The organism is Lysobacter antibioticus (assembly GCF_000731095.1).
Classification (GTDB): Bacteria; Pseudomonadota; Gammaproteobacteria; order Xanthomonadales; family Xanthomonadaceae; genus Lysobacter; species Lysobacter antibioticus_B.
The window spans coordinates 56,512-114,182 of the sequence record NZ_JMTZ01000014.1; the positions used below are offsets into that span (position 1 = coordinate 56,512).

A 57,671-nucleotide genomic window follows, 5' to 3' on the forward strand; every position below is an offset into this window, starting at 1 on the left:
GGGCATGGCGGCTACAGCGTCCTGCGTCGCGAACACGGGCGCTGGCGCCTGCTTTGCTCCGACAGCCGACCTTCCGATGTCTATGGCGCGATATTCCAGTCCAACGAGGTGCTGCTTCTGTGCGGAACTTCGGACTCGGTTTGCCGCCTGGACTTGAGTGCAGACAAGCCGCTGCGCACCGACATCCCGTTGGAGAGTCGCCAACACGTCTACGACCTGGCCTGGGTCGAACACACGAAGCACCTGGTAGGCGTTTGCGACGGAGGCGTGGTGATCCGGATCGATACGCAGACCGGCAAGGTCGAGCAGCGGTCCATGTTCGAGTGGCCCAGCGTCGATGTGCTCGGCGCCTATGGCCGATTGCGCCACCACAAACTCTCGGCCGACGATGCGAATCTCTTCTTGTCCGACCCGGAGCGGTTCGAGGCCCAGCGCGGCGAGAGCATCTGGCACGAGACCGGACATGGGGGCCGACGGCCGACCTACCATCTGCTGTGTTGCTCCATGACCAAGGACCCGAGATTGCTCGCGATAGGCGCCGACCAGGGGTTGGTGTTCCTGGTCGACGTCCGCACCTTCGAGCACGTGGCGACGCTCGATGCTGGCAGCGGTATCGGGGTCGGGCTGCGCTGGATGACCTGCTCGCAGTTCGACGGCGCCATCCATGCGCTGGGGAATGATGGTGTCATCCGTTGTTTCGAGCCGATCCAGCCGTTCGTATGAAGCCCGGGCAGCGACCACCGTCTCGTTAGGCGGCTGAATCCGGGCTCAAGCCGCCTCCGGCAGGGTCGGGTTCGCAGGCTTCGGCTGCTTCCGACGTCAGGCCCGCCGTACTAGACTCCATCCCATGCGAAATCCATTGCAAGATCAATTGCTCAAGGCCGGCCTGGTCAAGAAGGCCCAGGTGTCCCAGGTCGCGCGCGAGCAGGCCAAACAGCGCCAGGGCAAGGCGCCGCCCGCGCCGACCGCGGAGCAGATCGAGAGCGAGCGGCTGCGTGCCGAACGCGCCGAGCGCGACCGCGCGTTGTCGGCCGAGCGCAACGCCCAGGCGAAGGCGCACGAGCTGCGCGCGCAGGTCCGCCAGATCGTCGAGACCCACAAGGTCAAGCGCGAGGGCGAGATCGCGTACGGCTTCACCGACGAAGGCAAGATCAAGAACGTGCTGATCAACACCGCGCTGCGCACGCAGCTGGCGAGCGGCGCGCTGGTGATCGCGCGCCACGACCAGGGCTATGAGCTGCTGCCGCGCGCCGCCGCGGAAAAGGTGTATGCCCGCGACCCGTCGATGATCGTGCTGGATCATGCCGCGCCCAAGGCCGAAACGCCGCCGAGCGAGGACGACGAGTACTACGCCCGGTTCCAGGTGCCGGACGATCTGATCTGGTAAGGCCTTCGCGGTGACCTGTGCGTGCTCCTCGCACAGGCGTGCCCTGACGACTTGAAACCCTCGCCATGCATCCGCCCCGGCCGGTTAGCGCACGCACCTACCGCTTCGCCTTGCGTTCGATCGAAGACCGTTTCGGTGCCGGCAACTTCGACGATGCCGGCGATGCGATCGTCGCTGCGTTGCGCGATGCCTACGATCAACCCGAGCGCTGCGCCGTCGATTTCAGTTTCGACACGGCGCATGCCAACCCTTGGTTCCATGCGTTGGTAGTGGCGATAGATCCATTACCGGAATCGGCGCACGCAGGGTTCCTGGCGCGGCTCACCGAAGTCGGCCTTCAGCCGGAAGGTCTCTAGATCTTCATGTGTCATCAAGCCCATTGCGCTTCTGTGCGCGTTTGCAGCTGCCTGTTGCATCGGAAACTGTAGCGCCGACGACGTCAGCGCTACTTTCAGTTGCCGTTGTTGCGTGCACGCGCTTGACGTAGGCTTCGAGGCATAAGAACCGATCGAGTCGAGACCGGCGAGTCATCGCCATCGCCATCGTCGCGTAGTCCGAACTTTTTTTGCCATGGAGGCATCGATGCGAACCATAGTCCCTCTAATCTTTTCCGCGCTGCTGGCGACGACAGTGTCCGGTTGCTACGACACCGGGTTCCCGACGACCAAAGAGCTCGAAGCGATGTACCGTCGCAACCCCGCGCCGAAGCAGACCTACCGGGTCACACTTAGCGTCGCGGAGGCGCCGGGGCCGTTCGCCAAAGCAGAAGGCTCGATCCGCTACGAGGCGCCGAACTGCGGCTATATCGCCGAAGGGATCTCCGGTGTGTCGAAGGTTCCTTACTATTACTTGCCGATCAAGTTCAGCAAAATCGGTGAGAACACCTTTGCCGCCACGATCCATGCGGATGCGATGCTGGATGAGGATTATCTCGGCAGGGGCGTATGTCGCTGGCAACTGATGAGTGTGACTTCCTCGATCCGGGCCACCGGCGCCAAGACGGACATCGAATACGTCGTGGGTTTGAGCGGCGATGAGTTGCGGGGGCTAAAGGCTGACACTAGCTACTTTGTAAAGGACGAGTATCCGGGCAACGATCCGTCCGAGCGCAGCGATTTGGGCAATGCCGATCCCAATTGGTACAGGCCGGAACTACAGGGGCAACTGTTCAGCGCCACCCTGACGCCAGCGGCGGTGACACCCTGAGCGCAGGGTCAGAGCTTGCGACATGGCCTTGGGCGGTCGCACTCTCACGACTGGCAAGGCCATCGCAACTTTCGGTTGCCGTTGCGGCAATCTCCCACCTGACGTAGGCTCGGACCCATAAAGGCCCGGCCTTGACCCGGGTCGGGACCGTCGCGGTACTGCCGCCCCCGGCCCGTCCCTTAATCATCTCTTGCCATGGAGGCATCGATGCGCGGTGAGCTTCGCACCTTTTGTCTTCTGCTGGCGTTGAGTACTTCCGCCTGTAGCGCTCCCGAGACTGCAATGACTTCCGACAAATCCTCGCCCGATTCCGCTCCCTCGACGGCTGAGATGGAGGCCAAGTACAAACGCAATCCGGCTCCGAAGCAGCCGTACCAGATTGTGCTGAAGGTAGCGGATGCGCCGGGGCCGTTCGCCAAGGTGGAGGGATTCGCAAGCTATGAGGCTACGGAGTGCAGCTACATTCCTGATCCGATCGCCGGCGTGCCGCTGAAGCCTGGGAGCGATATAGCGATGGAGTTCTCCAAGGTCGACGAATCCACGTATACCGCGACGATTTATGCCGACGCGATGCTCGATGAAGACTATCTTGGTAGGGGCATCTGCCATTGGCGCCTGATGAGCGTGAACACTTGGGTTAAAGCCACTGGCGCAAAAACCGATATCAGCTATGTTGCGACCTTGTGGAGCGATGATCTGATCGCCCAGAAGGTACGTACGAATTACTACGTGAAGCAGGCTTATCCAGGCAATGATCCGGATGAGTTCTCCGATCACGGCGAAGTGGACCGGAGCAAGTACAAACCTGAATTCCAGGATCAATTGTTCACTATCAGCTTGACGCCGAAGGCTAGGACGCCATGACTCTCAATAGCCAGCAGTATGCTGATCTTGCCAGCGATGCTTACGAGGATCGCTCGAATAAGAAGGGCGTTGTAATCGACGGTGTGCACTACAAGGTGCTCAAGACTGTCGACAAGCCTTCGGGTTATCAAGGAACGGTTTATCAGCGTTCCGACACGGGCGAGATCATTGTCGCTCACCGCGGCACCGAATTTGATCGAGAAATGGTCAAGGATGGTTTGGCCGATGCCGGCATGGCCACGAACCGCACCAATGCTCAGGCTGAGGATGCCATCGCTCTGACTCGTTATGCATTGAAGCATGCGGAGGTGCTAGGCATCGGCAAGTCCTCCCCCCCGGAAGTCACCGTCACCGGCCATTCCCTCGGCGGCACTCTGGCCCAGATCACTGCTCACCATTTCGACCTGCGCGGCGAGACCTTCAATGCCTATGGCGCGGTCAGCCTGGGCTATCGCATCCCCGAAGGCGGCAACCGCGTCACCAACCATGTGATGGCCGGCGACCCGGTCAGTGCGGCCAGCGACCACTACGGCAAGGTCAAGGTCTACGCGACGTCGCAGGAAGTCGCGACGATGAAGGACCGCGGCTACGAGAACAACCGCAGTGTCTTCGACGCGCGCAATATGGCCGGCGCGGTCAAGGACATGGTCGGTACTTCGCACAGCATGCACAACTTCCTCAATGAGGACGCGAACGAAAAACCGGATCGTTCAGTGCTGAGTGATCCGCAGACTCAACGGCTGGCGCAGCAATACGACCCGATGATCGACAAGTACCGCGGCGACGTCGAAAGCACCCGAAAGGGCGTCACCCATATTTCGCGCAATCCGCTCGAACGGGTCGGCGATGCGATCGACGATATTCGCGGCCCGATCAAGGCCGGCGAGCCCGGTCGCAAGGAAGAGCGCCACGCGCCGGCCGTGCCGGAACGGCATTCGGCGCCGCTGCACCTCAATCCCTATGCACCCGGCAAGAGCATTCCCGACTACATCCATCCGGGCAGGGAGCAGCCGTCCGGCCCCGGCATTCCGTTCCGCAACGCCACCACCTCTATCAGTGGCGACCCCTCGACCTTCCTCGACCGCATGCTGGCGGCGTCGCAGAACGGCGACCGCGATACCTTCCGGCAAATGACCCAGGACGCCGCGTCGGCGCCGCCGGGGCGCGCGCTGCGCGAGGAAGCGGTGGCGACGGTGGACCGGCAGGAACAGGCGCTCGCCCAACAGGCGTCGGTGCAGCAGCAGGCGCAGGCGGCCGAGCAGGCTTCGCCGGCGCGCAGCGGCCCGCGCATGGCCTGATCGAGCCATCGAGTGGTGTGAGGCAGCGGTACCTTAGACAGACAGGCACGGTTTGAGATCGCACCGAGGAGCGGTTGGATGCAACAGGACGAGTTGATGGGCCTGGTCAGCAAGACCGCGGCCTTGATGGAGCAGTTCGAACGTCGCTGCGAAGAGATCGAGCAACACCAACGGGCGGTCTATCAGCAGTTGCAGCAGCTCGCGCAGCAAGTGCCCGGGGTAGTGCGGCAGTCGGCCGACGAGAGCCTGCGCAATCTACCCGGCGCGGTGATGGGCAAGCTGGAGAGCGGCCTGTCGCAGCCGGTCGGCGCCTACGAGCGCCGGCTGCAGGACGCCGGTGGGCTGCTGCAGGAAGGTTCGCAATCGCTGGCGGCCCAGCTCAAGCGCATGGAGTGGCTGCACAAGCAGCTGATCTGGAAAGTGGTCGGTGCGGCACTCGGCAGCGTACTGTTGCTGCTTGCGGGCGGCGGTTGGCTGCTGTGGCAGTACCGTGCCGACATCAACGAGAACCGGGTCGCCGCCGACCTGCTGCGCGCCTACAACCAGGCCGACGTAACCCTGTGCGACGGCAAGCTCTGCGCCAACGTCGATCCGAAGGGCAAGACCTACGGCGACAAAAAACAGTACCGGCCGGTGCAAGCCCGCCCCTGATCGGCGTCTGACCGGTCTCGGTCTGCGCAGGTCGCCTTGGCGCCTGCGCTGGCTGCGAGATTCGCGGCCCGCTTCGCTTCCCGAAGACTTCGACTCCACCCGAGTTCGCCCGGCCGTGCGCGGCCGGCGGCCGGCCTTCGGCTTGCCGCGAACTGCGGTGACCACCGTGTGGCTGTTCCGCTCGGCCCGTATCCCCGGCGATCGAAAGCTTCGGCCCGGATCGAATTGAGGACCGATTCTGTCCTCTATGGCGGTTATCTTGGTCCTGCCGCGCAAGACCGGTACCCATCACTCCGAGGCCCTTATGCTCACTCTGATCCACGCACCGCATTCCCGCTCGACGCGCATCATCTCGCTGCTCAAGGAACTCGACGCCCTGGCCGACGTCGAGGTCCGCACGGTCGACATCCAGCGTATGGGCCAGGCGTTCGACGGCGATGCGCGCAACCCGCATCCGGAAGGCAAGGTGCCGCTGTTGATCCACGACGGCGTGGAGATCTGGGAAAGCCCGGCGATCATCCTTTACCTCACCGACCTGTACGCGCACCGCAAGTTCGGCGCGGCCATCGGCGACAAGGACCGCGGCCGTTATCTGTCGTGGCTGAGCTGGTACGGCGGCGTGGTCGAGCCGGTGCTGCTGCTGGGGGCGGCCGAGATCAGCCATCCCTATGTCCATGCCACCTTCCGCGGCCCGCAGCAGCTGCATGAGCGGCTGGCCAAGGCCTTGGCCGACCAGCCGTATCTGATGGGCGACCACTACACCGCCGCCGACCTGCTGCTGCACTCGCCGTTCGCCTGGTTCCCCGACAGCGCGCCGCAAGACCCGGCGGTGCAGGCCTGGATCAAGCGCTGCGGCGAGCGTCCGTCGCTGCAATTCGCCACCGAATACGACGCCGCGCTGGCGGCCTGAGCCGCGGCACGGATCCGGCGCGACGTATCCGCCGCGCATCCGCCGCGGCGGTGCGCAGGGCCGGACGCGCGCTGCTGAACGCGCGTCCGGCGCTGCCGACCGTCGCCGGGCGATACGCACCGTTCGCGCAATGGCGTTAATCGAATGCGCAAACGACGCTTGACCTCAATCGCACTTGAGGCCTTACCGTGGGCCGCACTTCAACGCGATCGAGGGCCACGCGATGTCGCCACGCCTGCAAGACATCACCACTTATCTGCAACGCCTGGGCTACCGCAGCGCGCCGCCGCCGACCCTGGACAGCCTGCGCGAGTTGCAGCGGCGGCATACCGCCGAATTTCCGTTCGAGACCCTGGCGACCTTGCTGCGCATGCCGGTGCCGATCGACCTGACCTCGCTGGAGCGCAAGCTGCTGCACGAAGGCCGCGGCGGCTATTGCTTCGAACTCAACCGGATGTTCCTGGCCCTGCTGCAGCAACTGGGTTTCGACGCGCGTGGCCTGACCGGCCGGGTGCTGATGGGCGGCCCCGAGGACGCCCTGCCGGCGCGCACGCATCTGCTGGTGCTGGTGACGATCGACGGCGTGCGCTACATCGCCGACGTCGGCTTCGGCGGCATGGTGCCGACCGCGCCGCTGCGCCTGGACACGGACGAAGCGCAGGCGACGCCGCACGAGTTCTATCGTGTGCAACCGCGCGACGGGCAGTACGTGTTGCGCGCCCAGGTCGGCGAGGAATGGCGGGCCATGTACGTGTTCGATCTGCAGCAGCAGGTCGACATCGATTTCGTAGTCGGCAATTGGTACGTCTCGGCGCATCCCGAATCGCCCTTCCTCGGCCAGTTGTTCGTCGCCCGCACCGGCGAGGGGTTACGCAAGACCTTCAACAACGGCAGCTTCGCCGTGCACCGGCTCGGGCAAGACAGCGTGCGCCGCGAACTGCCCGATGCCGACAGCGTGATCGAGGTGCTGCGCGAGGAGTTCGATATCCGCGTGCCGGCGCATCCGCAGTTGCATGAGGCGATCGAGCGCCTGCTGGCCAAGCCGGCGGCGGCGTGAATCGGGGCGGAGCGATGTCCGCCCCGATTCGACGGCCACCCGGCCGTGCAAGACCGCGACGCAGCGCGCCGGACGAGCCGGCGCGCTGCGCGACACGATCGGTCAGGGCGTCATGTCGCTGTAGGCCGCGACAGTCGGGAACATCGCCGCCACCGCCGCCTTCATGTTGGTGTTGGACGCGCCGAGGACGTAACCATTGTAGTGACCGTTGGGGCTGGACCAGCGATTGATGCGTGAGCACAGGGCGGTCGTGCAGACGCTGCTGCCGAGCGGGCCGACCGCCATGAGCGTGCGGAACGGCGCGCTGGAGTTGATGAAACCCTGGGCGTGATTGAGCGGCGGCAGGGCATTGGGAGGGGCCTCGCCTTCGTGGTGGCCGCCGAAGACATGGCCGAGTTCATGGGTGAAGGTGCGGTCGCCGATAGCGCAGCGGACGTTGACGATGACCACCGAGTCGCGCCAGTTGGCGCTGTTCTGGTCGGGCGGAATGCTGGCCACGCCGCAGGTGGCCGGCATGCGCGCGCCATCGACGAGCAGCACGATCACATCGGCGTTATAGGTCTGCCGCAGCGAGTCGAGATCGGCGAACGGCGCCACGCTGGCGTGCATTTGGCCGAGGGTGTCGGACCAGATGTCGAAGGTCGGGTTGGCGGGAACCGGCTCGTGGAAGGACTCGGCCCGCACGCGGCCGACGATGTTGAGCGAGCCGCCGGCTTGCGCGGCCGCGAACGAGGCATTGGCGTCGTCGACCAGGCTCTGCATCGCCGCGACCAGTTCCGGCGAAGGCGGCCCGCCGAGCTTGCCGTGGTGCAGCCAGTTGACGCGGTCGGTGTAGACGAACAGCAGGTCGACTCTGCTGTTGGCGAGCGCTTGGCCGTCGGCCGTCGCATCGGTCCGTTTCGCCGCAGCCGCGGGGCGCGCGCGGCTCAGGCTCAGCGCGTCCTCGTGCCGCAGCTTGCCGGCGAACGAACCCGGGTCGATCTGGGTCACCAAGGCTTTGCCTTGCAGCGGGCCTTCGAGCACGAACTGGTCGGTGCCCAGGTCGATGCGGCCGTGGACATGGCCGTCATAGACGCTCAACACCACTTGTGCATCGTCCCGGCCGACCACCCGGCCGGTCCAAGTCGCGGTGCCGTCGGCGCGTTCGACGTACGACAGCGGTTCGGCTTCGAAACTGACATCGGGAAACAGGGAAAAGCCCAGGCGCGCATCGGGCGATGCGGGCCGGCCCGCGGAGACGCCCGCGGCCGCGGACAAGCGCTGCGAGAGCCGCTGGTCGACGCGGGCAATGCGACGGGCGTGCGGACTCGATGCGGTTTGCGGTGCGCTGGCCTTGGCCAATTGGGTTTCATAGCGGACGGCCTGGCCGGCACCGGCGGCCAGGGCCGGCAGAGCGCAGCTCAGGATCAGGGACGTCAGGCACAGCGATAGCGACGTTCGGTTCATACCGCTCCTTGGTAGTTTCGGGTTGCCCGCGTGCGGAAGCCGCCCACGCCCTGACGCGACCGCGCAGAGCGCGGGCGATTTCGATGCCGGGGCAGCCGGCATTTTAGCGGGGAGGCGTCGCACAGCCCGATACTGCAATCCGCGATCATCGCGTTGATACACAGGGTGGGACCTGAGCGACGCGAGTCGCGACCGCGAATCCGCCTGTTCGCTTCGTCTGTCGCGTCGTCGTTAGGTCCGGGTGACGAACGCATGAGCGCTTCCTGAAATCGCACCCGTGCGAGAAAAGATTCAGCTAAAGCCTTCCTTGCATCGGCGATGACCGCATGAACACGCGAATGTTCATGCCGCGTTTGCGCGGCCTGTCGAAAATCGAGACTCCCCCACGCACAGGAGTACGCCATGAAGCCGCTCATGCTCGCGCTCGCCTTGGCCGCCTGCATTCCCGCCGCCGTTGCGCAGTCTCCGCAAGGCAGCGAAGCCCTGACCGAACACCAGATCCGCACGCGTCTGGCCGAACAGGGCTATACCAAGGTCAACGACCTCAAGTTCGGCGATGGCGTATGGCATGCCGATGCGCGCAGCGGCGACGGCAACCGCGTACAAGTACGTCTCGACCCGCGCACCGGCACGATCTATCCCAACGAGCAGGTCGCGCGCATGAGCGAACGCGACGTGCGCGCGGCGCTGGCTGCGGCCGGCTACACCAACGTTCACGACGTCGACTACGAGGACGGTATCTGGAACGCCGAAGCCGACAGCCCGAGCGGTAAGGACGTGGAGGTCAAGATCGATCCGAACACCGGCAAGGTCGTCGGCACCGAAAAGGATTGATGCTGCTTGATGCGATGATGCGGCCGCTCCTGGTTGGGGCGGCCGCGTCAACGGACGGAAGCTTTAGCTCTTGATGTTGCTTCACCGATTTGCGGCCAGACACGCTGCCACGGCAAGCTGCGCGGTCGCGGCTCGCGCCGCTCCTACCCTGCGGCAGTCCCCCAGCTTCGATCAGTGACGACGGCTATGCGGTCTCTGCGCGTCCCGTGGTCGCGGCTCACGCCGCTCCTACAGGAGGAAGGCTAGGGGCGAGCCCGAGGGCCTAGGGTAGGGGGTGACGAAGGGCGCGAAAAAATAATTTCGCGACCGTGTCGATTGCGCCGATCTTGGTTCGTCGTTGTCATAAGCAGGCAGGAAACGGATCCTATCCCCCCGCCCGCCGAACCTCCCTCCAACCGACCAAGGATTCGCCATGTCCGAGCAGCCCATGATCTTCGTCAACCTCGCCGTCAAGAACCTCGACCGCGCGGTCGCCTTCTATACCCAGTTGGGTTACACCTTCAATGCCAAGTTCACCGATGAAAACGCCACCTGCATGATCGTCGGCGAGAATATCTTCGTGATGCTGCTGGTCGAGCCGTTCTTCCAGTCCTTCACCAAGAAGTCGATCTGCGACACCTCCAAGAGCGTCGAGGCCTTGCTCGGCCTGTCGGCCGCGAGTCGCGAGAAGGTCGACGAACTGGTCGAAAAGGCTATCGCCGCCGGCGCGGTCATCCCGAAGGACCCGGTGGACTACGGTTTCATGTACCAGCGCAGCTACGAAGACCTCGACGGCCACACCTGGGAAGTGTTCTACATGGACCCGAATGCGGAACCGCACGCCGCCCAGCAGTAAGTCCCTGCGCCGGGCATCGCCATAATCGGGCGATGCCCATCTGCGGGGCGCCATCGAGGCTGTTGGCAGTGGCCGGCATCGACAGTGGCTAAAAAAAATCGCCCCGGATGTCATGCATCCGGGGCGATCGTCGTTTCAGGGGATGCCGCGCTCAAGGCGCGAGCGCTCAGACGCCCGGCGCCTTCAATTCCTGTGACAGCCAGTCGTCGATCAGACGCTTCTCGTAGCGCAAGGGGTCGCTGTCGCTGACGCTGCGCGCGCCCATCATGAAGCCCATGTCGCGCAGGGTGCGCTGGCCTTCCTCGACGACCTGGCCGTTGGCGTCCAGGCGCTTGAAATTCAGGACGATGCGCGGCGGATAGATCTCGCGGATGAAGCGGGTGTCGTCGAACTGCGGGCCGTGCCAGGGCTCGAAGTCGCCGGCGCGCTTGATGTCGGCGATGTCGACTTCCAGCCGCTGCCCTTCCGGCAGCCGCTTCTGCGCGCGGGTGCGCAAGTGCTGCGCCAGTTGCTCGACCCAATTGCCGCGCACGGCCTCGAAGCGGTTGCGGCTGTAGCGGATTTCGGTGAACTGTGCCGGGTCTTCCCAGCGCACGGCGACCGGGCCCTGTTCGGGCAGGGCGCGTGGCGCGTCGGGATCGGTGACGCTGCGGGACTTCGCGCCGGCGTCCCCGGCCATCAGCGCGGCGGCCGAGAGCAGGACGGCGAAGGCGATGCGGAGGTTCATGACGGGCTCCGATGCGGTGGGGATACGGTCCGATTCTCCGCCTGCCACCGCATCGCCGCCAGCGACAAGGCGTTAAACCCGCGTATGCGGGAGATTCCGTTGCCGCCAATTCACGATCTTCGCCGCGTTCGCGGGTGCTTCATTCGCAGGCGACGCCGTCGCCGTCGCGATCCAGATGCCGGCCGTAGCCGGGATCGCCACGTCGTACCGGTGCGGCGCCGGCAGCGCGCGCGGCGCTGCAGTTGGCGTAAGTGCCGCCGTCGTCGGCTGCCGAGCCCGTGTTGTCGGCGGCCCACGACGAGGCGCGGTTGGGCGCGCGCGGCGATGCCGGTCGCAAGCCGCCACCGCCCGCGGCGGGGCCGCGATGGCAGTGGTAGCCGCCGTGCTTGCGATCGTTATGGCAGCCCTCGGCATTGAGGCCGCCGCCGTGAGCCCAGGCGGGCGAAGCGACGCTCAGTGCCAGTGCGGCGCCGAGCGCGATGGAATGAGCGCGCATGATGAGTCCCCCGTCTCGAACCCAACGGGTCCGGGACGGGAAAGCGGTCATCGCCTCAACGTATGGATTGCCTGAATCGGTTTGGAATCGATCCGAGCGCCGCTCCTACCCCTTGGGTGCCGCCGCTCCAGGGTGGGAGCGGCGCGAGCCGCGACCGGGTGGCCCTCAGTTCGCAGAGCGACTGGCATGGGGCGGTATCGCCGTCATTGATGTCGGTTCGTGTTCGCACAGACAATCAAACGCAGGTGATACCAAAGTCAGATCAGCTGTCCCTCAGGACGCGAACTCGCGCCGCACGTCGTCGAAATCCATGACCGGGCGCACTTCGAGCCGGCCGGTGCGGCTCCACGGGAACGATTCGGCGATGCGCACGGCCTCGTCCATGTCGGCCGCTTCGATCAGGTTGAAGCCGCCCAGGTACTCCTTGGCTTCGGCGAAGGGGCCGTCCATGAAGGTGGTGCGGCCGTTGCGCGTGCGCAGCGTGGTCGCCTGCGCCGGCGGCGCGAGCATCTGCGAATCCAGCAGCACGCCGGCGTCGCGCATCGCATCGGCGTGGGCGAGGCAGCCGCGCATCATCGTGCCGAACTCGCCCTCGGGCAGGGCTTCGATCAGGCTGTCGTCGTTGTAGATCATGACCAGATATTTCATGGCGTCCTCTGGGGCAGGCAGGAAGGCGTTCGTCGGTGGGTCCGTAGCGGCGAGGGCTGGGGAGCGCGCCGCGAGGACTGCGGCGCCGAGCATAACGCCGTGGCCGCGCGATGCATCAGTGACGAAACTCATGCATCGCATCCGCTCGTGGCGTTCGCCGGATGAATGCGCAGGGCACCACTGCATCGGTGCGGCAATCTGCCGGGCGGCCATCGCAGGGCCTGCGATCCCGGCTGCAGCGACGACGCCTATCTCTGCGGTGATCGACGTGCGGCGAGGGCTGCGGCGACAATGCGGACGATCCGCAATGCCTGGCCACGCCCGATGTCCGAAGTCTTCTCCTGCCGCCCCATCGCCTACCTGCGCTCGCCGTATGCGCAGCGCATCGATGCGCCGCACCAATCGACGGTAGTGCAGGGCACGCAGAGCGGCGAGGTGGTCGAGGCGCGGCTGGAATTCGTCGACGACCTGGCGCCGGAGGCCTATGCCGACCTGGCCGGGTTCGAACGCATCTGGCTGATCTTCGCGTTTCATCGCAGCCAGGGCTGGAAGGCGCAGGTGAAGCCGCCGCGCGGTGGGCCCAAGCGCGGCGTGCTGGCGACGCGCTCGCCGCACCGGCCCAATCCGCTGGGGCTGTCGGCGGTGGAACTGGTCGCGGTCGAACCCGGCGCGTTGATCCTGCGCGGCGTCGACCTGCTCGACGGCACCCCGGTGCTCGACATCAAACCCTACGTGCCCTATGCCGATGCCTTCGCCGGATCGCGCGCCGGCTGGATCGACGAGATCGACGCCGCGCAGGGCCGGCAATCGGCGCCGGGGCCCAAGCGCCCGCGCAAGCCCCCGGGCGGCCAGGCTGGCTGAGGCCCGGCGGCTCGCCCGGTCACGGCCCCGAATCGATCGAAACGAAGGGCTTGACCGCGTCGGTTTGTCGCTATACTTTCCTTTTAGGTTAATTAGCTGATTGGTTTAGATGTAGGCCCTGCAAGGCCCGGCGCCAACCGAGGCGCGCGGCTTCCCCTTTCGCCCGAGGAATTCCTATGACGTTCGATGGCTCCAGCACCGCCGAAACCGCTTCCGCCGACCGCACCACCCACAGCGTCGACGACCACCGCATCACCTTGCAGCGCGTCCTCAACGCTCCGCGCGAACTGGTGTTCGCGGCCTGGACCGACCCCGTGCAGGTGGCGAAGTGGTGGGGGCCGCACGGCTTCAACAGCGAAGTGCGGCAGATGGACGTCGCGGTCGGCCGCATGTTCCGCATCTGCATGGTCGCGTCCGACGGCGCCGAGTACCCGATCAAGGGCACCTATCAGGAGATCGTCGCGCCCGAGCGCCTGGTCTACATCGACGATTGGGACGACGACAGCAAGCCTTCGCAGCAGTCGCGCGTCACCGTGACCTTCGCCGAACACGGTGCCGGCAAGACCTTGCTGACCCTTGAGATGCGCTTCGGTTCGATCGCCGAGCGCGTCGAGGCGGAAGAACAGCAGGTCATCCCGGGTTGGGGCGAATGCTTCGAACGCCTGGACGCGCTGGTGTCCGCGCACTGACGCTCGAAGCGTGCACGCAGTCGCGCGCCGGCCTGCACCGCCGGCGCGCGGCGGTCGTACACTGGGCGACCGCACGCGCCCGGCGCGACTCTCGCGCCGTCGTCCGCGTCATCGCCTCCGCGGAGTGTCCATGCCGTCCGTTTCCGAAGCTTCCCCGCTGTCCGCGCATGCGCGCAGCGACGCGCCCGCGATCGTTTCGATCAAGGGCCTGACCAAGACCTATGCCGGCGGTTTCCAGGCGCTCAAGGGCGTCGACCTCGACATCCGACGCGGTGAGATCTTCGCCTTGCTCGGGCCCAACGGCGCTGGCAAGACCACCCTGATCAGCATCGTCTGCGGCATCGTCAATCCCAGCGGCGGCCAGGTACTCGCCGACGGCCACGACATCGTCCGCAACTACCGCGCCGCGCGCTCGGCGATCGGCCTGGTGCCGCAGGAACTGCACACCGATGCCTTCGAGACGGTGTGGGACACGGTCAAGTTCAGCCGCGGCCTGTATGGGCGGGCGCCGAATGCGGCGTATCTGGAGAAAGTCCTGCGCGACCTGTCGCTGTGGGAAAAACGCGGCGAGAAGATCATGGCCCTGTCCGGCGGCATGAAGCGGCGCGTGCTGATCGCCAAGGCGCTGTCGCACGAGCCGAGCATCCTGTTCCTGGACGAGCCGACTGCGGGCGTCGACGTCGAGCTGCGTCGCGAGATGTGGGCGATGGTGTCGCAGCTGCGCGACAGCGGCGTCACCATCATCCTGACCACGCACTACATCGACGAGGCCGAGGAAATGGCCGACCGGGTCGGGGTGATCAACCACGGCGAGATCGTGTTGGTCGAGGAAAAGCGCGCGCTGATGCGCAAGCTCGGCAAGAAACAGCTGACCCTGCAGTTGCAGACCGCCTTGTCGACCCTGCCCGAGGCCCTGGCCAGCGATGCGCTGAGCCTGTCGGACGACGGCCACGAGCTGGTCTATACCTTCGATGCTCAATCCGAGGAGACCGGCATCGCCGCCCTGCTGCGGCGCCTGGGCGAGCACGGCATCGACTTCAAGGACCTGCACACCAGCCAGAGCTCGCTGGAAGAGATTTTCGTCAACCTGGTCAAATCGCCGCGCCAGGCCGGCGCGGAGGTGCGCGCATGAACCGGCACGCGATCAAGGCGATTTATTTCTTCGAGATGCACCGCACCTTCCGCACCCTGATGCAGTCCATCGCCACGCCGGTGCTGTCGACCTCGCTGTACTTCATCGTGTTCGGCTCGGCGATCGGCTCGCGCATGGTCGAGATCGGCGGGGTCAGCTACGGCGCCTTCATCGTGCCGGGCCTGATCATGATGGCCTTGCTGACCGAGAGCATTTCCAACGCCTCCTTCGGCATCTACCTGCCGAAATGGTCGGGCACGATCTACGAGCTGCTGTCGGCGCCGGTGTCGTTCCTGGAGGTGATCGCCGGCTACGTCGGCGCGGCGGCGACCAAGTCGGTGATGCTGGGCATCCTGATGCTGATCACCGCGCGCTTCTTCGTCGATTTCGAGATCGTGCACCCGGTCTGGATGGCGGTGTTCCTGGTCCTGACCGCTGTCACCTTCAGTCTGTTCGGCTTCATTATCGGGGTGTGGGCCGACGGCTTCGAGAAGCTGCAGATGATCCCGATGATGATCGTGATGCCGCTGACTTTCCTCGGCGGCAGTTTCTACTCGATCGATATGTTGCCGCCGTTCTGGCGCAGCGTCTCGCTGTTCAACCCGGTGGTCTACCTGGTCAACGGCTTCCGCTGGAGCTTCTACGGCAAGTCCGATGTCGACATCGTCCTCAGCGTCGGCATGACCACGGGTTTCATGCTGCTGTGCCTGGTCGCGGTGTGGTGGATCTTCCGGACCGGGTACAAGTTGAAGAGTTGAGGTGTGCGCGGGATGAGGCGGGCTTGCCCTTCTCCCGCGAGCCATTCCTTCTCGCGCAAGCGGGAGGTTTCCTCACTTTCCTTCTCCCGCAAGCGGGGATTTGCCTTTCCCTTCTCCCGCAAGCGGGCATTTGCCTTTCCCTTCTCCCGCAAGCGGGAGAAGGTGGCCCGAAGGGACGGATGAAGGCTGGCGTGTTGCCATAATTGCCTCGCGTGCCCTCACCCCAACCCCTCTCAGCCTTGCACTCCCTGCGGTCGCCGCAAGCGAGAGAGGGGCTTCAATCGAAAGGGAGAAGGGGAATCGAGGCGGCTTGGGGTTTCGGCCGGGAGTCGCTTCAGCCCGCCTGCCGCACCGCCTCACCCCAGGGTATGCTTCGCCGATTCCGGTCCGGCCGCGTTGAGCGCAGCGCGGGCGTCGTGCCGGACCGATTCCGGGAGCCTCGCCGATGCAGACGAACCAGCAGGAACTTCATCGCGGTCTGAGCGAACGCCATATCCGCCTGATGGCGCTCGGCGCCGCGATCGGCGTCGGCCTGTTCCTCGGCTCGGCCAATGCCATCAAGTTGGCCGGCCCCGGCATCCTGCTGGCCTATCTGCTCGGCGGCGCGGCGATCTTCATCATCATGCGCGCGCTCGGCGAGATGGCCGTGCACAACCCGGTCGCCGGCTCCTTCAGCCGCTACGCCCGCGACTACCTCGGGCCGCTCGCCGGTTATCTGACCGGCTGGAACTACTGGTTCCTGTGGTTGGTGACCTGCGTGGCCGAGATCACCGCGGTCGGCATCTACATGCAGGTCTGGTTCCCGGATACGCCGCAGTGGATCTGGGCGCTGGCCGCGCTGATCGCGATGGGCTCGGTCAACCTGATCACGGTCAAGGCCTACGGCGAGTTCGAATTCTGGTTCGCGATGATCAAGGTCGTGACCATCGTGGTGATGATCCTCGCCGGCCTGGCGATGATCGTGTTCGGCTTCGGCAACAACGGTGTGGCCATCGGCATCAGCAACCTGTGGGCGCACGGCGGCTTCTTCCCGAACGGTGCGCAGGGCGTGCTGATGTCGCTGCAGATGGTGATGTTCGCCTACCTCGGCGTGGAAATGATCGGCCTGACCGCCGGCGAGGCCGCCAACCCCGGCAAGTCGATTCCCGATGCGATCAACTCGGTGTTCTGGCGCATCGTGATTTTCTACGTCGGCGCGCTGTTCGTGATCCTGTCGCTGTACCCCTGGAACGAGCTCGGCACCACCGGCAGCCCGTTCGTGATGACCTTCGAGCGCCTGGGCATCCGCGAGGCCGCCGGCATCATCAACTTCGTGGTCCTGACCGCGGCGCTGTCCTCGTGCAACGGCGGCATCTTCAGCACCGGCCGCATGCTCTACAACCTGGCCCAGCAGAAGCAGGCGCCGGCGTTCTTCGCCAACACTTCGCGCGGCGGCGTGCCGCGCGCGGCGATCCTGGTGTCGGTGGTGGCGCTGCTGTTCGGCGTGCTGCTGAACTACCTGGCGCCGAAGGAAGTGTTCGTCTGGGTGACCTCGATTTCGACCTTCGGCGCGATCTGGACCTGGGCGGTGATCCTGGTTTCGCACATGCGCTTCCGTAAGGCGCTCAGCGCCGAGGAACGCGCGCGCCTGGCCTTCAAGATGCCGATGTATCCGGTGGCTTCGTGGGTCGCGCTGGCCTTCCTGGTGCTGGTGGTCGGCCTGATGGCCTACTTCCCCGACACCCGCGTCGCGCTGTACGTCGGCCCCGCGTTCCTGATCCTGCTGGTAGTGCTGTACTACGCAGTCGGCTTCCACAAGCGCGACACCGCGGTGGCGCAGCGCGCCTGATCGCTGCCGCTCGAAGCCCCTCTCACGCGTGCGGGAGAGGGGGTGGATGAGGGGCGCGTAACGCTGGTGCGGCCGTAGCTAGTTATTCAGGGCAAAGCTAAAAAGCGCCCTCACCCTAGCCCTCTCCCGCAAGCGGGAGAGGGAGAGGGAGAGGGAGAGGGAATGCCCGCAGTTCATTCCCCGACGACCGCCGCACCGCGCGCCGGCGCCGAGGCCTGCAGCCCGCGCGCCGTTTCCGCCAGCCGCAGGAATTCGCCGCGATAACCGTTGCGGTCGTCGCCGCGCGCATCCGCCGCGAGTTTGATCACCCCGTCCCAGCCGAAGTTCGCGTCGACGTGGGTGCCGCCGCGCAGCAGGTCGCCGAAACCGGCCACCGAGGCGGCGAAGCGCAGGCGTTCGCTCGCTTGCGCGGCGATGTCCTGGCGCCGCAACGGGGTCTCGATCAGGCGGCTGTCGTTTTCGCCGGGACGCTTGTAGCGCAGGCGCAGCAGAGCGAGTTCGTCCTTGCGCACGCCGTCGCCGGCCTTGGCCTCGCCGGCCGGCTTGGCCGCCGCGTAACGCAGCGGATCGACCGACTCGCCGCCGGACCCGACCAGGGCCACTTCGTACAAAGCCGTGACGTCGTGGCCGGCGCCGATCTCGCCGGCGTCGACGCGGTCGTTGTTGAAGTCTTCGCGCCGCAGCAGGCGGTTTTCGTAGCCGATCAAACGGTACTCGGCGACCACCGCCGGGTTGAACTCGACCTGGATCTTGACGTCGCCGGCGATGGTCAGCAGGGTCGAGCCGAGTTCTTCGCCGAGCACTTTCTGTGCTTCCAGGGCGCTGTCGATATAGGCGTGGTTACCGTTGCCGACGTCGGCCAACTGCTCGGCCATGGAGTCGTTGTAGTTGCCGCTGCCGAAACCGAGCGTGCTCAGGGCGATGCCCGACTTGCGCTGGTCGGCGACCAGGGTCTCCAGCGCCTTCTGGTCGACCGTGCCGACGTTGAAGTCGCCGTCGGTGGCGAGCAGGACGCGATTGATGCCGTCGGGGATGAAGGCCTGGCGCGCGGTGGCGTAGGCCAACTGGATGCCGTCGCCGCCGTTGGTCGAGCCGCCGGCCTGCAGGCGTTCGAGTGCGTCGAGGATTTCGCCGCCGCGGTCGCCTGGCGTCGGCGGCAGCACCAGGCCGGCCGAGCCGGCATAGACCACGATCGAGATCCGGTCCTGCGGGCGCAGTTGTTTGACCAACTGGGCGAAGGCTTTCTTCAGCAGCGGCAGCTTGTCGGGCTCGTCCATCGAGCCGGAGGTGTCGATCAACAGCACCAGGTTGGCCGGCGGCAGTTCGCTGCGGTCGACATCGTAGCCCTGGATGCCGATCTGCATCAGCACGTGCTTGGCGTTCCACGGTGCCGGCGCGAGCTCGGTGCTGACCTTGAACGGCGTGTCCTTCGAGTCCGGCGCCGGGTAGCCGTAGTCGAAATAGTTGATGAGCTCCTCGACCCGCACCGCGTCCTTCGGCGGCAGTTCGCCGGCGGCGAGCATGCGGCGGACGTTGGCGTAGCTGCCGGTGTCGACGTCGATGGAAAAGGTCGAGACCGGTTGCTCGGCGGCGCGGTGGATCGGGTTGGGTTCGATCTCGGCGTATTTCTCGGTGTTGGCGGGGGCCGACTGGTCGGGCTCGGCCATCATGACTTTCGCGGGCATCGGCATCGACATCGCTTCGGCCGAAGCCGGCGCGTCGGCGCGTTCGACTTTCTTGCCGCAGGCGCCCAGCAGCAGGGCGAAGGCGATGCCGCAGGCGAGGGCGGCAGCCGGGAAGCGGGTGGGGGTGGGGCGGTTGCGCAGCAACATGGTGATCCTCCGTTGATCGGGTTGTGCGTCTTGGGAACGTCGGCCGGCGAGCGATGGGGTCGAGGCGACGGCGATGGCCACACTAGGCAAGTGCGTCTTCGCTTTTCGTTATGACCGCCGTCGTTTTCCGTTGGCCCGGCTTGGTCCACAATCTGCGTTCATTACGAATGCCGGCGCCGGGGAGGCGCCAGGCCCCGATGACCCCCGACCGGCTCGCCACCGCCGACCTGCTGCGGCTTGCGCTCGACGCCATTCACCAGGCGCGCGACGTCGAGGCCGTGCGCCTGCTGCAGCGCGTGCTCGAACGCGAACCGGACAATCTGCACGTGCAGTACCTGCTGGCGATCCAACACGCCCAGCTCGGCTTGTTCGATCGCGCCGAGGAACGCTTGCGCGCGGTGCTGGCGGTGTTGCCGGAATTCGTCGTCGCCCGTTTCCAGTTGGCGCAGTTGCTGTTGATGCGCGGCACCGCCAAGGACGCGTGCGAATGGCTGGCGCCGGTGCTGGCCCAGGCCGATCCGCTCGGCGCTTATGCGCGCGGCCTGTCGGCCGCGGCCGAAGGCGACCGCGACCGCGCCTGCGCCGTGCTCGAAGCGGCGCTGCGCTTGCCGCAACCGGTGCCGGCCCTGGCCGGCGACATGCGCCGGCTGTGCGAGCAATGGCGCGAGACCGCCACCGCCTGAGCAGGCCCGGGCGCTGCGCTCAGGGGCGCAGATTGACCGCGAGCAGGCCGAGCACGGCCACCGCGACCAGGACGAAGTGGATCAGTTGCAGGTTGTCCTGGCGGATGTAATAGGCGAACCAGCTGCCGCCGACCGCCATCAGGAAGCTGGTCGCCATCAGCGCGGTCAGCGCCAGGTTGGCCAGGATGATCGCGTCGGCGGAGGTGGCGAGGCCGGCCAGCGCGGCGACCGTCGCCCACAACAGCACCACCGTGACCATCTCGGCGCCGAGCACGATCGAGAATGCGGCGCGGTGCCAGGAAGTTTGCTCGATCCTGCGCGACAGCAGGGGCGATTGGATCGCCGGGGCTTGTTCGAACGGCGCCATGCGCATGATCGAACCGAGCGCGAACACGCCGTTGCGGAAGGCGATGAGGTTGTTGAACGCGACGACGGTGAGCCACAACGCCAGACCGGCGATGAAGACGAGCTTGAACAACAACAGGCTGGCAGCGAGGGACATGCGGATCTCCGGAAGGTCGTAGCGGTGCGCCCCGCCGCGGGCGCGGCATTCGGGGGCTGTTGCTGTATCGACGATCCAGGAGGCGGGTTTAAGACATCGCCCGCGAAAAAAATGTCAGCAAACAACATCGCGACGCGCCGTGCCCCGGTGGGCAACGGCGCGGCGCGGGCAGGCGGACTCAGTCGGCCTGCGGTGCTTCGGTCAGGTAATAGGGCTCGACCTGGCCCTTGACCTTCATCGTCATCGGGTTGCCGCGGCGGTCGAGCGACTTGCCGACCGGCAGGCGCACCCAGCCTTCGCTGACGCAGTATTCCTCGACGTTGTTCTTCTCCACGCCGTTGAAGCGCAGGCCGATCCCGCGTTCGAGCACGGCCGGGTCGTAATAGGGGCTGCGCGTGTCGTTGGAGAGGCGGTCGGGCGGGGTGTCGGTCATGCTGGCGCTCTTTCGGTAGTGAACTGACGTGGTACGAGGCCGACCCGGCGCGGGGCGACCGGGGCGTTGGAGATTCGGCGCTCAGGATACGCGCACCGTCGTGCCCGGCCCAGTCCGCGCGGCGGCGGGTTTTGGCGCGGTGCCTGCGCGGCCGCGTCGATGCCGGCGGTGAGCCCGGGGCGCCGTGAAAGTCCGGCGTCCGGACAAACGCGGGAAACCGCGGGCGAATTCGCCCCACTGCCGGCCGCGACGGCTGCGGTGAAATTACAGGGTAAGCGCCGCGACCGCCCAGGCTTGGCCATCGCCGCGCGCTGGTGCAGGATCGGGCGTCGCGCCGCCGGCGCCGGAGAGCCCGATGATCCTGCGATCCCCCCTGCTTGCCTGGAGCCTGTCGATGACGCTTGTTACCGCACCCGCCACCGCTGCCGAACAGCGCGCGCAACCCGAGTTGTTGGTGGGCTGCTACACCGGTGCGGTCTGCAAGGGCATCGGCCGCTATCGTTTCGACCCCGCCCAGGGGCGCATCGAGCCGCAGCCGCTGGAAGTGATCGAGACCGACAACCCCTCGTGGTTCGCCTTTTCCGCCGATGGCCGCCGCTTGTTCGCGGTCAACGAGAACGGCCCCGAGTCGGACGACCCGGTCGGCCGCGCCAGCAGCTTCGCCCTCGCGCGCGGAGGCGAACGCTCGCGGCCGCTGTCGCAGGCCAACTGTCTCGGCGACGAGCCCGCGCATGCGGCGCTGAGCCTGGACGGGCGCTATTTGTTCGTCGCCAACTATTCGGTCAACGCCGATCCCGGCGGCACGCTCGCGGTGATGCCGGTCGACGGCGACGGCCGCTTGCAGTCGGCGGTGCAGGTGCTGACCCATCGCGCCAGCCAGGCCGATCGCGAACGCCAGCTGTCGACCCATGTGCATGCCGCGGTGCCGTCGCCGGACGGCAGGCATGTGTTCGCCGCCGACCTCGGCGCCGACAAGGTCTATGCCTATCGCTACGACCCGGCGCGCAGCGGCGAACGTCCGCTGCGCGCGGCGGCGACGCCGTTCCTGGAACTGCCGCCCGGCAGCGGCCCGCGTCATCTGCTGTTCGATGCCTCCGGACGGCATGCGTATCTGACGCTGGAGATGAGCGGCGAGGTGGTGGTGCTCGACTACGCCGATGGCCGCCTGCAACCGGTGCAGACGCTGGCGATGGACCCGGGCCGGAGCACCGGCAATGCCGGCGCGGCGCTGCATCTGTCCGCCGACGGCCGCTTTTTGTATGCGAGCAACCGCGGCGAGGACAACCACATCGCCGTGTACGCGGTCGATGCGGACAGCGGGCGTTTGTCGGCGCTGCAGCGCCGCAGCAGCGAAGGCCGCGGGCCGCGCGAATTCGCGCTCTCGCCCGATGGCCGCCATCTGATCGTCGCCAACCAACACAGCGGCAACCTGGTGGTGATCGAGCGCGATCCCGCCGACGGCAGGCTCGGCAAGACCGTGCAAACGCTGGAAGCCGTGGCGCCGTCGGACATCAAGTTCGCGCCGGCTAACTGAGTTCGCTGGCCGTTCGCGGCGACACGCCGCCGCACCCGCACTTGGTTTCGCCCTCGCAAGGCCCGGCATGTCCGGGCCTCGTACGTTTCCGGGCCGCGGCGGGGCGGTCGGGCTGAGCAGGCGCGGAGCCGGGAGACCCCACTGGGGTCAGCCCGAGGATGAAGGCCGCCGGCCGCCGGAGGAAGATGACGCGGTGCAGCGCAGCGTGCTTCCTGCAGCGGGAGAGGCCGGATCGGCGCTCGTGAGACCGGGCGCCAACCGGCGCAGTTCAGGGGTGATGGAAGTCGCGAATCGCGATTTTGCTACGCAAAACCGCCTCGAACAGCACTTGCCAGTCTGGCAAATGCAGTACAAGGACCCCGCGGGGAATTTTTAATTCTCATGGGGAAACAAAAATGAACAAATATTCCGAACGCCGGTTCGCCGCCTGCCTGCCGTCGTCGCTGTCGCTCGCCGTGGTCGGCCTGTTGGCCCTCGCCGCGCCCTGGCTCGCCATCGCCGGACCGGCGCCCGAGGACCGGGGCCTGGCCCAGCGTCTGCAGGTCGAGGAATCGCTGGCGCGGGTCGACCGCGCCGTCTACGCCGACTACTTCCGCCAGGCCTATGCGCGCTATCCGGCGATCCCGGCCGGCACGCTCGAATCGGTCGCCTACGTCATGAGCCGTTGGCAGCACCTGCAGCCGAGCACAGCCCAATACGGCGAGCAGCACCAACACATGCCGCGCTCCTACGGCGTCATGGGCCTGTACCGCGGCGAAGGCTTCGCCGACCAGGTCGGCGAGGGCGCCCGGCTGCTCGGCGTGCCGGCGGCGCGGGTGCAGCGCGATCCCTTGAGCAACATCCTCGCTGCCGCCGCCTTGCTCGATCGCGAGCTGCGCGCCGATGGCGTCGGTGCGAAGGCTACGCCCGAGGCCACGCGCCCGGCGCTGGAGCGTTATGCCGGCTTCGCCCGCGGCGGCAACGCGCTCGCGCGCAGCGCCATCCAGGACCACGCGCGTTCGAGCTTTGCCTTCGACGTGCTGCTGGCCCAGGACAAAGGCGTCAACGACCGCGGCATCGTCGTGCCGGAGCGTCCGGTGGCCTGGGAGCGCGCCTTCGACGCGCGCAAGCTGGTGCAACTGCGCGCACCGTTCGTGCGCCTGGACCTGGCCCGCGATCGGGTCGAGACGCAGGGCCTGAAAAGCGGCGACTACGCCATCGACCCGCTCAGCGAAACCCTGACCGCGCCGGGCCTCGACAGCGCCGACACCAAGAGCACCGACTACGGTCCGGCCTTGTGGGTGGCGTCGCCCTATCACTCCCCCCGCACCTCGTACGACTCGGTCACCATCCACACGATGCAGGGCTATTACGCCGGCAGCATTTCCTGGTTCCAGAACAACCCCAAGAGTGTCAGCGCGCACTATCTGATCCGCAGCTCGGACGGCCAGATCACCCAGATGGTGCGCGAGGACCGCGCCTCGCATCACGTCGGCATCCACAACAAGACCACGCTCGGTATCGAGCACGAAGGCTTCATCAACAACGCCAGCTGGTACACCAGCGCGATGTACAACGCCTCGGCGGCGCTCACCCGGCACTTCTGCGCCCGCTACAGCGCGATCAGCTGCGCCAGCGCGTTCCGCGGCCCGGGCGGCAGCGGCGTCAACGTGTTGCCGACCAGCGTCAAGGTCAAGGGCCACCAGCATTACAGCGGCCAGGACCACACCGACCCCGGCATCAACTGGGACTGGGCGCGCTACTACAACCTGCTCAACCCGGGCAGCGGCACCGGCACGGTGATCGACAGCTTCGAGAGCACGGTGGGCCACTTCGACACCGGCCCGGCCTATTCGGGCAGCACCACCGGTATCGCCGCGACTTCGCTCGGCGAGCGCAACTGCGCCACCCGCAAGAACGGCGAATGCTCCCTGCGCGTGCTGCTCAAGGACGACACCGCCAGCGCCAGCGATTGGGCGGTGCGCTTGTTGTCGGCCAGCGGCACGCCGGCCAGCAACGCCACGCTGACGCGCGCCAACGGCAAGGTCGGGTTCTGGGTCTACACCGGCGCGACCGGCATGAGCGCCGCGCTCGGCGTCGACGACAGCGACGGCACCGAGCGTTCGATCAGCCGTGCGATCCCGGCCGGCACCTGGACCTACCTGGAGTGGCGCCTGGACGACGCCGCCCAGTGGGACGCCTGGGTCGGCAACGCCAACGGCGCGATCACCGCCAGCACGGTCAAGCTCGACGCGATCTGGCTGTACCGCGACCAGACCAGCTACGACGTCAACCTCTATCTCGACGACGTCCAGGTCAAGTACTGATCCGACCAAGCACTGATCCGAGAGTTTCACCACCGATCCCTCCGCGCGCAGGCCGGCCCCCCGCAACCGGCCTGCGCGCTTCGGCGCAGGCCGGCCCCCCGCAACCGGCCTGCGCGCTTCGGATCATCGCGGCCGCACGCGCACCACTTCGCACCGCCGATCGGCGTGAAGCGCGCCTGCGGACGGTTTCGTCACTCACAGGGGATCGTCCATGTCCGAGCACCCGCAAGCGCCCGAAGCGCCGCGCCCATCGAGATCGCCGCGTCGCCTGCCAACCTGGTTGGCGGTCCTGGCCCTGCTGCTGGCCGGCGCCGTATTCGCGCAATGGCTGCGCACGCCGGGCGCGGCGCATCGCGCCAGCCGCGCCGGCTCGACCACGCCGGCATCGAACAGCGCATCCGCCAGCCGCGCGCTCGATATCCGCGTACGCGACAGCGTCAGCGGCCGCGCGCTGGATTCGCACCTGGTCGTAATCGCACGCGGCGCCGAAGCGCGCGTGCACGACCTCGGCATCACCACCCGCGGCGGCCGCGTCGCGGCCTTGGCCGAAGGCCGCTACGAGCTGATCGTCAGCGCGCCCGGCTACGACAGCCTCAGCACCCGGGTCGAGATCGACGCCGCGCCGGTACTGCCGGTGACCGTGTGGCTGTCGCCGTCGATGCCGTCCGAAGCCCTGGATCTGTTGGCGCTGAAGGCCGCGGCTTGCGCGCAGTGCGCGGTGTTCAGCGGCCATGTCTACGATCGCAGCGGCCGTCCGGTCGCCGGCGCGCAGGTGCGCAGCAGCCAAGGCGCAGGCACGACCGCCGACGGCGAGGGTTATTTCGAGTTGTCCGCGCAACTGCCGCGGGCCCTGGCGCGCGACAACGAGGCCTTGCCGGCGACGGTGGAAATCACCGTCAGCGCCAAGGGGTATCGCAGCCAGCGCCTGACCGGCCTGCCGCTGCTCAACGACAGCCGCCACCTGATCGTCGATCTCGAAGCCGGCGCCGGTTCGACCGTGGTGATCGATCGCAGCCACGTGCAAGTGCGCGCGCGTCAGCGCGAAGACCAGCAGCGGCCGCGCTCGGCCGCCGATGCGCTGCAGGCCGAATCCGACGCCGCCGCCGAGGCGGACGCTGCGCTGGATCCCGCGCGCCCGGCCTCGGTCACGATCGCGCAGCGCCTGATCGCGCAGGCGGTCAGCGTGCCGGTGCCGTCGAGCATCCGCGTCGGCACCAATTGTTCGGGGCGTTCCTGCAGCGGCGTGTCGGTCTACGGTTTCGAAGACTACGTCGGCCGCGGCCTCGACGAGGAGTGGATCCCGTCCTGGGACGCCGACTCGCTCGCCGCCGGCGCCGTCGCCTACCGCAGCTATGCGGCGTATTACGTCGCCCACCCGGTCAACAGCCGCTACGACATCTGCAACAGCACCTCCTGCCAGGCCTTCAACGCCGACAGCGTGTCGGCGACGGTCGCGGCCGCGGCGGCCACGCGCGGCGTGCTGTTGACCCGCGACGGCAAGACCGCGGCCTTCAGCGAGTACTCCTCGGAGAACAACGCCTGGGACAGCCCCAGCGACGGCCTGTCCTGCGTCAACAACGACCTCAGCTGCGGCAACGGCCGCAACGGTTCGCCGCGCAATAACTGGCCGTGTCTGTCCGACGAGGTCGGGCGCAATCGCGGTTGTTTCGGTCATGGCCGCGGCATGAGCCAATGGGGCACGCAGCGCTGGGCCGCCAACCACGGCCGCGCCTGGCGCTGGATCGCCAACCACTACTTCAACAACAACAACAGCCCCGGCGGCATGCGCAACGCCTTCCTCGCCAACGAGGGCGGCGGCGGTCCGGGCGGCGGCGCGATCGTGCTCGACGGCTTCGAGAGCGGCGTCGGCCGTTTCGCCAGCGCGCCGACCGCGTCCGGCAGCACGATCGGCGTGTCGACCGCATCCTTGGCCCAGCAGGACTGCGCCACGCGCAAGAACGGCAGTTGCTCGTTGCGGGTCTTGCTCAAGGACGACCCCGCCGTCGCCAGCGCCTGGGCGGTGCGCCTGTTGTCGGGCGGCGGCACGCCGGCCAACAACGTCGAGCTGGTCCGCAACGGCGGCAAGGTCGGCTTCTGGGTCTATACCGGCGCCAGCGGCCTCAGCGCGAGCCTGAGCATCGACGACAGCGACGGCACCGAGCGCGCGATCAGCCGTGCGATTCCGAGCGGGCAATGGACCTGGCTGGAATGGTCGCTCGGCGATGCCGCGCAGTGGAACGCCTGGGCCGGCGCCAGCAACGGCACGATCGACGCCGCCAGCGTGCGCCTGGATGCGGTGTGGTTCCTGCGCGAGCAGACCAGTTACGACGTCAACCTCTATCTGGACGACGTCCAGATCCTGCACTGACCCCCTTCAACCGCGTCGCGCCGCCGGCAACGGCGCGGCCATCACCGATGGAGTATCCCCGCCATGAACGCAGTCAACGCAAGACGTATCCGACTTCGCGGCCTGTCCGCGCTGTTCGCCTTCGCCGCCTTGTTCGCCACCGCCGCCGAGGCCGCGCCGAACTTCCAGATGCCGTTTCCCTGCGGCCAGACCTGGGCCGGCCAGACCCGCTCCAACCACCGCCCGCAGAACTCGGTCGACTTCAATCGCGCCAACGATGAGGGCGACACCGTGGTCGCCTCGGTCGGCGGCACCGTCAGCGTGGTGCGCAACCTCGGCGACACCAGCTACGGCAAGTACGTGGTGATCGATCACGGCGGCGGCTGGAGCACCCTGTATGCGCATCTGAATTCGTACTCGGTCTCGGTCGGCCAGAGCGTCGCCGCCGGCAAGGCGATCGGCACCGTCGGCAACACCGGCGGCTCGTTCGGCGCCCACCTGCACTTCGAAGAGCGCTTGAACGGCAGTGCCCAACGCATCCGTTTCAACGGCGCGTTGATCAAGTACTTCGACGAAAGCGGCAACAGCACCAACTACACCAGCCGCAACAGCTGCAGTGGCGGCGGCACCGGTTCGGGCACGGTCAATACCAACGGCACCCCGCTGAACGTGCGTTCCGGTCCCGGCACTTCGTACTCGATCGTCGGCAGCCTGGCCGACGGCACCGCGGTGACGATCCAGTGCCAGACCACCGGTACCTCGGTCACCGGCACCTATGGCACCAGCAACATCTGGAACCGGATCGGCAGCGGTCGCTTCATTCCCGATGCCTACACCTACACCGGCTCGGACGGTCGCGTCGCACCGCCTTGTTGATGCGCCGAGGGCGGTCGTAGTCCGATTGCCCTCAGTAACCCCTCTCCCGTCCACGGGAGAGGGGCTTTGTTGCGCTTGTGCCGGCGGATTCGTTTCGCAGGCGCGGAATGCAGCGCGGAACAAGCGCCGCGTTATCCTGCGACGAGGTTCCGCCGGTTTGAAACGCGTATGAAATCCAGCCAGGTGCTGTTGGTCGCCCTTATCTCCGCCGTCCTGGGCGCCGCGCTCGGCGCCTATGTGGCGCGTCGCGAGGTAACGGCCGCACCGCCGGCGGCGGCGCCGCCCTCGATACCGGCGCCGCAGCAGCCGGCCGGGGTCGATGCGGCGACGAGTCCGGAATACCTGGTGCTCGGCAACGAGCGGATCAGCTTCGAGTCGTTGCGGCAACGCGCCAGCCGCGATCCGGCTTTCCTGCAAAGTCTGCTGCAGCGCTACCGCAACGAACGCGACCTCGCCGCGCGCGGCGAACTGCTGTCCTTGCTCAATGCGGTGTCGGGCGAGGAGGTGCTGCGTTTCGCCTTGTCGCTCAGCGCCAGCACCCGGCCCGAGGACGAGCGCGACGGACTGGAGCTGTTGCGCGCGTACTCGATGGACCGCCCTGAAGTGCGGCAGACGTTGTTGGCCAAGCTCGAGCGCGGCGGCGACCCGCAGCGCATGGGCGAATTGGTGGCGATGCTGACCCCGGCGACGATGCCGAGCGAGGACGCCGCGCCGGTGGTCGCCGAACTGGCGGCGCTGGCGCGTCACCCCGATCCGAACCTGCGCGCACAGGCGGTGCTGCAACTTGCGCAATGGGACGACGGCGAACAGGTCGAGGACCTGTTGCACCGCGCGATCCTCGACAACTCGGCGGAGGTACGCGCGAAAGCGATCGCCGGTGTGCTCGGTTCGGGCATCCGCAGCGAGCGCCTCAAGGAAGCCTTGCTCGCCATCGCCGCCGATCCCGAGTCGAGCGCGGCCGATCGCGGCGCGGCGACGTTCGCGCTGCAGGAGTTTCGCCTCAACCGCGCCGAGTACGGGATCTGGCGTCGCGCCCAGACGCAGTCCGACGAGGACGGCGGCGAGGGCCGATGAAGCCTCGAACCGGGTGGTCGCCGGCCCGGGTCCCAGGGCGGATCGGCGCTGATCGGGGTTCCGCGGGCCGCCCGGGGCCTGGATCGCCCCCGGTTTGGTATCGGTTCGGGACGATCGAATATGAACGTCGTTCAGGTTCGATGCAGCGAATGGATTCGGTTTATCCGGCGCCCAGTCGTCCAATCGCCAGAAGTAAAATCGTAAAATTCAATGAAATCAATTGGATGAGGCTGGGGCGATAGCCTGCGGGGTGCCTTTGGCACCGCCCGGCTGCAAGCGGCATGTTCCAAACCGTGCACTGGATCGCCTAATCGAATGAACGCGGGTGCGTTTCTCCAATTGATTTTCCCATCGCGGGCCACTACGGTGTACGAGCTGAGTTCGTCAAGGGTCACCGTAGGTCGTGACCCGATGCCGTAGATCGCTGATCCACTCCATCGTTCCACCTCGCTTCCTCCTTGCAACCAGCCCCAACGCCGTGAAAGCGGCATTCCAACACAACGTTTCAAGGAGTAAGCAACATGTCGGATCGTGAGATCGGTACTGTCAAGTGGTTCAACGACGCCAAGGGTTTTGGTTTCATCAGCCGTGAGAGCGGCGATGACGTGTTCGTGCATTTCCGCGCGATCCAGGGCCAGGGCTTCAAGAGCCTGCAGGAAGGCCAGAAGGTCTCCTTCGTCGTGACGCAGGGCCAGAAGGGCCTGCAAGCCGACCAGGTGCAGGCGGTCTGAACCCTCGGGTTCAACGCTGACCTCGCTACCCGCGCCGCAAGGCAGGGTGGCATCGAGAAGCCCGGCGCAAGCCGGGCTTCTTCGTTTTGGGGCTCGCCGCTGGCAGGCTGCTGCATTCGCGGGCCCGGCCACGCCGTGCTTTTTCGTTTTTTGGCCCAGCTACGCCGGGCCCGCCGCATCCGTCCGTCGCCCCGGCTTTCCAATCCGGCCGCCAGGTCGCACCATTTCCCTTCCCCTACGGACGCCACCCCATGAGCGCACCCGACAACGAATCCGACTACGAGGGCGACGAAATCGAATTCGCCGGTGGCGACAGCGACGAGGAACTCGACGAAGAGGCCCTGGTCTGGCAGCTGATGCTGCTGATCAACCCCGGCGACGAGGACACCGCGCTGCAGCAGTTCGCGCGTTACCGCGAAACCTGCGAGGACGACGCCGACGCCGAGCCGGCCGAGACCATCCAGGAGGTGATCGACTGGACCTCCGGTTATCGCGTCGACTGGAAGGACACCGGCTCCTTCATCGATTCGATCGCGCAACTGGCCTCGCGCTGGAACCTCAGCGTGGACTGGGGCGTGGAAGACCCCACCGACGAGGACTTCCTCGACGCCACCGATGTGCCCGAGCTGATGGCCAAGGCCTTCGTGCGCCTGCGCGAACACGGCTACACCTTGTGGAACCGCGACACCGGCAGCGACATGTACGCCGGCTGGATCACCCTGCGTCGCGACGACGAGAACATGGAAGCGGTCGCCGCCGCGCTCGGCATCGACATCCGTCTGGGCAGCGACGCTTACTGATCCACGGGTGGCGGCTGAGCGTTCCTACCGCTCCGCTTCAGGGTAGGAGCGGCGCAAGCCGCGACCACGCCCTGGCACGACCGACGCCCGCCTCGGCCGCTCATCTGCTGCGCCCGCACTTCAATGCCGGCAGAACGCCGCCAGCCGCGGATGGCGTTCCTCGAACGCCCCGAGCCGGCCGAACACGCCGTCGACATAGCCGACCGCGATGGCGACGATCTTGCGCAGCTTGTGCTCCTCGCACACCAGCACGCACAGCACCTGGTGCAGGGTCAGCAACTCGATCAGCCAATGCACCGACCAGCGCGAGGCGTTGGAGCGCAGCGCGTGCACGGCGTTGCGCGAGGCGTAGTAGCGGCGCCAGGCCACGTGATTGCTGGTCGAAAATATCCCGCGCTTGACGAAGCGCCCGACCTGCTGGCGCATCTCGACCGCGGCGTTGACGTAGACCGGGATGCCCTGGCGGGTCGCGCGCAGGCCGTACTCGATGTCGACGTACTCGATGAAGTAGTCCTCGCGGAACGCGCCGAGCTCGCGATAGGCCGCGGCCGAGATCGCCGAACCCGACGAAATCACGAACAGGGTCGGGATCAGGCCCTCGACGCGGTCGTCGATCCGTTCCGGTCGCGGCATCCGCCCGGCCGGCGAGAACACCGGCAGATAGCGGCCGAGGTTGGCCTCGAACACTTTCGGCCCGAGCACGAAGGCCTGGCTGCCGACCTGGGCGCAGGCCTGCATCATTCGGGCGAAGAATTCCGGGCCGAGCTGCGAATCTTGGTCGAGCAGGAACACCACCTGGCAGCCGCGCGCGAGCAGGGCCTCGACGCCGCGGTTGTAGGCGCCGGAGATGCCGCCGGCGTTGCGGTTGAACACCACCTCGATGCCGGCGCCGCGCAGGCGCTCGTGCAAGTCAGCGTCGGCCTCGGGCGAATTGTCGACGGCGACGACGTGGCGACAAGCGGCATGCGCATCGTCGAGATGGATCAGGTGCGAGGCATCCGGATGCCACAGCACGAACACCACCCCGAAGGCGCGCGGATCGATCGCGCGCGGGGTCCTGGCCGGTTCGACGGCGGTGTCGCCGGGCGGCGGACCGTAGGGCGCGTCCGCGCCTAGGTCGCGGTCCACCTTCATGCGGCTTCCCGCACCGACAGGATGTCGGTCTCGGCCGGATTGGCGGTGCGTCCGCGCTCCCACAGCGAGGCGATGACGTGGTCGCGGATCGCTTCGGCCTGCTCGCGCGGCAACGAGTGCAGGTCGGACATGAAGCTGAAATCCAGCTCGCCGGCGAAGCCCGACATCAGCACCGAGGTGGTGGTGCGCCAGGGCAGGTGCAGGCTCGGGCTGTATACAGTTTCCAGGTGGAAGCCGTGGTAGTCGCGCGGCATCTCGATGCGGCCGACATTGGACAGGGTGACGTCGTAGGCATCGAGGTCGGAGCGGCGCTCGGCGATGAACTGGTCGAACACCGAATGCAGCAGCTCCAGGCCGATGAAGAACTCGTAGACGTTGCGGGTCAGGCGCTCGATGCGCTGGTTGAGTCGGGCCTTGAACGCGCGCGCCTGATTCCAGTAGCCGAGTTCGTCGATCTGGTCCGGCGGGGTGCGGTTGTCGAGCGCGACGATGGCGCCGGGCGCGGACGCGAACAGGCTGTCGGCGCTGAGCCGCGGCAGGAACTTGCGGATGTCGACCGGCACGAACACCTTGCCGTTGGCGCGGTCGCTGCGGATGGTGCGGAACGCCAGCGAGAACGCGACCGCGATGGCGGCGAACACCGTCACGCCTTCGGCGCGCGCGCGCTCGGCCAGGGCCTGGCTGGCTTCGCGCGGCAGTTTCCAGCGCAGCACATAAAACTCGCCCTGCGGTATCGGCGTGCGTTTGCGCCGCACCGCGAAGAACAGACGGAACGCCATCGCCTTCCAGCGCGCGTTGCGGTGGGCGCGGCGATCGTTCAGGACTTCCTCGGGCAGCAAGTCCTCCATGCCGTTGACGCTGGTATGGCGGCCGATATCGAGGTCCGGGCAGTCGCACAGGGCCAGGGTCTCGCGCAGCAGGGTCACCATCGACAAACCGTCGCAGATGCAGTGGTGGCAGGTCAGCAGCAACTCGCCGCCGTCTTCGTCGTGGATCCAGACCGCGCGCATCAGCGGCGCGCGATCGCTGGCGAACGCGGTCTCGCGTTCGATATGCGATTCGCGCAGCCAGTCCTGGTCGCTTTCGCGCGCGACCAGGCGCAGCGGGATCGGCGCGGGATCGTCCTCGAGCACGATCTGCGGCGAGTCGCCGTCGAGCACGGCGCAACGCAGCATCGGGTGCTTGAGCTGGATGCGGTCGAGGGCGTGGCGCAACTGCTCCGGATCGAGCCGGCCGCGGATGCGCGCGGCCTGGACCAGGGTGAACGGGGTTTCGCGGTCGACGTACATGATCCGCTCGCACAGCATCATCTTTCGTTTCATCGTGTTCTCGCGATCGGGTGAATCGCCAGCTGGGCCGTCGAGGGCGCCGCTGGCCGGGAAAGCTCGGGTGCGGCCGTTCGCGCAGTGGCGCGGCGTTCATGCCGTTGCGGTGCCCTCGCCCGATCGGGACGAGGGCACCGCGGCGATGCGCTCGCCGGTTGGATCAACAGTCCGGAATCACCGCGCCGTTGTTGTCGCGCGCCTCATCGTTGCCCCAGCGGCTCAGGTAATACGCCGACACCCAGGCCCCGGCCGGGCCGACGTCGAGATCGGTCTTGAGCCAGTAGTGGTTGTAGCTGGTGCCGACGCGCACTTCCTGGCCCCAGGCCTTGCAGTAGACGTAGTGGGTGCCCTGGTAGAGGGTGCCGACCGGGGTCAGGGTCGACGGCCACTTGTAGCCGGTGGCATTGGCGAAGGTGTCGACCCAGTACTTGCCCGGCGGGTTCGGCGTGCCGCCGCCGTTGATCAGGCCGTAATAGCTCGACCACGGGAAGTACTTGCCGGGGTCGTAGCGGTTCTCGTTCTGGGTCAGCATGCCGTGGCCCTTGACCCGCACGCTGTCGGGGACCAGATGCCAACTGTCGTAGCCGGGGCCGTTCCAGGCCGTGCGGCAGTCGATGCCGCGGCGCGCGCAGATGCTCTTGGTCAGGCGCGCGGAGGCGTTGAGCATCGCCGCCGACCAGTTGCCGGCATCGGCGGCGCGGCCGTCGTGCTCGATGCCGACGGTGTAGTAGTTGTGGTACTTCGCATGCCAGGCCTGGCGGTTTTCCGCCACCATCTGGGTGATCTGGCCGTCGGACTTGCGGATCAGATAGTGCGCCGACACTTGCGCGCTCGGGTTCTGGAACCAGGCGATCGAGCCGGCGTAGGAGCCTTCCATCGTGTGCAGGATCACCGCGCTCATCGCGTTCGAAGCGGTGCTGTAGTTGCTCGGGCTGGCCGGGTTCCAGATCGCTTCGCCGAAATCGACGGCCTTGGCGCCGACATCGACGGCCGGCCGGGCCAACTGATCGGCGAGTGTACGGTCGACGCGGACGCTGTCGGCGCCGGCGTCGATCAACAGGGTTGGCGCGCGCAGTTTCTGCAACTGACCGGCGCCGAAGGCGCGTTCGAGCCGCAGCGGTTGCGCCGGGATCTCGACGCCTTGGTCGCTGACGCCGCGTTCGAGCGTCTGCAGCACGCCATAAGCGAAGCTCTGTCGCGCGTAGTCGGCGATGCCGCCAGTGGAGGCGCCGTAGCCGGCGTAGCGTGCCAGCACCGGGGCCAGATCCTCGGCTTGGGCGAGGGCGCGGCTGCGCTGTTCGCCCTGGCTGGCGGCAAGCGCGCGGTCGAGCAGGGCGGCGCCGGCGAGGATGTTGCTTTGCGCATCGTCGATGACCTGCTGCGCGCTGCGCCCGATCAGGCGCGCGCCTTCGCCGACCTGATCGGCGAAACCGCCGCCGTGATAAAGGCCCATGACGCCGTAGGAACGCGGCATGTGCACATCGCGCGGGTTCTGCGCTTCGGGGGCGACGTGGTTCCAGCCGGTTTCGGCATAAGCGATCGCTTCCAGCGAGCCGGCCGGCAGGTTCGGATAACGCGCATAGGCGCGGCGGAAATACTCGGGATAGGACGCGCGCCGGGCTTGCGCCAGCACTTGCGCCTGGGTCTTGTCGAATTCGAAACGCAGAACCTCGAGGTCGGGACGGTCGGCCGCGACGGCCAGCGCCGAGGTCAGCAGCAGCGAACAGCCGAGGGCTGCGGCGAGTGAGTGCACATGCATCGAACGATCTCCTTCGGAGTGTGTAGTCCGTGGAAAGCCGCGTATGGATCCCGTTCGTTCATTGTCGTGAGCAACCGCAGGGTTTACGTGACCCGTTGCCGGAAACCGGCGCGTTGCGATGCGTCGATCTGTGCCGACGCTTCCAGTCCGGCGCTGTGGTGCGCTGTAGACGCGAATATTTCACTGCGATGAATGCGTTGCGCTGCCGGGCCCGATGCGGCGCCATGCGTCATGCATGAGGATCACCGGCGGCGGTCGCACCCGATGGCTGGCACGGGCAGGATCGATTCACCGGAGCGCCTCGACTTCGTTGAAGCGCTTCGTTCGCTGAGGAATTCGCGTGGAAACAAGCCGCGCCCGGTGTGCGCTTCAGCCGCCGCCGGTTCAGACCGGCAGCGCCGTCTCGTTATCAAACGGCGCCGCGTTCGCTGCGCACCAATGCCATTCGTTGACGGCCAGACAGCGGCCGTCCGGCGCTCGCCGTGGGGTCGCGATGCGTGGTGCGAGTACGAAACGGAGCGCCGTCGTCAGCGCGCCTTGCGGTGCGCGCAGTGCTCGAAACAGCCCTCGCCGCGATCGAGGCCCGGCGCAGCGGCCAGAACCGCAAGGCGCGCGTTACCAGCTGTCTTCGAGCATGCGCGGCTTGCATGCCAGGCGCCCGCCGATGACCAGCACCAACAGGCAGGCGCCGAGCATCGCGAACGGCCACGCCCAGCCGTGGCTGAGGTCGTGCAGCCAACCGAACAACAAGGGGCCGAGGCAGCTGAGGGTGTAGCCGAGCCCCTGCATGAAGCCCGACAGCGCGGCCGAGCCGGCCGGTGTGCGCGTGCGCAGATTGATCAGGGTCAGCGACAGCGGGAAGGTGCTCGGGCCCAGGCCGATCAGCCCGACCCAGAGGAAGGTCAGGTGCATCGGCGCCAGCAGCAGGCCGGCGAAGCCGCCCAGGTAGGCCAGCATGCAGGCGATGACGATCGGAAACGGATTGGCGATGCGCACCGCGAGCGCGGGCATGCACAGCGCGCTGATCATGCCCAGGGTCGAGAACAGCGCGACCATGCTGCCGCCGAGCGCGGGGCTGCCGCCGGCTTCGATCAGCAGCTTCGGCAGCCAGGTGAACATCGAATAGGTGACCAGCGAGGTCATGCCGAACATCAGCGCCATGCCCCAGGCGACCGGCGAACGCCAGACCCGGCCGGGCGGGGTGGTGGCCGCGGGCGTGCCGAGTTCGGGCGCTTCGTCGCCGACGCAGACCGCATCGTCGTGGGCCCGCGCCAGCGCGCGCGCTTGCGCCGAGCGGCCGCGCGCCTCCATCCACAACACCGTGATCCACGGCAGCGCCGCGGCCACCGCCACCAGCGACCACGAGCCCAGCGAAGTGCGCCAACCGGCGGCCTGGGCCAGCGGCACCGCCGCCAATGCCGGCAGGATCGTGCCGAGCTGCAGCACGGTGATGTAGGCGGTGCTGACCGTGCCGACGCGATCGGCGAAATAGCGTTTGACCAGCGGCGGCAGCACGACGTTGCCGATGCCCATGCCGGCCAAGGCGAACGCCGAGGCGATCAGCAATTGCCCGGTGCTGCCGACGAAGGCGCGCGCGAGCAGGCCGAGCGCGGCCATCGCCATCGCCAGCAGGGCGGCGCGTTCCAGGCCGATGCGGTGGGCCAGTGCCGGCGTCGCCACGCCGAACAGTGCGAACGCAGCGGTTGGCACCATCCCGAACACGCCGGTCATGGTCGAACCGAAGCCGAACTCGCGGCCGAGCGCGTCGAGCAAAGGCGTCAGCGAGGTGACCGCGGTGCGCAGGGTGAACGCCGACAGGACGATGCCGACCAGCACCCAGGCGCGTCCCTGCCACAGCGGGCGTGCGATCGGGGCGGAAACGGCGGCGGTGGCGCTCATGGCAAGCTTCGTCGGAGAAAACGCGCCGGCATGCGATGCATGCGGCCGCGCGGGAAACTGGAATCGTCGGCGCCGTCGTGGACGGCGCGTCCGCAGCCGCGGACAGGCGATGGTGAGCGGACAGTGTGGCCAGTCGTACCCGCCGGCGCCAGCACCGCCGTGGCAACGGTCAGTTGCGGCAAAGTCGCGCCCGCTTCGCAGCCCCGTCACGCGCGCTGCGCTGCGGCGACCATCCTGCATCGAGGCGAGGTATCGTGATCGGGCCGCCGCCCCTGCGGCGCGATCCGCGGGGCGGCGTTCAGACATTCGAGGGAGCGCGGGATCGTGGTGGCAAGCAACGAGGTCCAGGACGGCATCGGCACAGCCGACGGCGGCAACACGCACAGTGCGACGGTGCCGCCGGCAGCGCCCGCGCTGGCGCCGCTGCCTTATCACGCGGCCCTGGTCGCGCATCTCAAGCGCGCCGAAGCCGAGGTTTGGGCCTGGGCGTCCTCGCTCAGCGTGCAGGCCCAGCACGCCCAGGAACTGCGCGCCGAACTGTTGCGCAAGACCTACCGCCTGACGCCGGAATCGCACCCGCAGGCGCATGCGATCTGCGCCACGGTCATGCAACGGCTCGGCATCGAGGCGGCGACGACCCTGTACCAAGCCAGCGACGGCGCGATGGGCGCCAGCCTGTGGTACCTGCCCGGCGAAGCGCATGTGGTTCTGCAAGGGCCGGTGCTCGAACGTCTCGACGCGACCGAACTGAGCGCCTTGCTCGGTCACGAGCTCGCGCATTACCGGCTGTGGGCGCTCGACGGCGGCGACTACTACACCGCGCAGCGCATCCTCGATCACTGTATGGCCGACCCTCAGGCCGCCGCCAGCCATGCCGAGAGCGCGCGCCTGTACAGCCTCTACACCGAGATCTACGCCGACCGCGGCGCGGCGATCGCCGCGCAGTCGGCGACGCCGGCGATCGCGATCCTGGTCAAGGTGCACACCGGCCTGGGCAGCGTCGATCCGGCGGCCTACCTGCGCCAGGCCGAGGAGCTCGAATCGACCGACGGGCGCCGCTCCGAAGGCCATTCGCATCCGGAAAGCTATCTGCGCGCGCAGGCGGTCGAACGCTGGTGGCATGGAGCCGCCGATACCGATGCCTGGCTGCGCCGGCGCCTACAAGGCCCGCTGTCGGCCGATCGTCTCGATCTGCTCGACCAACTCGCATTGAGCGCGCTGACCCGGCGCTTCATCGCCCGTCTGCTGCGGCTCGAAGCCTTGGGCGGCGAACTGGGGCAACAGCAGGCACGCGCCTATTTTCCCGATTGGGGTGCCGACGAAGCGGTCGCCAGCGACGATGAACTGAGCGCCGAACGTATCGACGACAGCGTGCGCCGTTACCTGCACTGCGTGATGCTGGATTTCGCCCTGATCGACGAAGCGCAGCGCGAAGCGGCGGTATTCGAGGCGGCGCGCCTGGCCGAAACGATGGGCGGCCGCAGCGAGTTCATTGCTGCGCTCAAGCGCGACGCGGGGTTCGGCAAACGCGAACTCGACAAGCTCGCGCGCCGCCTCGACAAGGAACCGAGCGCATGAACGAGCCCGAGAACGAGACGCTAAACGGACCGGCGAACGAGCCGGCCTTGCCGACCCAGGCGAGCAGCCTGCGTGCGGTGGTCGAAGCCCAGCGCGGTGCCGGGTTGGCCACCGACGACGTTTTGTTCCTGGCCTTGCCGCTGTTCCGTACGGTCGCGCAGTTGCATGCGCACGGACGCGTCGCCGCGCTGGGCGCCGACGATATCGTCCAGGTCGCCGGCCAGGGCCTGAGCCTGCGCGCAGCCGACGGACGCCTGCCGCGGCTCGAACTGGACGCGATACGACGCCTGCAACCGCCGCCGGGCTCGACCTTGAACATCGTCGGCGAGTTGCGCGTCACCCAGGACGCCGCACACGGCGCACGGGTCGAGAACCTGCAGACCCAGCGCGATGCCGCGCAGCCGATCGAGCATCCGGTGTACCTGCCGGGCTATACCTCGTGGGAACTGGCGCTCGGCCATCACGACGAAATCGGCGACATCTTCCAACTCGGGCAAGTGCTCGCCAGCCTGGCTTGCGGGCTCGACTTCGACGACGGCGACGACCTGGAACTGTTCGCCGCGCAACGGCAGAACCTGTTCCGGATCAACCCGCGCCTGAACCCGGTGCTCGCCGCGATCGTGGTCGAGATGACCGCCCTGAATCGCCACGAACGCGCTACCGACCTGGCCTCGATCGTGCGCCGCCTGGAGACTTATCGCGATCAGCCGGTGAGCCTGGATGTCGAGCGCGTCCTGTCCGGCGCCCAGGGCGAGGTCTCGCGCCGCGTCGCGGTGCTGTCGCATCTGCGCGACCGTTTGTTCGACCTGTCGCGGCGCAATCGCCTGCTGCAGTTCCGCCCGACCCAGGCCAGCGTCAACCTGACCATCGCCAGCGTGCCGATCGTGCTGCAGCTCGGCAGCATCCGTCCCGAACAGCTGTGCACCTGGAGCGGCGAGTTCGCCGACGAGGTGATCGCGGGCAAGGCGGTCAGCCTGCATCGCTGGCTGCGTTTCGAAGACCAGCCGTATCTGCCGGGCGCGCTCGACCGCATCGCCCAGGAAACCCGGCGCGACCGCGCCGAGTACGGCTTCAGCCATCTGCGCCTGGTGGTCGCGTTCCTGCGCTGGCACAACCTCAAGGAAGATCCCGAACAGCGCATGGTCTCGCCGCTGTTGTGGCTGCCGGTCGAGCTGGTGCGCAAGAAGGGCGTGCGCGATCAGTACGTCATCCAGTGCGAAGACGGCGAAGCCGAGTTCAACCCGGCACTGCGCCATTACCTGCGCCAGCTCTACGACATCCGCCTGCCCGAGACCGTCGACCTGCAGAAGGTCTCGCTGGAATCGATCCATGCCGACCTCGCCGCGCAGATCCGCGCCTCCGAGCCCGGGGTCGAGCTGCGCTTGCAACGCAAGCCGGCGATCGAGCTGATCCGCCGCAAGGCGGTGCAACGCCTGCAACAGTATCAGCGTCGCAGCGGCGGACGCGTGCGCAGCGACGGTCAGCGCCCGGACTTCAGTTACGAACGCGACGACTACCGTCCGCTGGGTTTGGCCTTGTTCCGCCAGCACGTCCAGCCGAGCCCCTTGCCGCTGCGCGGCGCGGTCGGTGCGGCCCCGACGCCGACTCCGCTGCACATGAGCGCGAGTGCGGACGAGGTCGAGCACACGACTTACGCCCTGCAGGACGACAACGGCCATGCCTACGCCTGGGATTTCGACCTGACCCAGGTCACCTTGGCCAATTTCAACTACCGCAAGATGTCGCTGGTGCGCGACTACGCGCAACTGATCGAAGAAGGCGCCGCCAACCCGGCCTTCGACAAGGTGTTCTCGATCGAGCCGCGCGAGGTCGACATCGCCGCGCCGCCGCCGATCGCGCCGGCGGAGCAGTGGAACGTGATCGCCAGCGACGCCACCCAGACCGCCGCGGTGGCCTTGGCCCGCGGCGGCCGCAGTTTCATCATCCAGGGGCCGCCCGGCACCGGTAAGTCGCAGACCATCACCAACCTGATCGCCGACTATGCCGGCCGCGGCCAGCGCGTGCTGTTCGTGTGCGAGAAGCGCGCGGCGCTGGACGTGGTGTTCCATCGTCTCAAGCAGGCCGGCCTGGATGAGCTGTGTTGCCTGATCCACGATTCGCAGACCGACAAGAAGGCCTTCGTGCAGAACCTGCGCGAGGGTTACGAACGCTGGGTCGCCCAGCCGCATCAGCACGAGCGCCTGAGTCAGTCGCGCGCCGCGAGCCTGGACGAATTGGCCGGGCAACTCGGCCGGATCGAAGGCTACGAGCGCGGCATGACGCAGATGCCGGAACGCTTGGCCTGCAGCGTGCGCAGCCTGTTGCGGCGTTCGATCGAGCTGCCGCCGATGCAGGCCGAGATCGGTGCGGCCGAACGCGAGCGTCTGCCCGACTATGCGGTGTGGGAGCGCAATCGCGAATCCGGCGAGCGCTTGCGCGCCTTGATGCAGGAGCGCTTCGGCCTCGATCGCCTCGCCGGTCATCCGTTCGCGCGCCTGTCGGCGGGTCTGCTCGGCGACGAACGCGCCTATGCACAGACCGTGGCCTGCCTCGACGAGTGCGAGCCGCTGCTCGACCGCCTCGATGCCGCATTCGAGGACGAGAGCAGCCTGTTGAATCCTCAACGGGGTCTGGCCGACGCGGTGCAGGCGTCGTCGATGGCCCGGCGACTGCGCGATGCCCGATTGGCGGCGCATCCGGATTTGCTCGATGCCGGTTCGACCGCAAGCGCGCAACTGCGGCGCGAGCGCGACGAACTCGACGGCCTGGACCGGCGCCGCGCCGAAGCCGGGCAGGGCACCGTGCACTGGCGCGCGCCGTTCTCGGTGCAGGACACCGAGGCGGCCCTGGCGATCGCGCGCCGCGACGAAGCCTCGCTGCTGCGCTGGCTCAAGCCGTCGTGGTGGCGCCTGCGCGGCGTGCTGTCGCGCAGCTACGACTTCGCCCAGCACGCGGTACATCCGAGTTATAGCCAGGTGCTGCAGGCCAAGGCCGCTCACCATCAGGCGGACGCGGCTTATGCGCAGGCCGAAGAGCGCCTGCGCGCACGCCTGGACACGCCTGCGGCCGCCGCCTGCCTGGCCACGCTCGACCAATGGACCAGCGCGTCGGCGGCCTCGCCGGTGCTGCGCGAGTTGCTCGAACGCTTACGCGCGGCGCCGGACCCGCTCGCCCATGCCGCCCGCGAAGCCGAGTACGCCGCCCCGCTGGTGCGCCTGCAGGAGATCGTCGACGGTCGCCTCGACATGCCGAACAACGTAAGTCTCGGCGAGCTGGCGGAATGGACCCGCGACCTGCGCGAGAGCCTCGACGATTTGCCGGATTTCCTGCCGTCGCTGCGCGCGGTCCATCAGGCCGGTCCGGCCTATGCGCACGCCATGCAGCAGGTCGATCTGCCGGCACCGCAACTCGAAGCCCTGGTCGCCGACGAGGCGCTGGCCCGCTTGTACCGTGAGCAACCCGAACTCGCGCGCTTCGACGGCCGTACCCTGGCCGACGCAGCGCAGCGCGTCGCCCGCGCCGAGCGTCAGTTGCTCGAACGCAATGCCGCGGTGGTGCGGGCGACCCTGCACCGCAGCTTCCTCGAACACGTGCGCCAGTCCTCGCTGTCGGCCAGCCAGCTCGACAGCGACGGCAAGCTGTTCAAAAAACGCTACGCGACCGGCCGGCGCGAGCTCGAACACGAGTTCGGCAAGAGCATGCGTTACCGCTCGATCCGCGAACTCGCCGGCGGCGATACCGGGCTGGTCGTCAACGACCTGAAACCGATCTGGCTGATGAGCCCGTTGTCGGTATCCGACACCTTGCCGCTCGCCGCCGATCTGTTCGATGTGGTGATCTTCGACGAAGCCAGCCAGATCCCGACCGAAGAAGCGGTGCCGGCGCTGAGCCGCGCGCGCCAGGCGGTGGTGGTCGGCGACGAGATGCAGTTGCCGCCGACCAGCTTCTTCTCCGCGGCCGGCGACGAGGACGACATGCAGGTCGTCGCCGAAGAGGACGGCGAGCGCATCGCGATCAATCTCGACGCCGACAGCCTGCTCAACCAGGCCGCGCGCAACCTGCCGGCGACCTTGCTGGCCTGGCATTACCGCAGCCGTCACGAGGCGCTGATCAGTTTCTCCAACGCCGCTTTCTACGATGGCCGCCTGATCACCATCCCCGATCGCCGGCTCGATGCGCGCGTCGACGAGTCCTTGAGCGTACGCGCCGCCGAAGCGCAGGCCGCGGTGGCCGGCGTCGACGCGCTGCTGGCGCGGCCGATCAGCCACCACCGGGTCGAGGACGGCGTCTACGCCAACCGCTGCAACCTGGCCGAGGCGCGCTACATCGCCGGCCTGGTGCGCGAGCTGCTGCGCCGCGAGACCGGCCTGAGCCTGGGCGTGGTCGCCTTTTCCGAAGCGCAACAGGGCGAGATCGAATCGGCGCTGGAGGCCTTGGCGGCCGAGGACGCGGACTTCGCGATGCGCCTGGAGCGCGAGTACCTGCGCGAAGACGACGACCAGTTCTGCGGCTTGTTCGTCAAGAACCTGGAGAACGTACAGGGCGACGAACGCGACCTGATCCTGCTGAGCATCTGCTACGCGCCCGGCGCCGACGGCCGTATGTTGATGAACTTCGGTCCGATCAACCAGCGCGGCGGCGAGAAGCGCCTCAACGTGATCTTCAGCCGTGCCAAGCACCGCATGGCGGTGGTCAGCACGATCCGCGCCGACGCGATCACCAACACCCACAACGACGGCGCCGCCGCCTTGCGCGCCTTCCTGCAGTTCGCCGAGGCCAGCGCGCGCGGCGAATCCGAACGCTCGCAGACCGTGCTGGGCGCCTTGAACCCCGGCGCCGAGCGGGCCTTCGCCAGTGCGCCGAAGCGCGACGCCTTCCGCGCCGCGCTGTTGCGCGCCCTGCGCGAACGCGGCCATGTCGTCCACGAACATGTCGGGCGCTCGCAGTTCCGCTGCGACCTGGGCATCGCCGACCCGGGCGGCGAAGGTTATGCGCTGGCGATCCTGCTCGATGCGCCCGATGTCGACGGCGAGGCGGTGCCCGTGGACGTGCGCGAACGCTATGTGTTCCGCCCCGGCATCCTGCGCGCCTTCGGTTGGCGGGTGATCGACCTGCCATCGAGCGAGTGGTTGCGCAACCCGCAGGCGATGCTGGAACGCATCGAAGCCAGCATGCAGGCCGATCACGGTGCGGCCGAGGAAGCGCCGGCCGCTGATGCAGCCGTGGCCGACGATACCGCCAGCAAGGTCGAGACCGTTTCGATGCCGATGGACACGGCTGTGCCGGAGGCGGCCGTGTCGACGCCGACGGCCGCACCGGTCCTGCGCGAGTTCCTGCTGCAACAGGGGAGCTCGAACAAGTTCTGGCGCATCGGTCAGCACGAGGGCGAGATGACCGTGGTGTTCGGCCGGGTCGGCACGCGCGGGCAAACACTGATCAAGCAGTTCGACACGCCGGAACGCGCCGAGCGCGAAGTCATCAAGCTGATCGAGGAAAAGCTGCGCAAGGGCTATACGGAGGCCGCGCTGGGCTGAGCCGATGGAACGCTCCGATCCGCTGGTGCGGCACGGAGCCGGTTGAACCTCATCGGTTCAGGCCGCATCGTGAAGGTTCATTCCAACCGCCTCGTGCGCAGCCTTCCCATGACCCAGCCCGCCTCCAACCCGACGCCGCGCGTCAAGATCGACTTCGTTTCCGACGTGGTCTGCCCCTGGTGCGCGGTCGGCCTGAAATCGCTGGAGCAAGCCATCGCCCGGATCGGCGACGAGGTCGAGGTCGAACTGCATTTCCAGCCGTTCGAACTCAACCCGCAGATGGCGCCCGAAGGCGAGAGCATCGACGAGCATCTGGCGCACAAATACGGCCTGACCCCGCAGCAGCTCGCCCAGAACCGCGATGCCCTGCGCCAGCGCGGCGCCGCGGTCGGTTTCGAGTTCAACGCACGCGACCGCATCTACAACACCTTCGACGCCCACCGCCTGCTGCACTGGGCCGCCACCGAAGGCGCCGCCCAGGAACACGCGCTCAAGAACGCCCTGCTCAAGGCCTATTTCACCGACAGCCAGGACGTGTCAGCCCACGACATCCTCGCCCGCGCTGCGGCCGAAGCCGGGCTCGACGAAGCGCGCGCCCGCGCGGTGCTGGCGTCCGACGAGTATGCCGACGACGTCCGCGAGCAAGAGCGCTTCTACCAAAGCCAGGGTATCCGCGCTGTGCCCTCGGTGATCATCAACGACCGCCATCTGATCCAGGGCGGCCAGCCGGTCGAACAGTTCGAAGCCGCGCTGCGGCAGATCGCGGGTTTGCCGGCGTCCGGCAAGGTCTGATCGTCTCGGTGAGCAGGGGCGCGTATGCGTCTCTGTTCGTCGCATCCATCGACTGGCGCCATCCCGCTGGAATGGGATGGCGTCGTCGTTTGTCCCGTCTCGACGCCGTTTCCCGAGGCGCCATCGACAGGGTCTGGCGAGTGACAACCATCTCGGTATCAATCATCGACCTGCCATCGGTCGTTACGCGGCCCGGACGCACGCCTTAAAGCCTTGTCTTGATCCTGACCGATCCGTAGCATGCGCCTCGCGATCAGTACGGTCGCGACCCCTCTTTGCCAGCCCGGCTCTGCGCCTGCCAGCTTCTTTCTTGAGCCATGGCAATCGTTGCGTAAGACTGAAACCCTGTTGCCCTTACACTAGCGGCTGTATTCGCTGCAGTAGTCGATAGAATTCCATTGCCGAATGCCAAGCTTCGGCAGGCCTCGTGCATACATGATTTCGTCTATAAGCCGATGTGGGGCTGATGCTCGACAGCGGCCGGTTAGTGGCTAACGCCTTCATCCATCCGGTCTTTTTTGAATCTATTGGAAATTTATGCTCAGGGATAGATTGCTCGCTGCTGTAGCCTTTTCTGCACTTGGATGGATCAGCGCGAGCGCCGAGGTATCGGCCCAGGAGACTCAACATTATGGTCCGCCGTATCGGCATAACAGTTATGCGGATAATGGGCCTCATCCTTCGATTCCGGCGACGATAGAGGCGTGGTGGAACGATTGGAAACGTGTTTGGCCGGGTTATGCCCATTGCGGCTACTCGTACAAACTGATGGATCCGAAAACCAATGGTGGGAAAGTCGTAAGCATGTCGCCCGGGCGGCCATGCGGCGGTACCGCGTACGGGTTCGCGACGGCATATCCCTATAATCCAGACAAGAATCTTGGGCCCGAGAAGTGTTCTGCGCCGAAGACCCATTGCGGCAATCCCATCAATGTCGCGATCGGCAATAAATATCAGAGGGAGGACGACCTGGATGCCGGGCCGTTGCTTTCTTTCTCACGCCACTACAACAGTCACGAATACAGGACATTGCAGGAGATAGGCCGGAACTGGAGGCATACATATAGTTATCGTCTCCAGCACATGACCGACTCTTTGGGCCTACAGGCCGTAGTCCTTTCTCGGCCGGACGGCGCTGCCGTCGTTTTCGATTACGTGGCAGGCCAATGGCGTGCCGATGCTGACGTATTCGCAACGGTCGTTCGACGTGACGATTCCTCCGGTCAACTCGTGGGCTGGACTTACACCGCGCGCGATGGGCGTGAAGTCGAACAGTACGATCGGCTTGGGCGCCTCATTCTGATTTCGAGGGCGAATGGCATATCTGTCGCGTTTACGTACAACGGAGGCATGGTCGTCACGAATACTCCGAGCGACTATTTGTTGACTCGTGTCCAATCTCAGGACGGCCGATCTCTCAATCTTCAGTACGACAGTAACCTTCGCGTCAGCAAGGTGCTGGACCCCGCGGGTGCCGAGTACGTTTACGCCTACGATACCTTGGGGCGCCTGGATAACGTGACTTACCCAGGTGGCGCACAACGGCGTTACCACTACAACGAGACGGCCTATACGTCCGGGCTCAGCCTGCCGAATGCGCTGACTGGAATAACCCGCGAAGACGGCCAGCGCTATGCGATTTTCACTTATGGCGCCGACGGGCGGGCTAAGTCTACCGAGCATGCCGGCGGTGTAGACAAGTTCTCATCGGAATACGCCGCCGATGGCTCAGCGACCATCACCACGCCCGAGGGTAGCGTCGAGAAGCGACATTTCTCCACTTCTCTAGGCGTCAAGAAGGCATCCTCGATTCAGGAGCAATGTTCGGGTTGTGCCACTCGAACGACCAGTTACACCTACGATTCCAACGGATATGTGGATGTAAAGACCGATCCGCGCGGAGTGAAAACGGATTACGACCATAATGTTCGCGGACTAACCGTGCAAAAAATAGAAGCCGCCAACGACGCCGCTGGTAGAAAGCGCACCGTTCAAACAGACTGGGATGCCATTTTTGCTGTTCCGACCGAGCAACGGGTCTATGATGCAAACGCTGCGTTGGTGCAGAAGACTACGTGGAGATACAACCCGCGTGGCCAGGCGATTGCGGTTGATCAAATAGCCCCGTCCTCTAATGAGGTGCGTACTACGGAGGCCGCCTATTGCGAGCAGGCCGACGTCGATGCCGGTACATGCGCCTTCATCGGCATGATCAAGTCCCAGAATGGTCCCCGAAACGACGTCTCGGATATCACCACGTACGACTACTACTCAGCTGACGCGCCGGGCTGCGCCACCGGCCCGGCAACATGTAACTATCGTAAAGGCGATCTACGCAAACTTACCAATGCCCTAGGCCAGTCGCGGGAAGTTCTGCGATACGATGCGGCCGGAAGAGTGCTTACGCTCATCGATGCCAATGGCATCGTGTCGGACTACGAGTACAACGTTCGTGGTTGGCTGGTGTCGCGCAAAGTCCGGGGCGCCAACGATGGCGTGGAAAGCGACGACGCGATTTTGCGAATCGAGTACGAGCCTACCGGTTTGGTCAAGAAGCTTGTTCGGCCGGATGGCTCGTACCTTAGGTATGTATACGACGCCGCTCAGCGACTTACCGATGTCTATGACGACGCGAATAACCGTATCCATTACACGCTGGATAATGCCGGAAACCGCATAAAAGAAGACACTACGGGAGTCGACGGCAGTCTCAAGCGGACGTTGTCCAGCATTTACGACCAACTGGGCCAGCTTGCGACATCGAAATCGGCTGATGGTTTCGGCACCGGCTATACCTACGATACCAATGGCAATGCCGACATCGCGACGGACGCTTTGGGGCGGAAAACCGATAACGACTACGATCCACTGAATCGGCTAGTCAAGACTCTGCAGGACGCGGGTGGCATCAACGCGAAGGTCGAGTACGGGTATGACGCCCTGGATCGGATCACGAAAGTCACAGACCCCAAGGGTCTGGACACTAGCTACAGCTACAACGAATTCGGCGATCAGACCCAGCTGTCGAGTCCCGATACCGGCGTCACGAACTACGGCTACAACGCCGCCGGTCAGGTCACCAGCAAGCAGGACGCGAACGACGCCCAGGCGCACACCTATACGTACGACGCCTTGGGTCGTGCCAAGACCGCGTCCTACGGCAGCGGTAACACGGACGTCGAGTACGACTACGACACCGTCAACTCGGTGTGCACGGCCGGCGAGACCTTCGCCATCGGGCGGGTCACCGCGATGCGCACCGAAGGCACCGAACTCAAGTACTGCTATGACCGTTTCGGTCAGGTCGTGCGCAAGGTGCAGTCGGTGGACGGTCAGAGTTTCACTTTGCGCTATGCCTACACCCTGGCTGGGCAACTGCAGACTCTGACCTATCCCGATGGCGCCGTCGCCGATTACGTTCGAGACAGCCAAGGTCGCGTGAACGCTATTGGCGTGACACCTGCTGGCGGCGTTCGGACCGTGCTGTTGAACAACGCAACTTATGAGCCCTTCGGCCCGATCGCGGGTTGGGCCTACGGCAACGGCCGCAGCCTGGCGCGCACCTACGACCAGGACTACCGCGCCAAGACGATTCTCGACAGCGCCGCCGGTGGCTTGTCGCTGGCTTATGGCTATAACGAAGTCGGCGAGCTGACCGAACTCAAGGACGGCCTGCAAAGCGCGTTCCTGGCCAAGTACGACTAAAAGTACGACTACGACACCCTCGGTCGCCTCAAGATCACCCGCGACGGCCCGACCGGAACACCGTTGGAGACTTACGGTTACGACGCAACCGGCAACCGCACTAGCTTGCTGCACGCGGGCATCACTACCGACTACACCTACCCGAGCACCAGTCATCGTTTGAGCAACGTCGGCGGTGTCAGCCGCGGCTACGACGCGGTCGGCAACACCACCAGCATCGGCGGCACGGCCAGGGAGTTCGTCTACAACGCCAACGACCGCATGAGCCAGGTCAAGCTGGCCGGCGTGGTGAAGGCTAGCTACCGTTACAACGCCAAGGGCGAGCGGGTCTCGCGGGCCGACAACGCCACCGGTGCGATCACCAGCTACACGCTGTACGACGAGGCGGGCCATTGGCTCGGCGATTACGACGCCAACGGCGCGACCAAGCAGCAAGTCATCTGGCTGGGCGACGCCCCGGTCGGCCTGATGGTCGGCGCCGGCGGCGCGCAGACCCTGCGTTACGTGCAACCCGACCACCTGGGCACCCCGCGCGCGGTGATCGACCCGAGCCGCAACGTAGCGGTCTGGACCTGGGACGCCAAGGGCGAAGCCTTCGGCAACAACCCGCCGAACCAGGACCCGGATCAGGACGGTGCCGCGTTCGTGTTCGATATGCGGTTCCCGGGCCAACGCTTTGATGCGGCTACAGGGATGAGCTACAACTACTTCCGGGACTACGATGCCGGTACCGGTCGGTATGTACAGAGTGATCCGATTGGCCTATTGGGTGGGCCGGGTACATATGCATATGCGAAATCAAGTTCTGCAAATCACATCGATCCGCATGGGTTGTTGACCGTCACTGTCTACTACCGCGGTGGGGGAATGCAGGACTATCACTGGATGTATGTGCTGGATTTTAATCCACTTTCGCTGAAGGATTTGCCCGGGTGGGGAGGTCAGATCAGGAAGGCTGGAAATAGAATGGAAAGTCTTGTGGACGCTATCAAGCCAAACAGCGTTGGCCCCAAGCATCCTTGGAAAGACTATTTGGAGTGCGCGACGCTTGACTCGAAATTGAAGCGCGAATACGAAGCGGCAGGCTATTCGCGGGGGCAGGAACTTTCACGCGAAGAGGCTCTTTCACTACTGAATTCGATGTATCTCAGTCATCGTGAGATGGGCAGGCTCTACGGTCTGCCAAGCGCTATGTTAGATAGCGCTATTCAAGAGGGTAGTAGCAACTGGTTCAACTCTTCTCGGGGATGGATCTATGGATCACCAGAAAAATAGGCGAGGCTATTTCTTTCGTATGATGTTGGCTGTTGGATTGACTTGGCTGGTGCTTACAATTCAAGGGCTGGCAATGCGAGCATTACACAGAATAGATCTGGAAATGGTCGTAACAATTGTAGTAGTTACATTTATTGCTTCATTAGTCGCTGGTGCGATGGTTGCTATCTTCATCCGGAAGAACTTGCTGGCGATGGTCGTAATAAGTCAGTTGATTGGAATTGCACTGGTTGGATTTGTCGCCAGGGTTTGATTTGATTTTTTATGTGCACGGAGGCTATTAATTAAGAAGGGCAGGTGGCGCACGTATCTTTGGAATGAGTAACCTCCTTTTTTCTGGTGGGTGGGAGTGACGATCTTCATGGAGGACTTCAAATGCGTGAGAGCACACGCCGCTATTGGGTGCTACTTGTGTTTGGCGTGTTCACCAGTACGCCCGTCCTATCCATCATCAGGATGCTCTACTACTTCGCGATCGACCGGCAGCCCGAAATGTCGCCGATGATGTTCATCGTCTTTGCGCCTATCGTGGCTCTGCCTTTCATGCTCGTCGCCGCTTTGGCCGAGCTCGTGGCAAGACGATTGCTGCCTCGGCTGAAACGACCAAGCTGGTTGTGGTCTTTGTTGATCGGCGCGTCCTACACCTCGCCGCTGTTCGGGCTGATCGACACGCACTTGCTCGTGCTCTGTCTGTTGATCAATCCCGTCGTCATGCATGTCCTGCTCGCGCGGCGCGAGCGCGCTGACGCGCTCGACCGTTCACTCAGTTGATGGCTCGCCGCCGGTAGTCGCCCGCGGTCCCGCGTCACGGCGTCCGATGCCGGCATGGCTGCTCCGCCCGCAATCCGGCCTTTGCCGACTCGGCCGAAAGCCCAAGCCCTCCCGATCGCTCGGCCTTGCCGAATGAGCGTTTTCGGCGCTGCTTTGCACAAAAACGCGCCGGAAGCCCGAAAAACGCATGGAAAACCCGCCTGAACGGGGTTGGGGCGGCTTGACCTGAGTCGGCTTAAAAAAGAGAATGATCGTTCATTCTTTGAAGTGGCCGCGGTCCGTCCGACCGCCACAACGTCCTGAGGCTCCCCCATGCCGTCGCGCAAGTCCATGTCCTATAAGGCAATTCTCACTGTCTCCGTGCTCGCTTTGGCGCTCGCCGCCTGCGGCAAGGGCGGCGATCAACAAGGCGGCCCAGGCGGTCCCGGCGGCCAGAAGGGCCAGGTCACGGTGGTGACCCTCAAGCCCGAGACCATCACCCTGACCCGCGAGCTGCCGGGGCGCACGAGCGCTTCGCTGATCGCCGAGGTCCGGCCGCAGGTCAACGGCATCGTCGAGAAGCGTCTGTTCACCGAAGGCGGCCTGGTCCGCGCCGGGCAGCCGCTGTACCAGCTCGACGACAAGACCTATGCCGCCGATCTCGAAACCGCGCGCGCCACTCTGGCGCGCGGCGAAGCGGCGTTGAACTCGGCGCGCCTCAATGCGCGCCGCTCCAGCGACCTGGTCAAGATCGACGCGGTCAGCAAGCAGGACGACGAAACCGCGGTCGCCACGCTCAAGCAGAGCCAGGCCGACGTGTCGGCGGGCCGCGCTTCGGTGCAGAGCGCCAGCGTCATCTTGGGCCGTGCGCGCATCACTTCGCCGATCGGCGGCCGCATCGGCAAGTCCGCCGTGACGCAGGGCGCGCTGGTCACGGCCAACCAGGCCGAACCGCTGGCGGTGGTGCAGCAGCTCGACCCGGTCCACGTCGACATCAGCCAGTCCAGCGCCGAACTGCTCGCCCTGCGCAAGCAGATCGCCGCCGGCACCCTGACCGAGGCGACCACGCCGGTGACGATCCTGCTCGAAGACGGCAGCAAGTACCCGATCGAAGGCAAGCTGGCGTTCTCGGAAGTCACCGTCGACGAAGGCACCGGCAGCTTCCTGCTGCGCGTGGTGGTGCCGAACCCCGACAACATCCTGATGCCCGGCATGTACGTGCGGGCCCTGGTCGGTACCGGCGTGCGCCAGAACGCGTTGTTGGTGCCGCAGCAGGGCATTTCGCGCGATCCCAAGGGCGCGGCGACCGCGATGGTCGTCAACGCCAAGGGTCAGGTCGAGCCGCGCGAGGTCCAGGTCAGCCAGGCCATCGGCGACAAGTGGCTGGTCGAAGGCGGCCTGAAGGCCGGCGACAAGGTCATCGTCGAAGGCCTGCAGAAAATCGGCCCCGGCATGCCGGTCGACGCGACCGAAAAGGGCGCAGCGCCGGCCAAGCCGGCCGCGGCCGCCGCCGCGCCGAAGCAGTAATCGGAGAAATTCATGGCACGGTTCTTTATCGATCGCCCGATCTTTGCCTGGGTCCTGGCGATCATCATCATGCTCGGTGGCGCGATTGCGATCACCCAGCTGCCGATCTCGCAGTACCCCACCATCGCGCCGCCGACCGTATCGGTGAACGCGTCCTACCCCGGCGCCTCGGCTAAGGCCGTCGAAAACTCGGTGACTCAGATCATCGAGCAGAACATGAAGGGAATCGACGGCCTGATGTACATGTCGGCGACCAGTTCGTCCGACGGCCAGTCCGGCGTCACTCTGACCTTCGAAAGCGGTACCGACCCCGACATCGCCCAGGTGCAGGTGCAGAACAAGCTGCAGCTGGCCACGCCGTTGCTGCCGCAGATCGTGCAGCAGCAGGGCGTGAGCGTGTCGAAGGCGAACTCGGCCTTCCTGCTGGTGATCGGCTTCGTGTCCGAAGACGGCAGCATGAGCGGCGCCGACATCGCCGACTACGTCGCCGCCAACCTGGTCGACCCGCTCGCCCGCGTCGACGGCGTCGGCAGCACCCAGCTGTTCGGCACCAAGTACGCGATGCGCATCTGGCTCGACCCGGACAAGCTCAACACCTACAAGCTGACCCCGACCGACGTCATCAACGCCCTGCGCGCGCAGAACGCCCAGGTCGCGGTAGGCCAGCTCGGCGGCACGCCGTCGGTGAAGGGCCAGCAGCTCAACGCCACCGTCACCGCGCAGGACCGTCTGCAGACGGCCGAACAGTTCCAGAACATCGTCGTACGCGCCAACAGCAGCGGCGCGGTGTTGAAGCTGTCCGACGTGGCCCGGGTCGAACTCGGCCAGGAGGACTACAGCACCATCGCCCGCTTCAACGGCAAGCCGGCGACCGGTATCGCCATTTCGCTGGCGACCGGCGCCAACGCGCTGGCCACCGCGCAGGCCATCCAGGCCGAGCTCGAGCAGCTCAAGCCCTCGTTCCCGCAGGGCCTGAAGGCGGTAACGCCGTTCGACACCACGCCGTTCGTGCGCGTGGCGATCGAGGAAGTGGTCAAGACCCTGCTCGAAGCGATCCTGCTGGTGTTCCTGGTCATGTACCTGTTCCTGCAGAACTTCCGCGCCACCTTGATCCCGACGATCGCGGTGCCGGTGGTGTTGCTGGGTACGTTCGGCTTGCTCGCGCTGTTCGGTTATTCGGTCAACATGCTGACCATGTTCGCGGTGGTGCTGGCGATCGGCCTGTTGGTCGACGACGCCATCGTCGTGGTCGAGAACGTCGAACGCGTGATGAGCGAAGAAGGGCTGTCGCCCATCGAAGCCACGCGCAAATCGATGGACCAGATCACCGGCGCGCTGGTCGGCATCGGCCTGGTGCTGTCGGCGGTGTTCGTGCCGATGGCCTTCCTCGGCGGCGCGACGGGCGTGATCTATCGCCAGTTCTCGGTCACCATCGTCTCGGCGATGGCGCTGTCGGTGCTGGTCGCGATCGTGCTGACCCCGGCGCTGTGCGCGACCATGCTCAAGCAGATCGAGAAGGGGCACCACGCTTCCGACAAGGGCTTCTTCGGCTGGTTCAACGACAAGTTCGACCGCGGCAACAAGAAGTACCAGGGCGCGGTGCACGGCATCGTCACCCGCACCGGCCGCTTCATGATGGTGTTCGCGGCGATGGCGGCCTTGATGGCGGTGTTGTTCTTCCGTCTGCCGTCCTCGTTCCTGCCGCAGGAAGACCAGGGCTTCTTGTTCACCATCGTGCAGGCCCCGGTCGGCGCCACCCAGGAACGCACCGGCGAAGTGCTCAAGAAGGTCGAAGAGCAGTTCCTCGGCGACAAGGCGGTGGACTCGCTGTTCACCGTGCAGGGCTTCAGCTTCGCCGGTAACGGCCAGAATGCCGGTATGGCGTTCTCGCAGCTCAAGTCGTGGGAAGAGCGCGAAGCGACCTGGGGCGACCGCTGGCGTTGGTTGACCAGCTTCGGCAAGACGCCGATGCCGGACAACAGCGTCAACGCCGTGGTCGGCCGCGCCATGGGCAGCTTCATGCAGATCAAGGACGCGTTCGTGTTCGCGCTGGCGCCGCCGGCGGTGTTCGAACTCGGCAACTCCAACGGTTTCGTGTTCTACCTCAAGGACAACGGTGCGCTCGGCCACGATGCGTTGGTCGCCGCGCGTAACCAGTTCCTCGGCGCGGCCGGTCAAAGCGCGCTGCTGCAGAACGTGCGTCCGAACGGCATGGAAGACACGCCGCAGTTCCGCGTCGACGTCGACAACCAGAAGGCTTCGGCCCTGGGCCTGAACATCGCCGACATCAACTCGACCCTGCAGGCGGCCTGGGGCGGCCAGTACATCGACGACTTCGTCGACCGCGGCCGGGTCAAGCGCGTCTACATCCAGGCCGATGCGCCGTTCCGCATGGCGCCGACCGACTTCAACCGTTGGTACGTGCGCAACGACAAGGGCGAGATGGTGCCGTTCTCGGCGTTCGCCACCACCCGTTGGGAGTTCGGTTCGCCGCGTCTTGAGCGCTATAACGGCGTCTCTGCACTGGAAATCAACGGCGAAGCCAAGCCGGGCGTGAGCTCGGGCGAGGCGATGGCCGAAGTCGAGAAGCTGGTCGCGCAACTGCCGGCGGGCATCGGTCTGGAATGGACCGGCCTGTCGTACCAGGAGCGTCAGGCCGGTGCGCAGACGCCGCTGTTGTACACGTTGTCGTTGCTGATCGTGTTCCTGTGTCTGGCCGCGATGTACGAAAGCTGGGCGATCCCGACCTCGGTGCTGCTGATTGCGCCGATGGGCATCCTCGGCACCGTGCTGGCGACCTGGATGCGCGGCATGGAGCGCGACGTCTACTTCCAGGTGGCGATGCTCACGACCGTGGGCCTGTCGAGCAAGAACGCGATCCTGATCGTCGAGTTCGCCAAGGAAAACCTCGAGAAGGGCATGGACCTGATCGCGGCGACCCTGGCCGCGGTCGGCGACCGTCTGCGCCCGATCATCATGACCTCGCTGGCGTTCGGCCTCGGCGTGTTGCCGCTGGCCTTGGCCACCGGCGCGGGTTCCGGCGCGCAGCGCGCGATCGGCACCGGCGTGCTCGGCGGCATGGTCGTGGGTACCTTCCTCGGTATCTTCTTCGTGCCCCTGTTCTTCGTCGTGGTCGAGAAGCTGTTCGTGAGAAAGAAGAAGCATGCGGCCAAGGAGAATCCTGCGCCCTCGCAGCCTGCCGCGGAAGGAGCGCAGAGCCATGAATAAGTTCGCCATCCATGCCCTGGCGCTCGCGGTGACGCTGGCCATGACCGGCTGCGTCAGCCTGGCGCCGAAGTTGCCCGCCGCCGATGCGGCGATCCCGGGCGAGTGGCCGTTGCCGCCGACCACCCAGGCGTTCGCCGGCACCGCGCCGGCGGCCGCCGGGTCGACGACATCGGCCGACCCCGCAACGGCTTCGGCCGTCGCGGTGGCCGACATCGGCTGGCGCGACTTCTTTGTCGACCAGAACCTGGAAGACCTGATCGGCCGCGCCCTCGACAACAACCGCGATCTGCGCGTGGCCGTGCTCAACGTCGAGAAGGCGCGGGCGCAGTACCGCATCCAGCGCGCCGACCGCCTGCCCGCGGTCGGCGTCAGCGCCGAGCTGCAGCGCAGCGGCGGCGACAACCGCCAGGTTAGCGACGTCTACACCGCCGGTGTCGGCATCGCCAACTTCGAGCTCGACCTGTTCGGCCGCGTGCGCAGCCTCAGCCAAGCCGCCTTGCAGCGTTACTTCGCCGAAGAGGAAAACCGCCGCAGCGCCCAGCTCAGCCTGATCGCCGAAGTCGCCAACGCCTACCTGACCCTGGCCGCCGACCGCGAGCTGTTGTCGGTGTCGGAAGCGACCTTGAAGAATCAGCAGGCCGCCTACGATTTGACCGAGAAGCGCCGCGAACTCGGCGCGGTGTCGGGGCTGGAAGTCAGCCAGGCCCGCACCCAGGTCGAGACCGCGCGCGCCGATGCGGCGCGCTACGCCGGCCAGGTCGCGCAGGACATCAACGCGCTCAACCTGCTGGTCGGCGAGCCGGTCGATGCGGCCTTGTTGCCGCAGCGCCTGACCGACGGCACCACCGGCATCGGCGCCTTGCCGGCCGGCCTGCCTTCGGAGGTGTTGCTGCGTCGCCCCGACGTGCAACAGGCCGAGCATCTGCTGCGTGCGGCCAACGCCAATATCGGCGCCGCGCGCGCCGCGTTCTTCCCGTCGATCAGCCTGACCGGCCTGCTCGGCAGCTCCAGCAACGAGCTGTCGGGGCTGTTCGACTCGAACACGCGCATGTGGACGGTGAACCCGGTGGTCAACATCCCGATCTTCCAGGGCGGCAAGCTGCGCGCCGGGCTGGGTTCGGCGAAGGCCGACCAGGGCATCGCCCTGGCCCAGTACGAGAAGGCGATCCAGTCCGGTTTCCGCGACGTCGCCGATGCGCTGGCGCTGACCGCGACCCTGGCCGAACAGCGCCAGGCGCAGGAAGCCCTGGTCGAAGCGGCGACCCGCGCCGACCAGTTGTCGACCGCGCGCTACAAGGCCGGCCGCGACAGCTACCTCAACCAGCTCGATGCGCAGCGCACGCTGTATGCCGCGCAACAGGGCCTGGTGTCGACGCGCCGGGCCGAACAGGCCAATCGCGTCACGCTCTACAAAGTCCTTGGAGGTGGCTGGAACGAGCGCAGCCAATGAGCACCCCGGGCAAGCCCACCGCCAAGGCCGAGGCGCGCGCGCTGGCTCAGCGCGAGCGCATCCTGACCGCGGCCCAGAAATGCTTCGTCGTGCATGGTTTCCATGCGGCGAGCATGGCCAATATCGCCGATACGGCCGGCATGAGCGCCGGCCTGATCTACCGGTATTTCAAAGGCAAGAACGACATCATCCTGGCGATCATCGAGCGTCAGCTCGAAGAGGCGCGGGCCGATATCGCCAAGCTGCACGCGACCAGCGACCTGGTGTCGGGCATCGCCGAAGTCTTCCAGCAATGGCAGGCCAACGATCCCAACATCACCAGCGCCGCCTTGTTCCTGGAGCTGACCGCCGAGGCGACGCGCGACGAGGAAATCGCCGCCGCCACCCATGCCTCGGACCGGGTGTTCCGCTCCGATCTCGCGGCCTGGTTCGCGCGCAGCGCCAAGGACGGCGGTCTCGGCATTCCGAAGGCCGCGGTCGATACGCGGGTGTTGATTCTGCAATGCCTGATCGAAGGCCTGGCGATGCGGGCGATTTCGCAACCCGACCTCGACGTGGAACAGGTGAAGACGGCGTTGGATCAGTTTCTGCCTAGCCTGCTGACGGCATGAATCGGATTGCCGAAGATTGAGTGGTTAAACGTCGCCAGTTGGCGACGGTGCGAAAGGCCGCCTTCGGGCGGCCTTTTTGTTTGCGATGGAGCGAATGCGCGCCGTCGCCTTTCGGCAATGGCGCCGACCATGCTGTTGCGCAGCGATCGGCTACTGCGCGGTCGCGGCTCGCGCCGCTCCTACCCAGCAACTGCGCAAGCAAAGGGTAGGAGCGGCGCGAGCCGCGACCGCGAGCCGACCACCTTGCGTCGCCTCAACCCTGCAGCCCCTTCGCCAATTCGCCGACCGTGCGTAGCGCGGTCTCGATCTTGCGGTCCCAGGGTTGCCCGCAGCTCAGGCGCATATGGTGGCTGTAGTCG

Annotated in this window: 47 protein-coding genes (2 of these 47 only partly in view); 35 read left to right on the top strand and 12 right to left on the bottom strand. The window is 66.3% G+C overall.

Annotation, left to right across the window (positions count from 1 at the left end):
- From EX88_RS0105650 to EX88_RS0105690, 9 genes are all read left to right on the top strand, one after another.
- Window positions 1-723, top strand: the 3' end of a protein-coding gene (locus EX88_RS0105650; RefSeq protein WP_031371032.1) for a caspase family protein. It extends 1,071 nt beyond the left edge of the window; only the last 723 of its 1,794 coding nucleotides appear in the window; its start codon lies off the left edge, out of view; its stop codon occupies window positions 721-723.
- Window positions 724-847: 124 nt separating this feature from the next.
- Complete coding sequence (locus EX88_RS0105655) at window positions 848-1,387, top strand: DUF2058 domain-containing protein (protein ID WP_031371033.1); 540 nt, start codon at window positions 848-850, stop codon at window positions 1,385-1,387.
- A gap of 65 nt (window positions 1,388-1,452) precedes the next feature.
- Window positions 1,453-1,743 carry a hypothetical protein gene (locus EX88_RS0105660; RefSeq protein WP_152566113.1) on the top strand — a complete coding sequence of 97 codons (291 nt, stop codon included), beginning with the start codon at window positions 1,453-1,455 and terminating at the stop codon, window positions 1,741-1,743.
- A 226-nt stretch (window positions 1,744-1,969) separates the two neighbouring features.
- Complete coding sequence (locus EX88_RS23525) at window positions 1,970-2,593, top strand: hypothetical protein (protein ID WP_152566114.1); 624 nt, start codon at window positions 1,970-1,972, stop codon at window positions 2,591-2,593.
- A gap of 282 nt (window positions 2,594-2,875) precedes the next feature.
- On the top strand, window positions 2,876-3,457 hold the full coding sequence (locus EX88_RS24350) for a hypothetical protein (protein WP_152566115.1): 582 nt from the start codon (window positions 2,876-2,878) through the stop codon (window positions 3,455-3,457).
- Window positions 3,454-4,755: a lipase family protein gene (locus tag EX88_RS0105675; RefSeq protein WP_051884571.1), complete on the top strand. Its 1,302-nt coding sequence runs from the start codon at window positions 3,454-3,456 to the stop codon at window positions 4,753-4,755. The genes EX88_RS24350 and EX88_RS0105675 overlap by 4 nt, the downstream gene beginning before the upstream one ends.
- Before the next feature lie 78 nt (window positions 4,756-4,833).
- On the top strand, window positions 4,834-5,406 hold the full coding sequence (locus EX88_RS0105680) for a hypothetical protein (protein WP_031371038.1): 573 nt from the start codon (window positions 4,834-4,836) through the stop codon (window positions 5,404-5,406).
- A gap of 247 nt (window positions 5,407-5,653) precedes the next feature.
- Window positions 5,654-6,316 (top strand): glutathione S-transferase family protein, encoded by a 663-nt coding sequence (locus EX88_RS0105685; protein WP_200875801.1) that lies wholly within the window; start codon window positions 5,654-5,656, stop codon window positions 6,314-6,316.
- 223 nt (window positions 6,317-6,539) lie between these two features.
- Window positions 6,540-7,373, top strand: a complete 834-nt coding sequence (locus EX88_RS0105690; RefSeq protein ID WP_031371040.1) for an arylamine N-acetyltransferase family protein — start codon at window positions 6,540-6,542, stop codon at window positions 7,371-7,373.
- A gap of 102 nt (window positions 7,374-7,475) precedes the next feature.
- On the opposite strand, the gene EX88_RS0105695 is transcribed toward EX88_RS0105690, so the two are convergent.
- Window positions 7,476-8,819, bottom strand: coding sequence for a zinc-dependent metalloprotease family protein (locus tag EX88_RS0105695; RefSeq protein ID WP_031371041.1), 1,344 nt, complete (start codon window positions 8,817-8,819; stop codon window positions 7,476-7,478).
- A 402-nt stretch (window positions 8,820-9,221) separates the two neighbouring features.
- On the opposite strand from EX88_RS0105695, the gene EX88_RS0105700 reads away from it, so the two are divergent.
- Both EX88_RS0105700 and EX88_RS0105705 read left to right on the top strand, forming a co-directional pair.
- Window positions 9,222-9,653: a PepSY domain-containing protein gene (locus tag EX88_RS0105700; RefSeq protein ID WP_031371042.1), complete on the top strand. Its 432-nt coding sequence runs from the start codon at window positions 9,222-9,224 to the stop codon at window positions 9,651-9,653.
- 427 nt (window positions 9,654-10,080) lie between these two features.
- Window positions 10,081-10,488, top strand: a complete 408-nt coding sequence (locus EX88_RS0105705; RefSeq protein ID WP_430536895.1) for a VOC family protein — start codon at window positions 10,081-10,083, stop codon at window positions 10,486-10,488.
- A gap of 166 nt (window positions 10,489-10,654) precedes the next feature.
- Here the strand turns inward: EX88_RS0105705 and EX88_RS0105710 are convergent, their stop codons facing one another.
- From EX88_RS0105710 to EX88_RS0105720, 3 genes are all read right to left on the bottom strand, one after another.
- The gene (locus EX88_RS0105710; protein WP_031371044.1) at window positions 10,655-11,215 is read right to left on the bottom strand and encodes a DUF3016 domain-containing protein; all 561 of its coding nucleotides are present in this window, start codon (window positions 11,213-11,215) and stop codon (window positions 10,655-10,657) included.
- 139 nt (window positions 11,216-11,354) lie between these two features.
- The gene (locus EX88_RS0105715) at window positions 11,355-11,711 is read right to left on the bottom strand and encodes an excalibur calcium-binding domain-containing protein (protein WP_031371045.1); all 357 of its coding nucleotides are present in this window, start codon (window positions 11,709-11,711) and stop codon (window positions 11,355-11,357) included.
- A 273-nt stretch (window positions 11,712-11,984) separates the two neighbouring features.
- Window positions 11,985-12,359: a YciI family protein gene (locus EX88_RS0105720; RefSeq protein WP_031371046.1), complete on the bottom strand. Its 375-nt coding sequence runs from the start codon at window positions 12,357-12,359 to the stop codon at window positions 11,985-11,987.
- A 324-nt stretch (window positions 12,360-12,683) separates the two neighbouring features.
- Between EX88_RS0105720 and tsaA the strand changes: the two genes are divergently transcribed.
- The 5 genes from tsaA to EX88_RS0105745 all read left to right on the top strand — a co-directional run bounded on the left by tsaA (window position 12,684) and on the right by EX88_RS0105745 (window position 17,627).
- The gene (gene tsaA, locus EX88_RS0105725; RefSeq protein ID WP_031371047.1) at window positions 12,684-13,220 is read left to right on the top strand and encodes a tRNA (N6-threonylcarbamoyladenosine(37)-N6)-methyltransferase TrmO; all 537 of its coding nucleotides are present in this window, start codon (window positions 12,684-12,686) and stop codon (window positions 13,218-13,220) included.
- Window positions 13,221-13,396: 176 nt separating this feature from the next.
- Window positions 13,397-13,909 carry an SRPBCC domain-containing protein gene (locus EX88_RS0105730; RefSeq protein ID WP_036148145.1) on the top strand — a complete coding sequence of 171 codons (513 nt, stop codon included), beginning with the start codon at window positions 13,397-13,399 and terminating at the stop codon, window positions 13,907-13,909.
- Between the two features lie 130 nt (window positions 13,910-14,039).
- A complete protein-coding gene (locus EX88_RS0105735) occupies window positions 14,040-15,041 on the top strand; it encodes an ABC transporter ATP-binding protein (protein WP_051884573.1) in 1,002 nt (333 codons plus the stop codon).
- Window positions 15,038-15,799, top strand: a complete 762-nt coding sequence (locus tag EX88_RS0105740; protein WP_031371050.1) for an ABC transporter permease — start codon at window positions 15,038-15,040, stop codon at window positions 15,797-15,799. The genes EX88_RS0105735 and EX88_RS0105740 overlap by 4 nt, the downstream gene beginning before the upstream one ends.
- Window positions 15,800-16,244: 445 nt before the next feature.
- On the top strand, window positions 16,245-17,627 hold the full coding sequence (locus EX88_RS0105745) for an amino acid permease (protein ID WP_051884575.1): 1,383 nt from the start codon (window positions 16,245-16,247) through the stop codon (window positions 17,625-17,627).
- A 173-nt stretch (window positions 17,628-17,800) separates the two neighbouring features.
- Here the strand turns inward: EX88_RS0105745 and EX88_RS0105750 are convergent, their stop codons facing one another.
- Complete coding sequence (locus tag EX88_RS0105750; RefSeq protein ID WP_051884615.1) at window positions 17,801-19,318, bottom strand: VWA domain-containing protein; 1,518 nt, start codon at window positions 19,316-19,318, stop codon at window positions 17,801-17,803.
- Window positions 19,319-19,656: 338 nt separating this feature from the next.
- Here EX88_RS0105750 and EX88_RS26465 point away from each other — a divergent pair, with 338 nt between their 5' ends.
- A complete protein-coding gene (locus EX88_RS26465) occupies window positions 19,657-20,142 on the top strand; it encodes a tetratricopeptide repeat protein (RefSeq protein ID WP_051884577.1) in 486 nt (161 codons plus the stop codon).
- 19 nt (window positions 20,143-20,161) lie between these two features.
- Here the strand turns inward: EX88_RS26465 and EX88_RS0105760 are convergent, their stop codons facing one another.
- Both EX88_RS0105760 and EX88_RS0105765 read right to left on the bottom strand, forming a co-directional pair.
- Window positions 20,162-20,644 (bottom strand): DUF2165 family protein, encoded by a 483-nt coding sequence (locus EX88_RS0105760; protein ID WP_031371054.1) that lies wholly within the window; start codon window positions 20,642-20,644, stop codon window positions 20,162-20,164.
- 178 nt (window positions 20,645-20,822) lie between these two features.
- A complete protein-coding gene (locus EX88_RS0105765) occupies window positions 20,823-21,077 on the bottom strand; it encodes a DUF3297 family protein (protein ID WP_031371055.1) in 255 nt (84 codons plus the stop codon).
- A 394-nt stretch (window positions 21,078-21,471) separates the two neighbouring features.
- Between EX88_RS0105765 and EX88_RS0105770 the strand changes: the two genes are divergently transcribed.
- From EX88_RS0105770 to EX88_RS0105800, 7 genes are all read left to right on the top strand, one after another.
- Complete coding sequence (locus EX88_RS0105770; RefSeq protein ID WP_152566116.1) at window positions 21,472-22,611, top strand: lactonase family protein; 1,140 nt, start codon at window positions 21,472-21,474, stop codon at window positions 22,609-22,611.
- Window positions 22,612-23,006: 395 nt separating this feature from the next.
- On the top strand, window positions 23,007-24,917 hold the full coding sequence (locus EX88_RS26755) for an N-acetylmuramoyl-L-alanine amidase (protein WP_031371057.1): 1,911 nt from the start codon (window positions 23,007-23,009) through the stop codon (window positions 24,915-24,917).
- Between the two features lie 211 nt (window positions 24,918-25,128).
- Window positions 25,129-27,285: a SpoIID/LytB domain-containing protein gene (locus EX88_RS23530; protein ID WP_081930649.1), complete on the top strand. Its 2,157-nt coding sequence runs from the start codon at window positions 25,129-25,131 to the stop codon at window positions 27,283-27,285.
- A gap of 63 nt (window positions 27,286-27,348) precedes the next feature.
- The gene (locus tag EX88_RS0105785) at window positions 27,349-28,140 is read left to right on the top strand and encodes a M23 family metallopeptidase (protein WP_051884580.1); all 792 of its coding nucleotides are present in this window, start codon (window positions 27,349-27,351) and stop codon (window positions 28,138-28,140) included.
- A 168-nt stretch (window positions 28,141-28,308) separates the two neighbouring features.
- Window positions 28,309-29,214: a HEAT repeat domain-containing protein gene (locus tag EX88_RS0105790; RefSeq protein ID WP_031371059.1), complete on the top strand. Its 906-nt coding sequence runs from the start codon at window positions 28,309-28,311 to the stop codon at window positions 29,212-29,214.
- Between the two features lie 521 nt (window positions 29,215-29,735).
- Complete coding sequence (locus tag EX88_RS0105795; protein ID WP_031371060.1) at window positions 29,736-29,945, top strand: cold-shock protein; 210 nt, start codon at window positions 29,736-29,738, stop codon at window positions 29,943-29,945.
- Window positions 29,946-30,196: 251 nt separating this feature from the next.
- Window positions 30,197-30,745 carry a DUF6630 family protein gene (locus EX88_RS0105800; protein ID WP_031371061.1) on the top strand — a complete coding sequence of 183 codons (549 nt, stop codon included), beginning with the start codon at window positions 30,197-30,199 and terminating at the stop codon, window positions 30,743-30,745.
- Window positions 30,746-30,865: 120 nt separating this feature from the next.
- Here EX88_RS0105800 and EX88_RS0105805 read toward each other — a convergent pair whose 3' ends face one another.
- The 4 genes from EX88_RS0105805 to EX88_RS0105820 all read right to left on the bottom strand — a co-directional run bounded on the left by EX88_RS0105805 (window position 30,866) and on the right by EX88_RS0105820 (window position 36,862).
- Window positions 30,866-31,879 carry a glycosyltransferase gene (locus EX88_RS0105805; RefSeq protein ID WP_051884583.1) on the bottom strand — a complete coding sequence of 338 codons (1,014 nt, stop codon included), beginning with the start codon at window positions 31,877-31,879 and terminating at the stop codon, window positions 30,866-30,868.
- Window positions 31,876-33,201 (bottom strand): condensation domain-containing protein, encoded by a 1,326-nt coding sequence (locus EX88_RS0105810; protein ID WP_081930650.1) that lies wholly within the window; start codon window positions 33,199-33,201, stop codon window positions 31,876-31,878. Before EX88_RS0105810 ends, EX88_RS0105805 begins: the two co-directional genes overlap by 4 nt.
- A 163-nt stretch (window positions 33,202-33,364) precedes the next feature.
- Window positions 33,365-34,963, bottom strand: a complete 1,599-nt coding sequence (locus EX88_RS25770; protein ID WP_031371064.1) for an N-acetylmuramoyl-L-alanine amidase — start codon at window positions 34,961-34,963, stop codon at window positions 33,365-33,367.
- 615 nt (window positions 34,964-35,578) lie between these two features.
- Window positions 35,579-36,862 (bottom strand): MFS transporter, encoded by a 1,284-nt coding sequence (locus tag EX88_RS0105820; protein ID WP_031371065.1) that lies wholly within the window; start codon window positions 36,860-36,862, stop codon window positions 35,579-35,581.
- A 324-nt stretch (window positions 36,863-37,186) separates the two neighbouring features.
- Between EX88_RS0105820 and EX88_RS0105825 the strand changes: the two genes are divergently transcribed.
- The 11 genes from EX88_RS0105825 (at window position 37,187) to EX88_RS0105865 (ending at window position 57,312) form a co-directional block, all read left to right on the top strand.
- Window positions 37,187-38,440, top strand: a complete 1,254-nt coding sequence (locus EX88_RS0105825) for a M48 family metalloprotease (RefSeq protein ID WP_200875802.1) — start codon at window positions 37,187-37,189, stop codon at window positions 38,438-38,440.
- On the top strand, window positions 38,437-43,974 hold the full coding sequence (locus EX88_RS0105830; RefSeq protein WP_081930651.1) for an AAA domain-containing protein: 5,538 nt from the start codon (window positions 38,437-38,439) through the stop codon (window positions 43,972-43,974). Before EX88_RS0105825 ends, EX88_RS0105830 begins: the two co-directional genes overlap by 4 nt.
- Window positions 43,975-44,082: 108 nt before the next feature.
- Window positions 44,083-44,766 carry a DsbA family oxidoreductase gene (locus tag EX88_RS0105835; protein WP_031371068.1) on the top strand — a complete coding sequence of 228 codons (684 nt, stop codon included), beginning with the start codon at window positions 44,083-44,085 and terminating at the stop codon, window positions 44,764-44,766.
- Window positions 44,767-45,318: 552 nt separating this feature from the next.
- On the top strand, window positions 45,319-48,471 hold the full coding sequence (locus EX88_RS25115; RefSeq protein ID WP_161786079.1) for a DUF6531 domain-containing protein: 3,153 nt from the start codon (window positions 45,319-45,321) through the stop codon (window positions 48,469-48,471).
- Between the two features lie 63 nt (window positions 48,472-48,534).
- A complete protein-coding gene (locus EX88_RS24365) occupies window positions 48,535-49,746 on the top strand; it encodes an RHS repeat domain-containing protein (protein ID WP_051884587.1) in 1,212 nt (403 codons plus the stop codon).
- The gene (locus EX88_RS25775; protein WP_152566117.1) at window positions 49,727-49,999 is read left to right on the top strand and encodes a hypothetical protein; all 273 of its coding nucleotides are present in this window, start codon (window positions 49,727-49,729) and stop codon (window positions 49,997-49,999) included. Before EX88_RS24365 ends, EX88_RS25775 begins: the two co-directional genes overlap by 20 nt.
- Window positions 50,000-50,121: 122 nt before the next feature.
- Window positions 50,122-50,517: a hypothetical protein gene (locus EX88_RS0105845; protein ID WP_031371069.1), complete on the top strand. Its 396-nt coding sequence runs from the start codon at window positions 50,122-50,124 to the stop codon at window positions 50,515-50,517.
- Window positions 50,518-50,847: 330 nt separating this feature from the next.
- A complete protein-coding gene (locus EX88_RS0105850; RefSeq protein WP_031371070.1) occupies window positions 50,848-52,023 on the top strand; it encodes an efflux RND transporter periplasmic adaptor subunit in 1,176 nt (391 codons plus the stop codon).
- A gap of 12 nt (window positions 52,024-52,035) precedes the next feature.
- Window positions 52,036-55,251, top strand: coding sequence for an efflux RND transporter permease subunit (locus EX88_RS0105855; RefSeq protein WP_036148150.1), 3,216 nt, complete (start codon window positions 52,036-52,038; stop codon window positions 55,249-55,251).
- The gene (locus EX88_RS0105860) at window positions 55,244-56,701 is read left to right on the top strand and encodes an efflux transporter outer membrane subunit (protein ID WP_031371072.1); all 1,458 of its coding nucleotides are present in this window, start codon (window positions 55,244-55,246) and stop codon (window positions 56,699-56,701) included. The genes EX88_RS0105855 and EX88_RS0105860 overlap by 8 nt, the downstream gene beginning before the upstream one ends.
- Window positions 56,698-57,312 (top strand): TetR/AcrR family transcriptional regulator, encoded by a 615-nt coding sequence (locus EX88_RS0105865; protein WP_051884589.1) that lies wholly within the window; start codon window positions 56,698-56,700, stop codon window positions 57,310-57,312. Before EX88_RS0105860 ends, EX88_RS0105865 begins: the two co-directional genes overlap by 4 nt.
- A gap of 253 nt (window positions 57,313-57,565) precedes the next feature.
- Here the strand turns inward: EX88_RS0105865 and EX88_RS0105870 are convergent, their stop codons facing one another.
- Window positions 57,566-57,671, bottom strand: the final stretch of a protein-coding gene (locus EX88_RS0105870; protein WP_031371074.1) for a PLP-dependent aminotransferase family protein. Its footprint extends 1,316 nt past the window's final position; only the last 106 of its 1,422 coding nucleotides appear in the window; its start codon lies off the right edge, out of view; it ends in the stop codon at window positions 57,566-57,568.

Coding starts and splice junctions, on each gene's coding strand:
- EX88_RS0105750 (WP_051884615.1), bottom strand. CDS start 19,318: ATGCCGATGCCCGCGAAAGTCATGATGGCCGAGCCCGACCAGTCGGCC.
- EX88_RS0105765 (WP_031371055.1), bottom strand. CDS start 21,077: ATGACCGACACCCCGCCCGACCGCCTCTCCAACGACACGCGCAGCCCC.
- EX88_RS0105760 (WP_031371054.1), bottom strand. CDS start 20,644: ATGTCCCTCGCTGCCAGCCTGTTGTTGTTCAAGCTCGTCTTCATCGCC.
- EX88_RS0105830 (WP_081930651.1), top strand. CDS start 38,437: ATGAACGAGCCCGAGAACGAGACGCTAAACGGACCGGCGAACGAGCCG.
- EX88_RS0105740 (WP_031371050.1), top strand. CDS start 15,038: ATGAACCGGCACGCGATCAAGGCGATTTATTTCTTCGAGATGCACCGC.
- EX88_RS0105860 (WP_031371072.1), top strand. CDS start 55,244: ATGAATAAGTTCGCCATCCATGCCCTGGCGCTCGCGGTGACGCTGGCC.
- EX88_RS0105735 (WP_051884573.1), top strand. CDS start 14,040: ATGCCGTCCGTTTCCGAAGCTTCCCCGCTGTCCGCGCATGCGCGCAGC.
- tsaA (WP_031371047.1), top strand. CDS start 12,684: ATGTCCGAAGTCTTCTCCTGCCGCCCCATCGCCTACCTGCGCTCGCCG.
- EX88_RS0105790 (WP_031371059.1), top strand. CDS start 28,309: ATGAAATCCAGCCAGGTGCTGTTGGTCGCCCTTATCTCCGCCGTCCTG.
- EX88_RS0105820 (WP_031371065.1), bottom strand. CDS start 36,862: ATGAGCGCCACCGCCGCCGTTTCCGCCCCGATCGCACGCCCGCTGTGG.
- EX88_RS0105720 (WP_031371046.1), bottom strand. CDS start 12,359: ATGAAATATCTGGTCATGATCTACAACGACGACAGCCTGATCGAAGCC.
- EX88_RS0105680 (WP_031371038.1), top strand. CDS start 4,834: ATGCAACAGGACGAGTTGATGGGCCTGGTCAGCAAGACCGCGGCCTTG.
- EX88_RS23525 (WP_152566114.1), top strand. CDS start 1,970: ATGCGAACCATAGTCCCTCTAATCTTTTCCGCGCTGCTGGCGACGACA.
- EX88_RS0105710 (WP_031371044.1), bottom strand. CDS start 11,215: ATGAACCTCCGCATCGCCTTCGCCGTCCTGCTCTCGGCCGCCGCGCTG.
- EX88_RS0105690 (WP_031371040.1), top strand. CDS start 6,540: ATGTCGCCACGCCTGCAAGACATCACCACTTATCTGCAACGCCTGGGC.
- EX88_RS0105855 (WP_036148150.1), top strand. CDS start 52,036: ATGGCACGGTTCTTTATCGATCGCCCGATCTTTGCCTGGGTCCTGGCG.
- EX88_RS0105705 (WP_430536895.1), top strand. CDS start 10,081: ATGATCTTCGTCAACCTCGCCGTCAAGAACCTCGACCGCGCGGTCGCC.
- EX88_RS0105845 (WP_031371069.1), top strand. CDS start 50,122: ATGCGTGAGAGCACACGCCGCTATTGGGTGCTACTTGTGTTTGGCGTG.
- EX88_RS25770 (WP_031371064.1), bottom strand. CDS start 34,963: ATGCATGTGCACTCACTCGCCGCAGCCCTCGGCTGTTCGCTGCTGCTG.
- EX88_RS23530 (WP_081930649.1), top strand. CDS start 25,129: ATGTCCGAGCACCCGCAAGCGCCCGAAGCGCCGCGCCCATCGAGATCG.
- EX88_RS0105745 (WP_051884575.1), top strand. CDS start 16,245: ATGCAGACGAACCAGCAGGAACTTCATCGCGGTCTGAGCGAACGCCAT.
- EX88_RS0105655 (WP_031371033.1), top strand. CDS start 848: ATGCGAAATCCATTGCAAGATCAATTGCTCAAGGCCGGCCTGGTCAAG.
- EX88_RS0105715 (WP_031371045.1), bottom strand. CDS start 11,711: ATGCGCGCTCATTCCATCGCGCTCGGCGCCGCACTGGCACTGAGCGTC.
- EX88_RS0105700 (WP_031371042.1), top strand. CDS start 9,222: ATGAAGCCGCTCATGCTCGCGCTCGCCTTGGCCGCCTGCATTCCCGCC.
- EX88_RS0105785 (WP_051884580.1), top strand. CDS start 27,349: ATGAACGCAGTCAACGCAAGACGTATCCGACTTCGCGGCCTGTCCGCG.
- EX88_RS0105770 (WP_152566116.1), top strand. CDS start 21,472: ATGACGCTTGTTACCGCACCCGCCACCGCTGCCGAACAGCGCGCGCAA.
- EX88_RS26465 (WP_051884577.1), top strand. CDS start 19,657: ATGACCCCCGACCGGCTCGCCACCGCCGACCTGCTGCGGCTTGCGCTC.
- EX88_RS0105695 (WP_031371041.1), bottom strand. CDS start 8,819: ATGAACCGAACGTCGCTATCGCTGTGCCTGACGTCCCTGATCCTGAGC.
- EX88_RS0105685 (WP_200875801.1), top strand. CDS start 5,654: ATGGCGGTTATCTTGGTCCTGCCGCGCAAGACCGGTACCCATCACTCC.
- EX88_RS0105795 (WP_031371060.1), top strand. CDS start 29,736: ATGTCGGATCGTGAGATCGGTACTGTCAAGTGGTTCAACGACGCCAAG.
- EX88_RS0105660 (WP_152566113.1), top strand. CDS start 1,453: ATGCATCCGCCCCGGCCGGTTAGCGCACGCACCTACCGCTTCGCCTTG.
- EX88_RS0105730 (WP_036148145.1), top strand. CDS start 13,397: ATGACGTTCGATGGCTCCAGCACCGCCGAAACCGCTTCCGCCGACCGC.
- EX88_RS26755 (WP_031371057.1), top strand. CDS start 23,007: ATGAACAAATATTCCGAACGCCGGTTCGCCGCCTGCCTGCCGTCGTCG.
- EX88_RS0105835 (WP_031371068.1), top strand. CDS start 44,083: ATGACCCAGCCCGCCTCCAACCCGACGCCGCGCGTCAAGATCGACTTC.
- EX88_RS0105810 (WP_081930650.1), bottom strand. CDS start 33,201: ATGAAACGAAAGATGATGCTGTGCGAGCGGATCATGTACGTCGACCGC.
- EX88_RS24350 (WP_152566115.1), top strand. CDS start 2,876: ATGACTTCCGACAAATCCTCGCCCGATTCCGCTCCCTCGACGGCTGAG.
- EX88_RS0105675 (WP_051884571.1), top strand. CDS start 3,454: ATGACTCTCAATAGCCAGCAGTATGCTGATCTTGCCAGCGATGCTTAC.
- EX88_RS25775 (WP_152566117.1), top strand. CDS start 49,727: ATGGATCACCAGAAAAATAGGCGAGGCTATTTCTTTCGTATGATGTTG.
- EX88_RS0105850 (WP_031371070.1), top strand. CDS start 50,848: ATGTCCTATAAGGCAATTCTCACTGTCTCCGTGCTCGCTTTGGCGCTC.
- EX88_RS0105805 (WP_051884583.1), bottom strand. CDS start 31,879: ATGAAGGTGGACCGCGACCTAGGCGCGGACGCGCCCTACGGTCCGCCG.
- EX88_RS0105800 (WP_031371061.1), top strand. CDS start 30,197: ATGAGCGCACCCGACAACGAATCCGACTACGAGGGCGACGAAATCGAA.
- EX88_RS0105865 (WP_051884589.1), top strand. CDS start 56,698: ATGAGCACCCCGGGCAAGCCCACCGCCAAGGCCGAGGCGCGCGCGCTG.